General features: G+C 35.1%; 42 protein-coding genes and 1 tRNA gene (2 of these 43 running past the window's edge). 24 read left to right on the top strand and 19 right to left on the bottom strand.

What is annotated here, in order from left to right; all coding sequences use genetic code 11:
* On the top strand, positions 1-1,574 hold the 3' portion of the coding sequence (locus tag UH7x_RS07340) for a cation:proton antiporter (RefSeq protein WP_482363073.1). The gene continues 280 nt to the left of window position 1, outside the view; only the last 1,574 of its 1,854 coding nucleotides appear in the window; its start codon lies off the left edge, out of view; its stop codon occupies positions 1,572-1,574.
* A gap of 5 nt (positions 1,575-1,579) precedes the next feature.
* Here the strand turns inward: UH7x_RS07340 and UH7x_RS07335 are convergent, their stop codons facing one another.
* The 3 genes from UH7x_RS07335 to lepA form a co-directional block, all read right to left on the bottom strand.
* Positions 1,580-3,217, bottom strand: a complete 1,638-nt coding sequence (locus UH7x_RS07335; RefSeq protein ID WP_482363072.1) for an apiosidase-like domain-containing protein — start codon at positions 3,215-3,217, stop codon at positions 1,580-1,582.
* 42 nt (positions 3,218-3,259) lie between these two features.
* Positions 3,260-3,487, bottom strand: a complete 228-nt coding sequence (locus UH7x_RS07330) for a GTP-binding protein LepA (RefSeq protein ID WP_482363071.1) — start codon at positions 3,485-3,487, stop codon at positions 3,260-3,262.
* Positions 3,488-3,599: 112 nt separating this feature from the next.
* Entirely contained in the window at positions 3,600-5,396 is a 1,797-nt protein-coding gene (gene lepA, locus UH7x_RS07325; protein WP_482363070.1) for a translation elongation factor 4, read from the bottom strand.
* A 243-nt stretch (positions 5,397-5,639) separates the two neighbouring features.
* Here lepA and dusB point away from each other — a divergent pair, with 243 nt between their 5' ends.
* Positions 5,640-6,641 carry a tRNA dihydrouridine synthase DusB gene (gene dusB, locus UH7x_RS07320; protein WP_482363069.1) on the top strand — a complete coding sequence of 334 codons (1,002 nt, stop codon included), beginning with the start codon at positions 5,640-5,642 and terminating at the stop codon, positions 6,639-6,641.
* Between the two features lie 2 nt (positions 6,642-6,643).
* On the opposite strand, the gene UH7x_RS07315 is transcribed toward dusB, so the two are convergent.
* Together UH7x_RS07315 and rbfA are read right to left on the bottom strand one after the other, a co-directional pair.
* Positions 6,644-7,840, bottom strand: a complete 1,197-nt coding sequence (locus UH7x_RS07315; RefSeq protein WP_482363068.1) for an ABC transporter permease — start codon at positions 7,838-7,840, stop codon at positions 6,644-6,646.
* Positions 7,837-8,229: a 30S ribosome-binding factor RbfA gene (gene rbfA, locus UH7x_RS07310; protein WP_482363067.1), complete on the bottom strand. Its 393-nt coding sequence runs from the start codon at positions 8,227-8,229 to the stop codon at positions 7,837-7,839. The genes UH7x_RS07315 and rbfA overlap by 4 nt, the downstream gene beginning before the upstream one ends.
* Before the next feature lie 107 nt (positions 8,230-8,336).
* Between rbfA and mce the strand changes: the two genes are divergently transcribed.
* The 11 genes from mce to UH7x_RS07255 all read left to right on the top strand — a co-directional run bounded on the left by mce (position 8,337) and on the right by UH7x_RS07255 (position 20,213).
* Complete coding sequence (gene mce, locus UH7x_RS07305) at positions 8,337-8,741, top strand: methylmalonyl-CoA epimerase (protein ID WP_482363066.1); 405 nt, start codon at positions 8,337-8,339, stop codon at positions 8,739-8,741.
* A gap of 145 nt (positions 8,742-8,886) precedes the next feature.
* Positions 8,887-8,960: transfer RNA gene (locus UH7x_RS07300), tRNA-Ile, on the top strand.
* A gap of 359 nt (positions 8,961-9,319) precedes the next feature.
* The gene (locus UH7x_RS07295; protein WP_482363065.1) at positions 9,320-10,951 is read left to right on the top strand and encodes an aminotransferase class V-fold PLP-dependent enzyme; all 1,632 of its coding nucleotides are present in this window, start codon (positions 9,320-9,322) and stop codon (positions 10,949-10,951) included.
* 27 nt (positions 10,952-10,978) lie between these two features.
* A complete protein-coding gene (locus UH7x_RS07290; protein ID WP_482363064.1) occupies positions 10,979-12,244 on the top strand; it encodes an amidohydrolase/deacetylase family metallohydrolase in 1,266 nt (421 codons plus the stop codon).
* 10 nt (positions 12,245-12,254) lie between these two features.
* The gene (locus UH7x_RS07285; protein WP_482363063.1) at positions 12,255-13,505 is read left to right on the top strand and encodes an amidohydrolase/deacetylase family metallohydrolase; all 1,251 of its coding nucleotides are present in this window, start codon (positions 12,255-12,257) and stop codon (positions 13,503-13,505) included.
* Position 13,506: 1 nt separating this feature from the next.
* Entirely contained in the window at positions 13,507-15,288 is a 1,782-nt protein-coding gene (locus tag UH7x_RS07280; protein WP_482363062.1) for a PQQ-dependent sugar dehydrogenase, read from the top strand.
* Positions 15,289-15,299: 11 nt separating this feature from the next.
* Positions 15,300-16,106, top strand: a complete 807-nt coding sequence (locus UH7x_RS07275) for a carbohydrate-binding family 9-like protein (RefSeq protein WP_482363061.1) — start codon at positions 15,300-15,302, stop codon at positions 16,104-16,106.
* A 38-nt stretch (positions 16,107-16,144) separates the two neighbouring features.
* Entirely contained in the window at positions 16,145-17,311 is a 1,167-nt protein-coding gene (locus UH7x_RS07270; protein ID WP_482363060.1) for a lactonase family protein, read from the top strand.
* 103 nt (positions 17,312-17,414) lie between these two features.
* Positions 17,415-17,885, top strand: a complete 471-nt coding sequence (locus UH7x_RS07265) for a RidA family protein (protein ID WP_482363059.1) — start codon at positions 17,415-17,417, stop codon at positions 17,883-17,885.
* Between the two features lie 34 nt (positions 17,886-17,919).
* Positions 17,920-18,852: an RraA family protein gene (locus UH7x_RS07260; RefSeq protein ID WP_482363058.1), complete on the top strand. Its 933-nt coding sequence runs from the start codon at positions 17,920-17,922 to the stop codon at positions 18,850-18,852.
* A gap of 257 nt (positions 18,853-19,109) precedes the next feature.
* Complete coding sequence (locus UH7x_RS07255; RefSeq protein WP_482363057.1) at positions 19,110-20,213, top strand: acyltransferase family protein; 1,104 nt, start codon at positions 19,110-19,112, stop codon at positions 20,211-20,213.
* Between the two features lie 98 nt (positions 20,214-20,311).
* Here the strand turns inward: UH7x_RS07255 and UH7x_RS07250 are convergent, their stop codons facing one another.
* The 4 genes from UH7x_RS07250 to UH7x_RS07235 form a co-directional block, all read right to left on the bottom strand.
* Positions 20,312-21,070, bottom strand: coding sequence for a glucosamine-6-phosphate deaminase (locus UH7x_RS07250; RefSeq protein ID WP_482363056.1), 759 nt, complete (start codon positions 21,068-21,070; stop codon positions 20,312-20,314).
* 18 nt (positions 21,071-21,088) lie between these two features.
* A complete protein-coding gene (locus UH7x_RS07245) occupies positions 21,089-22,330 on the bottom strand; it encodes an Nramp family divalent metal transporter (protein ID WP_482363055.1) in 1,242 nt (413 codons plus the stop codon).
* Between the two features lie 3 nt (positions 22,331-22,333).
* Complete coding sequence (gene nagA, locus UH7x_RS07240) at positions 22,334-23,548, bottom strand: N-acetylglucosamine-6-phosphate deacetylase (RefSeq protein WP_482363054.1); 1,215 nt, start codon at positions 23,546-23,548, stop codon at positions 22,334-22,336.
* Positions 23,549-23,638: 90 nt separating this feature from the next.
* Positions 23,639-24,736, bottom strand: coding sequence for a substrate-binding domain-containing protein (locus UH7x_RS07235; RefSeq protein ID WP_482363053.1), 1,098 nt, complete (start codon positions 24,734-24,736; stop codon positions 23,639-23,641).
* 198 nt (positions 24,737-24,934) lie between these two features.
* On the opposite strand from UH7x_RS07235, the gene UH7x_RS07230 reads away from it, so the two are divergent.
* The 5 genes from UH7x_RS07230 (at position 24,935) to UH7x_RS07210 (ending at position 34,215) form a co-directional block, all read left to right on the top strand.
* The gene (locus tag UH7x_RS07230) at positions 24,935-26,302 is read left to right on the top strand and encodes a Gfo/Idh/MocA family protein (protein WP_482363052.1); all 1,368 of its coding nucleotides are present in this window, start codon (positions 24,935-24,937) and stop codon (positions 26,300-26,302) included.
* 105 nt (positions 26,303-26,407) lie between these two features.
* Complete coding sequence (locus UH7x_RS07225) at positions 26,408-29,485, top strand: SusC/RagA family TonB-linked outer membrane protein (protein WP_482363051.1); 3,078 nt, start codon at positions 26,408-26,410, stop codon at positions 29,483-29,485.
* Between the two features lie 20 nt (positions 29,486-29,505).
* A complete protein-coding gene (locus UH7x_RS07220; protein ID WP_482363050.1) occupies positions 29,506-31,275 on the top strand; it encodes a RagB/SusD family nutrient uptake outer membrane protein in 1,770 nt (589 codons plus the stop codon).
* A gap of 136 nt (positions 31,276-31,411) precedes the next feature.
* Positions 31,412-32,527, top strand: coding sequence for an acyltransferase family protein (locus tag UH7x_RS07215; protein WP_482363049.1), 1,116 nt, complete (start codon positions 31,412-31,414; stop codon positions 32,525-32,527).
* A 110-nt stretch (positions 32,528-32,637) separates the two neighbouring features.
* Entirely contained in the window at positions 32,638-34,215 is a 1,578-nt protein-coding gene (locus tag UH7x_RS07210) for an FG-GAP repeat domain-containing protein (RefSeq protein WP_482363048.1), read from the top strand.
* A gap of 27 nt (positions 34,216-34,242) precedes the next feature.
* On the opposite strand, the gene UH7x_RS07205 is transcribed toward UH7x_RS07210, so the two are convergent.
* Complete coding sequence (locus UH7x_RS07205; protein ID WP_482363047.1) at positions 34,243-35,316, bottom strand: DUF6807 domain-containing protein; 1,074 nt, start codon at positions 35,314-35,316, stop codon at positions 34,243-34,245.
* A gap of 62 nt (positions 35,317-35,378) precedes the next feature.
* Positions 35,379-36,860, bottom strand: coding sequence for a Gfo/Idh/MocA family protein (locus UH7x_RS07200; RefSeq protein WP_482363046.1), 1,482 nt, complete (start codon positions 36,858-36,860; stop codon positions 35,379-35,381).
* 460 nt (positions 36,861-37,320) lie between these two features.
* Here UH7x_RS07200 and UH7x_RS07195 point away from each other — a divergent pair, with 460 nt between their 5' ends.
* The 3 genes from UH7x_RS07195 to UH7x_RS07185 are packed head-to-tail and all read left to right on the top strand — an operon-like array spanning position 37,321 to position 40,830.
* Complete coding sequence (locus UH7x_RS07195; protein ID WP_482363045.1) at positions 37,321-38,586, top strand: AGE family epimerase/isomerase; 1,266 nt, start codon at positions 37,321-37,323, stop codon at positions 38,584-38,586.
* A 21-nt stretch (positions 38,587-38,607) separates the two neighbouring features.
* Complete coding sequence (locus tag UH7x_RS07190; protein WP_482363044.1) at positions 38,608-39,636, top strand: sialidase family protein; 1,029 nt, start codon at positions 38,608-38,610, stop codon at positions 39,634-39,636.
* A 12-nt stretch (positions 39,637-39,648) separates the two neighbouring features.
* Positions 39,649-40,830: a dipeptidase gene (locus UH7x_RS07185; RefSeq protein WP_482363043.1), complete on the top strand. Its 1,182-nt coding sequence runs from the start codon at positions 39,649-39,651 to the stop codon at positions 40,828-40,830.
* 5 nt (positions 40,831-40,835) lie between these two features.
* Here UH7x_RS07185 and UH7x_RS07180 read toward each other — a convergent pair whose 3' ends face one another.
* A complete protein-coding gene (locus tag UH7x_RS07180) occupies positions 40,836-41,792 on the bottom strand; it encodes a metallophosphoesterase family protein (RefSeq protein ID WP_482363042.1) in 957 nt (318 codons plus the stop codon).
* 263 nt (positions 41,793-42,055) lie between these two features.
* Between UH7x_RS07180 and UH7x_RS07175 the strand changes: the two genes are divergently transcribed.
* The 3 genes from UH7x_RS07175 to UH7x_RS07165 all read left to right on the top strand — a co-directional run bounded on the left by UH7x_RS07175 (position 42,056) and on the right by UH7x_RS07165 (position 49,038).
* Complete coding sequence (locus tag UH7x_RS07175) at positions 42,056-44,422, top strand: GH92 family glycosyl hydrolase (protein ID WP_482363041.1); 2,367 nt, start codon at positions 42,056-42,058, stop codon at positions 44,420-44,422.
* Between the two features lie 197 nt (positions 44,423-44,619).
* The gene (locus UH7x_RS07170) at positions 44,620-46,854 is read left to right on the top strand and encodes a hypothetical protein (protein WP_482363040.1); all 2,235 of its coding nucleotides are present in this window, start codon (positions 44,620-44,622) and stop codon (positions 46,852-46,854) included.
* Between the two features lie 51 nt (positions 46,855-46,905).
* Positions 46,906-49,038 carry a two-component regulator propeller domain-containing protein gene (locus UH7x_RS07165; RefSeq protein WP_482363039.1) on the top strand — a complete coding sequence of 711 codons (2,133 nt, stop codon included), beginning with the start codon at positions 46,906-46,908 and terminating at the stop codon, positions 49,036-49,038.
* 27 nt (positions 49,039-49,065) lie between these two features.
* Here the strand turns inward: UH7x_RS07165 and UH7x_RS07160 are convergent, their stop codons facing one another.
* The 7 genes from UH7x_RS07160 to UH7x_RS07130 form a co-directional block, all read right to left on the bottom strand.
* The gene (locus tag UH7x_RS07160) at positions 49,066-49,989 is read right to left on the bottom strand and encodes a dihydrodipicolinate synthase family protein (protein WP_482363038.1); all 924 of its coding nucleotides are present in this window, start codon (positions 49,987-49,989) and stop codon (positions 49,066-49,068) included.
* A gap of 45 nt (positions 49,990-50,034) precedes the next feature.
* Complete coding sequence (locus UH7x_RS07155; RefSeq protein WP_482363037.1) at positions 50,035-51,267, bottom strand: sugar MFS transporter; 1,233 nt, start codon at positions 51,265-51,267, stop codon at positions 50,035-50,037.
* Positions 51,268-51,295: 28 nt separating this feature from the next.
* Complete coding sequence (locus UH7x_RS07150; RefSeq protein WP_482363036.1) at positions 51,296-52,675, bottom strand: DUF3748 domain-containing protein; 1,380 nt, start codon at positions 52,673-52,675, stop codon at positions 51,296-51,298.
* Between the two features lie 25 nt (positions 52,676-52,700).
* Positions 52,701-53,336 carry a D-sedoheptulose-7-phosphate isomerase gene (locus tag UH7x_RS07145; RefSeq protein ID WP_482363035.1) on the bottom strand — a complete coding sequence of 212 codons (636 nt, stop codon included), beginning with the start codon at positions 53,334-53,336 and terminating at the stop codon, positions 52,701-52,703.
* A gap of 32 nt (positions 53,337-53,368) precedes the next feature.
* Positions 53,369-54,352 carry an ROK family protein gene (locus tag UH7x_RS07140; RefSeq protein ID WP_482363034.1) on the bottom strand — a complete coding sequence of 328 codons (984 nt, stop codon included), beginning with the start codon at positions 54,350-54,352 and terminating at the stop codon, positions 53,369-53,371.
* 112 nt (positions 54,353-54,464) lie between these two features.
* On the bottom strand, positions 54,465-55,376 hold the full coding sequence (locus tag UH7x_RS07135; protein WP_482363033.1) for a TlpA family protein disulfide reductase: 912 nt from the start codon (positions 55,374-55,376) through the stop codon (positions 54,465-54,467).
* A 17-nt stretch (positions 55,377-55,393) separates the two neighbouring features.
* Positions 55,394-57,671: the 3' portion of a hypothetical protein gene (locus UH7x_RS07130; protein ID WP_482363032.1), read on the bottom strand. The gene runs 56 nt beyond the window's last position; the window shows 2,278 of its 2,334 coding nt (coding positions 57-2,334); the start codon falls outside the window, past its right edge; it ends in the stop codon at positions 55,394-55,396.

Raw genomic sequence — 57,671 nt, 5'->3', positions numbered from 1 at the left:
TTGGCCCTGTTATTACGAAACTTATTACGCTAGGTAGTCTGGTGACATTTATTTGCGCAGGTGTTGCTACCCATTTTATTTTTGAACTTAGCTGGCAGATTTCATTTTTGTTCTCAGCATTAATCATCGTTACTGGACCAACTGTTATTACACCTATTCTAAGAAATATTCCTTTAAAGAATGATATTTCTGCCGTTTTAAAGTGGGAAGGTATTTTAATAGACCCTATTGGTGCATTGGCTGCCGTCTTGGTTTATGAGTTTATAAGTGTGGGCGAAGGACAAGCCTATACACTTACGGCTATAATTGAGTTTGGTAAAATTCTACTATTCGGATTTACATTCGGATTTACTTTTGCACATGCACTTGCTTTTGCAATAAAGAAGAATTTCATTCCGCATTACTTATTAAATGTTGTATCACTCTCTGTTGTATTGTTGGTTTTTGTGCAGTCAGACATATTCGCCCATGAATCTGGTTTATTAGCCGTAGTAGTTATGGGAATGGTACTTGGAAATATGGATTTACCTAACTTAAAAGAACTTCTATATTTTAAAGAATCGTTAAGTGTATTGCTCATTTCTATACTTTTTATTCTTCTTTCCGCAAACATCAATATTTCAGATCTCGAACTTATTTATAATTGGAAAACAGGGCTACTATTCTGTGTTATTGTTTTTCTTATAAGACCGCTAGGAGTATTTTTAAGTGCCGCTGGGTCTAATCTTAAATTCAATGAAAAATTGTTTATAGGATGGGTAGGTCCACGTGGAATAGTAGCGGCTGGTATTGCTTCACTTTTTGGATCTAAATTGATAGCTAGAGGAGAACAAGGTGCGGAATATATTACCCCATTGGTATTTATGATTGTTTTGGGTACCGTATTACTAAATGCAACTACAGCACGATTGTTTGCTAAAATGGTTGGAGTTTTCTTAAATAAATCTGAAGGAATAGTAATTATCGGAGCTTCTAAAGTATCAAGATTAATAGGGGAGTACTTAAAAAATAATGATCGACATGTTGTATTAATAGACAACAATCAAACCAATGTTAATAAAGCTCAGAAATTAGGGCTCGAAGCTTTTTCCGCAAATATTTATTCCGATTCATTAGCCGATAATATTGAACTTAATGACGTAGGATATCTGATGGCTTTAACGGGCAATTCAGATATAAATAAGTATGCTGTAAATAAATTTGGCAAAAGATTTGGAGAAAATGGCTCCTTTAGATTGGTAAATGCTGATGAAATGGTTGATCCAGAAAACAACCCAAAAGAAGGACTATTTTCGCATACAGATGATTTCGTGAAATTAACGGAAACAGCAAGAAGTTATCCTGCTATTCATGAAATTGAAATACATGATCAAGAACATTATGATGGCCTTATTGAAATAACAAAAGCAGATGGTAATATTGTACCTATGTTCTTAAAAACTAAAGAGGGAGAATTAAAAATTATATCTTCCTTTAGTAAAGAATTTGATGACATTAAAGAAGGATACCAACTAGTTTATTTGGGCAAAATGTTTGATGTAGACACTACCATTGACTCCGCTGAAAAGGAATAATTATTTTACTTGTTTATAATAAGAACCCATGGATTCTTATCTGGAGCGGAGAATTTTGAATTCACAACCTTCTTTAATGGTAATGTTTCCCCGGTCTTAGGGTTAGCCCAGTGATATTTTAAACCTAAGGGTATGTTTTTTATTTCAATGTCACCTCCATTATTTAAGTAAGATATGTAGAGTTCTTTGTTTTTAGCTAATAAAGGTTTGTTGTTAGACAGGTCCCAACGTTTTTCTATATCTGTAAGGTCATATTCTTTTAATATTTTACCAACAAGACCAACATAAATTGAACCTTTTAATTTCATAGCTTCTTTCCATGAAGTGGCTTGGTCGGTCCAAGATTCCCACCCCTTTTCTGTTGCAGATATCTTCCATTGCCAAAGTGTGGCTGCACCATAGACAACTCCCATAGTACCACCATGCATTAATTGCATCCAAGCTTCCTCACCTTGCCACCATCCTAAACCTTTTGTGCCATCTCGCATTCCCTCATAAGTTGGTTCACCATTTGCAGCTCCTTTTATTGGTAAATTGTTGTACATGCGTTCTACCTTATGATAGAGGTGTGCTCCATCATGCCCAGTTTGAGCCCATTGAAAGTCTAACCATTCTTTTTCTTGAAAAGTTTTATTATAATGAAAACAATGTTCTTTGTCACCATTTGCCCAATCAGCTAAATAATCATCACAGGGATTGTAATGAATGCCCGTGGGTTGTGCATAACAGTCCCATTCCTCAAACATTTCTCCGCTTTCAAGTACGCCAGGGTCTTTACCGTTATGGTCTCCACCAAGTAACCAAATTGCAGGTTTACTTCCATATCGAGCCAGTAAATATTTGCAGTAACGGACATACTCATCTGGTGCAATAGTTTTACCTAAAACATCTAGACCTTTCCATCCAAAACCATGAAAAACTGGTTGATGTACTGGAACAATTTCATGATTGATAAGTGTCTCAATTATTTCATCGTAGTATTTAAAGTAATCTATGTTAATTTTATTTAGATGCCCGGACGATAAATCTTCAAAAGCTCTTTTAAATCCTAATTCTGTATTTCGTTTATTAGGTCCTTCTGCTTTCATGTCTGGTTGTAAAGTCATTAACAGAGCAGTATTATATCCTTTTTCTAACCTTTCTTTAGCATAATATTCAACCTGTTCTTTGGTAGCACGAAAAGGCATGGCCCAAGGTGTATCACCAATCATTAAAAAAGGTTGTCCAGCGTTATGAACAATATTCCTATGACCATTAGACATCTTTAAAAGTCCTTTTGTTATTAGTTCATTAGAATTAGTATTCTTTACTGATTTAAATTTTCCTTTTTGATTGTGTAAGCCATTATCATTGATATTAGATGCAAACGATTTCCATGTCCATGAAGTGTTACTATCGTTTGGAGCAAAACGTATTTTCCAAATATTTCCGCCATCCCAATATGCGGGTCTTTTAAATTCTTCATTTTTTTCATTCTGAAAAATGGCCCATGCGTCTACATCCGTATAGCTGTTCTTATAATTGTCTTCTGAAGTTAATGTTATTTCAATTGTGTTCCATTGCGGAACGTTTTCAAGTGAAGATTGTCCAATTAAAAAGTGAGAAGGAAGTAAAAGAAAAATATATATTTGAAAGGACCTCATTGCTAGTTTATTTTGGCAATGAAGTTAATAAAAAGCTAGGATTTAAAATACCATTGTTTTCCAAACACTAATAGAAATATCTTCTGTATTTATTTGGTAGTTTGAGCCAGCAACTAATCTGTAAAAATGAATAGCAGACTCTCTTCTAATTTTATCTGCTAATAAAGATTCATCAATATCTCCACTTTCTTGTCGCCAGGTAAAAATTGAATTTTGTTCTATTTGAATAATTCGGTGTTTAGCGACGAATTGGGCAATGTAGGTGGTCATTTTGGGCGTACTTTTTTATATAAACTAAATAGGTCGTAAAAAATTGTACGACACATATAAAAAGTAAGAAAATTTCTACAATGTTAAATACAGAAAAACTCGGTGGGTTTATTTAATCATTTAATTTTAAAACAGCCATAAAAGCTTCTTGAGGTACCTCTACATTTCCTACTTGACGCATACGCTTTTTACCCTTTTTCTGCTTCTCTAAAAGCTTACGTTTTCTAGAAATGTCACCACCGTAACATTTTGCTGTTACATCTTTACGTAATGCTTTTGTAGTTTCCCTAGAGATTATTTTGGCGCCAATGGCAGCTTGAATAGGAATGTCAAACTGTTGTCTCGGTATTAATTCTTTTAATTTTTCGCACATTTTTTTGCCAATATGTACTGCATTATCAGCATGTATTAAAGCAGAAAGTGCATCTACTGGCTGAGCATTTAATAAGATATCAACGCGTACTAATTTTGAAACGCGCATTCCAATAGGGGCATAATCAAAAGAAGCATATCCTTTAGAAACAGTTTTAAGTCGATCATAAAAATCGAATACAATTTCCGCCAAAGGCATATCAAAACTAAGCTCTACACGTTCTGTGGTGAGATAGGTCTGATTGGTTATTTGCCCCCTCTTTTCTATACATAATGACATTACATTGCCTACGAAATCAGATTTAGTAATAATCGTGGCTTTGATATAAGGTTCTTCAACACGATCGATGCTCGATGGATCCGGTAAATCTGTAGGATTATTTACTATAAGAGGTGTTTCTGGATCTTTGCGTGTAAATGCGTGATAGCTAACGTTAGGCACTGTAGTTATTACTGTCATGTTAAATTCACGCTCAAGACGTTCTTGGATAATCTCCATATGTAACATTCCTAAGAATCCACAACGAAAACCAAAACCAAGGGCTGCACTGCTTTCTGGTGCAAAAACTAAAGAGGCGTCATTTAATTGTAATTTCTCCATAGAAGAACGTAATTCTTCAAATTCATCTGTATCTACAGGATAAATTCCGGCAAAAACCATTGGTTTTACATCTTCAAAACCTTCAATAGCATTTTTAGTTGGGTTGGCAGAATCGGTAATAGTATCACCTACTTTTACTTCACGTGCATCTTTTATTCCTGTTATTAAATAACCAACATCACCAGCCTTTACACTTTGTTTTACAACCTGACTTAGCTTTAAGGTGCCGACTTCATCAGCAAAATAACTTTTGTCAGTAGCAACAAACTTTATTTTTTGACCTTTTTTAATCTCACCATTTATAACTCTAAAATATGTTTCTACCCCTCTAAAAGGATTGTAAACAGAATCAAAAACCAATGCTTGTAAAGGTTCGTCTACATTACCTTCAGGAGCTGGAATACGATTGATAACAGCTTCTAAAATATCACCTACTCCAAAACCAGTTTTACCGCTGGCATGTATTACTTCCTCTGGCTTGCATCCTAGTAGCTCAACAATATCATCAGTTACTTCTTCTGGATTTGCACTAGGCAAATCCACCTTATTTAAAACAGGGATTATTTCTAAGTCGTTTTCTAATGCTAAGTATAGATTAGAAATTGTTTGTGCCTGAATACTTTGTGCTGCATCTACAATTAATAAAGCTCCTTCACAGGCCGCTATAGAACGAGACACCTCGTAAGAGAAATCAACATGCCCAGGAGTATCAATTAAATTCAAAACATATTTTTCACCTTCAAATTCGTAATCCATTTGTATGGCATGCGATTTAATGGTAATTCCCCGTTCTCGCTCCAAGTCCATACTATCTAAAAGTTGGTCTTGTTTTTCACGATCTGTAACAGAACCCGTAAAATCTAACAAACGATCGGCCAAGGTGCTTTTTCCGTGGTCGATATGGGCAATTATACAGAAGTTTCGAATGTTCTTCATGGGCGCGGTCCCTAACTTTCGGGAGTTTAATTTTGCAAATACACTATTTATAGCCTGCAAAGATACATTATTTTAAAACGGGCGAATAGCAAATACCTTTTTAGAATTACCATATAGTATTGTTTGTACTATTATCTAAAAAAGCAAGCTATTTGTATTGATTCATGAAGAAAGCGCGAACTTATTTTAAGTGCTATTTACCTTTTAAAATAATGTAAATTTGTATCCCATAAAAATGAATAAATGCTTAAAATAGGAGACATAGAACTTCCAGAATTTCCGTTGCTTCTTGCACCTATGGAAGATGTAAGTGACCCACCTTTTCGTGCCTTGTGTAAAGAACTAGGCGCCGATGTGGTCTATACAGAGTTTATTTCTTCTGAAGGTCTAATTAGAGATGCAGCTAAAAGCGTAATGAAATTAGATATTTACGAAAAAGAGCGCCCTGTAGGTATTCAAATTTTCGGAGCTAATCTCGATTCTATGTTGCAGTCTGTTGAGATTGTTGAAAAATCAAATCCGGATATTATTGATATTAATTTTGGATGTCCCGTAAAAAAGGTGGTTAGCAAAGGAGCTGGAGCAGGAATATTAAAAGATATTGATTTAATGGTTTCATTAACCAAAGCTATGGTTGAACGCACTAAACTACCCATTACAGTTAAAACTAGATTGGGATGGGATGACGATTCTATAATGATTGTTGAGGTGGCTGAGCGTCTCCAAGATGTGGGTTGTAAAGCAATTGCAATTCATGGTCGTACTCGTGCACAAATGTATAAAGGTAATGCCGATTGGAACCCTATTGCTGAGGTTAAAAATAATCAACGTATGCATATTCCAGTTTTTGGTAATGGTGATGTGAATACACCTGAGGCTGCTAAAAAAATGCGCGATGAGTATGGGCTCGATGGTGCTATGATTGGGCGCGCAAGTATTGGTAATCCTTGGTTTTTTAATGAAGTAAAACATTTTTTTAAAACAGGCAAAAAATTAGCGCCACCTACAATGAAAGAACGTGTTGAAGCTGCACGTCGGCATTTGCAAATGGCAATAGATTGGAAAGGGGAGAAGCTAGGTGTTTTTGAAACTAGAAGACATTACACCAATTATTTTAAAGGTATTCCAGATTTTAAACCCTATCGAATGAAAATGGTTACTAGTGATGAATCGCCAGATGTTTTCGCGGCATTTGATGAAGTGTTAGAAAAGTTTGGTGACCACCAATTTGAACTTAATCCTTAAAATTAAGGCGCGATTAATTTCTTATTTATTCTGCTACTTGCAATTTTAGACGCTAGTATTCCGAGCACAAAAATTGTCGCTAAAACCACTAGAATATTAATAAGTTTTAATTCAACAGGGTAATCGATATAACCAATTTTTACCCATCCAAATAATAATTGAGAGCTAATTAGTATTATTCCAATTAATACGCCGATTAATCCGCCTGCTCCGGTTACCAACATTCCTTGTATGAAGTAGATTCGTCGGAGTTCTTTTAAGGTAGCCCCAAAATTATACATGGTTTTTAAGTTACTCAACTTATCTAAAATCATCATAATTATTGCGCCTACCACATTAAATAAAGCTACCACTAATACCAAGGTGAAAATTAGATAGGTGGCTAAATTTTCAGTATTTAGCATTCGATGTAAAGAACTATTTAGTTCCTGTCGATCTTTTAGAATTACAGTGTCTCCAAATATGTTTTTAATTTCAGCTTTTGCTGCCGTAATGTTTTTCGCATCTTTTAGTTTAAAGTTTAAACCAGACACCTGTGTGCTATCTTTCTCTAAAAGATGTTGTACTGTAGCGATGTCTGTAAAAATGTATTTTTTGTCTAAATTTTCTTCCACAGAATAAATACCACCAATAACCATTGGTAATTCATTATAAGGACTAGTTTGTTGAGATAAAGATCCTTTACCAGGTTTGGGAACTAGAATAACTAAAGGGTTTCGAAATTGATTTTGAGTTAAATTAAGTAATCGCATAATTCCAATTCCAGCAACTCCCCTTTTTTCATCAATAGTCCAGTTTCCAGAAATTATAGTGCTATCTACGCCAATAGTTTTTTCATAGGCTTTATCTACTCCCTTTATATTAGCAATATCACCAGTTTCTTTATGTGTGAGGTATACTTTCTCTTCTATTTCTCGCGAATACGAGGCAATATCATCTAGATTATTTAAGGCTTCCGTTGCTTCTTTAGGTATTGAAAAAAACTTGCCGGTAGCGGGTAATGCTTTTAAATCTGGATCAAAAGAATTACTAAATGAAAGACTAAAAGTTTTTAACCCTGAAAATCCAGAAAGAACAATAAATAAAGCCGCAGAGCCTATTACGGTAACTAAAAAGGTAATGAAATTAATAATATTTACAGCATTTTGGCTGCTTTTAGACCGTACATAACGTTGCGCGATGTAATAGGTGAAATTCAAATTTTCCTTCTTTTGTCAAGCAAGTCGCGATTCTCTATAGGATTTTCATCGCCTTTTAAAGATTTTTCTATATTCTCGATGTAATCTAAGGAGTCATCAATATAGAATTGTAAAGCTGGCACTCTTCTAAGTTGATGCTTAGTACGTTGTGCTAATTCGTGTTTTATTAAGGGTTGATTGCTTTGGATTCCTTTTAATAATTCTGCCCCAGATTTTACTGGAAAAATGCTTAGGTACACCTTAGCAATAGACAAATCTGTAGTTACAGATACCTTAGTAACTGAAATTAATATTCCTTTTAGGCCGCCATCAGTAGCAGCACGTTGAAGAATATCGGCCATGTCTTTTTGAATAACTCCTGCTATCTTCTTCTGTCGTTGCGTTTCCATGCCACAAAAATACGATATATTCGATAACCAAGAACTATTGTTGTACCTATCAAAATCGTAATTTTGAGGGTGTTGCGAAAATATATTAGGTGCTTATTATAAGAAACATGAAGAAAATCGAACATTTAGGGGTTGCTGTAAAAAACTTAGAGGCTTCAAATCTACTATTTGAGAAATTATTGGGCACTGCGCATTATAAAATTGAAGAAGTAGCTTCTGAAGGAGTTCGAACTTCTTTTTTTAAAGCTGGACCTAATAAAATTGAACTACTTGAAGCTACGTCAGATGAAAGTGCTATTGCTAAGTTTATTGAGAAAAAAGGGGAAGGTGTGCATCACGTAGCCTTTGCTGTTACTGATATTTTTGCTGAAATGGCTCGCTTGAAAAAGGAAGGTTTCACACTACTAAATGATGTGCCCAAAAAAGGCGCTGATAATAAATTAGTGGCTTTTGTTCATCCAAAATCGGCAAACGGAATTTTAATAGAACTATGTCAAGAGGTGCCTGAATAACCACTATTTTTCAACTTTTTTAATTAAAGTTTAAATTTTATCACGAAATGAAACAGCATTATTTTGCGTAGTTGGTGGTAATGCGTAAATTTGCCAACCTTTTCAGGATAGTTTTTGCGATTACGCATTAATTTTACTGAAAATCGGTCCTATAGCTCAGTTGGTTAGAGCACCTGACTCATAATCAGGTGGTCCATGGTTCGAGTCCATGTGGGACCACAACAACAAAGTCAAGCCTTTCGAGAAATCGAGAGGCTTTTTTGATTTTCGCATTATTTGAATAGTAATTCACATATATCTAAAATTAAGATTTTTCTATCCAAGATTATTAAGTTTATAGTTAATCTTCGCAATATTAATGGGTTGACCTATATAATTTAAGGACATTAGTTTAATCATTTTTTATTTTTTGATAAATTAAATATCCAGATTTAGAAGCAGATACTAACCGGGAAGGATTAGCTGGAGCCCTGGCGTTACAAGAAATGGAGGGAGGTAATAAAATAACTCTAAATTATGGTGGGATAAAAAATGATTATATTTAGAAATACTAATGCTTTAAAAACACAGTAAGATTTATGAAAAGAAGAGAAATTATTAAGCAATTAGGTGTTATTCCCGTAGCTAGTAGTCTATTAGCAAGTGAATCGGTTTTTGGTAATGCATTGGGTGATATTTCGCCTTTATCAGCAGCTGAGAATTTGGTTAGCGATGTTGCTATTTATGATTCAATAGGTGTGGTGCCTATTATAAATTGCCGTGGAACTTTCACAATACTCGGAGGTTCAACAGAACGCCCTGAAGTGCTAAAGGCAATCGAGGCGGCTTCTGGTTATTTCGTTCAGTACGATGAGCTTGCATTTGGTATTGGAGAAAGACTGTCGGAGTTAACTAAAGCTGATTGGGGTATGGTTTCAGCTGGTTGTGCGGCAGCTCTAAAGCATGTGACGGCTGCTTGTGTAACTGGTGGTAATCCAGAAAAGTTGATTAGAATTCCAGACCTTAGAGGAATGGAGAAAACGGAAGTAATTTCACCTCGTCATTCCCGTGGTGTGTACGACCACGCAATCCGAAATATTGGAGTTACAATGATTGATGTAGATACTGCACAAGAGCTAAGGGATGCTATTGGGCCTAAGACAGCATTAATTCAGCTTCATGCAAATAGTCAATCAGAAAAAGGGCAACCTTTATCGCTTGAGGTAATTGTTGAAATAGCGAAAGAAAAAAATATTCCTGTACTAGTAGATGCAGCAGCTGAAGATTTAACGATTCCGTGTGTGCACCTTGAGAGGGGTGCAACAGTGGTTGCATATAGTGGGGGCAAAGCAATTTGTGGCCCACAATGTGCTGGTCTTCTTTTGGGTGATAAAGATTTACTTATGGCTGCTTGGCAGGCTAGTTCTCCACACCATGGACCCGGAAGAGATAATAAAGTAGGTAAGGAAGAAATGTTAGGAATGTTGGCAGCTGTGGAAGCATGGACGACTAGGGATCATAAAGCCGAATGGGCCACTTGGCTTTCTAGACTAGACGAAATTTCTAAGAAAGTGACCAAAGTAGAGGGGGTGACTACATCGGTTTCTCAGCCAACAGGCCTTTCTAATCGAACTCCGAGACTTAATATTAGCTGGGACCCTGACAAATTAAATATTACAGGTGAAGAAGTTGCAGAAATAGTGGCACGTAGTAAACCAAGAATTGCAATTGGAGCTCAGTCAAAAGATGGCAAGACGGCTGTAAATATAACCCCTAGTCAAATGCGACCTGGTAATGCAAAAGTGGTAGCAAAAAGACTTTATGAAATTCTTGCCCAAAAGCGTGAGCCTATTTCAGACGATATGGCACCTGCGAAAGCCGATATTTCAGGACATTGGGAAGTGGAAATGGAATTTTTTACCAGTAAGAGCACCCATTATTTCTTTTTAGAACAAGATGGAAATTGGGTAAGTGGATCACATCAGAGTGACTTTTCTACTCAAGAAATTGTTGGTATGGTAGAGGGCGACGAGATAAAATTACGAAGTAGTTATCGGGCAGCAGGAGATCATATTAGCTATTGGTTTTCAGCAAAACAAGATGGTGATACGTTAACTGGATCTGTTTTTCTAGGAGAATATCTTACAGCCAAGTTTTCGGCAAAACGATCCGAATATCGAAAGTCTCACAAAAGAATAGTTGTTCCTGGTGGTCCACCATTAGCCACATAATTTTTTAATTCGTATTAAATCAAAACCATGATAAATAGATTAGGAAAGCGGCAGACGATAATAATATTCTTGTTTTTATTATCAATGTCTGCATTAAGCTTGCATGCTCAAGAATATGATATTTTGCTGAAAGGAGGACACCTTATAGACGCAAAAAATAATATAGATGGCCCCATGGATATTTCTATTGCGGATGGAAAAATTGCGGAAGTTTCTCGTAATATTTCTACTAAAAAAGCCAAACGAATTATCGATGTATCCGGACTATATATAACTCCAGGTTTAATAGATATGCATGCCCATGTTTTTATGGGTAATGAACCTGATGCGTACATCGCTGATGGGGGTGTAAGTGTAATGCCAGATGGCTTTACATTTAGGTCTGGGGTTACTACTGTCGTTGATGCTGGTTCTTCAGGATGGAGAAATTTCCCTCTATTTAAGAAGCAGACGATAGACAAAGCTAAAACCAGAGTGTTAGCTTTATTAAATATCGTTGGCACAGGAATGCGAAGTCGATTTCAAGAGCAAGATGTTTCAGATATGAATCCTGAAATGACAGCTTATAGTATTCAGAAATTATATCCAGAGATTCTTGTTGGCATAAAAGCTGCTCACTATTGGGGAGGCTTTACTCAAGTAGATAAGGCTGTAGAAGCGGGTAAGAAAGCTAATGTTCCTGTAATGGTAGATTTTGGAGAACACGACCCTCCAAATTCAATTGAGTCATTGTTTATGGAGCATTTGAGACCAGGTGATATTTTCACTCATACATATTCTAATGGCGCTAAAGAAAGAGAGACTATTGTAGATGCTAACGGCAAGTTGAAACCCTTAGTTTTAAAAGCGCAACAACGGGGAATTATTTTTGATTTAGGTCATGGTGGGGGTGCCTTTACATGGGCGCAAGCTGTTCCTGCTACTAAACAAGGTTTTGTAATTGATGTTGCTAGTACAGATTTGCATACGCAAAGTATGAATTCAGGAATGAAGGATCTTAGTAATGTTTTGTCAAAATTATTAACCTTGGGTTATACGCTTCCCGATGCAATTTCGCGCGCGACATGGACGCCTGCAAAAGTTATTAATCGAGAAGATCTTGGACATTTAAGTGTGGGGGCAGAAGCTGATGTAGCGGTGTTTAACTTACGTGAAGGAGATTTTGGTTTTATTGATGTGCGTAGGATTAAAATTAAGGGAAATAAAAAGTTGGAAGCAGAACTTACTTTACGAGCTGGTAAAGTAGTCTGGGACTTAAATGGATTAGCCTCCAGAGAATTTCAAAAAAAATAACACAATTCAAATGACAATTATTTCTAAGAAAATTGCCAAGAATATGTGCATTTTGCTGTGCTGTTTATCAGCAATTTATATGAATGCTCAAGAAATTGAAATACTTATCAAAAACGGGCATGTATTTGACTCAAAAAATGGTGTCGATGCCGTCATGGATGTATCAATAGCCGATGGTAAAATATTAGATGTTGCACCAAATATTTCTGAAAAATTAGCTAAAAAGGTAATTGATGCTAGTGGCTTGTATGTGGTTCCGGGACTTATAGATCCACATACTCATGTATTTGTAGGGTCTAAACCAAACAAGTTTGCAGATGGGAATAATAGTCTGTCCCCTGATGATTTTAGTTTTAAGTCGGGAGTAACTACTGTTGTTGATGCGGGTACCTCAGGATGGAGAAATTTTCCCTTGTTTAAATCTCAAGTTATAGAAGAATCAAAAACGCGAGTACTTTCTTTTTTAAATATTTCGGGCTATGGTCTTTCAGGTGATGACTTACAAAATGATTTAAATGAAATGAATATTGATAGCACTACTGTAATGATTCAAAGATATCCAGAAATAATTGCTGGTGTAAAAATTGGGCATTACGATGGTGAAGATTGGGCTCCTTTTGATAGAGCTATAGAAGTTGCTGAAAAAACTAATCGACCAGTTTTTGTTGAATGTCATTTACCTGGGTATAGTTTAGAAGATCAGCTTAATCGTATGAGGCCTGGTGATATTATTACGCACTCATATGAAAACATTTCAGAACGTACACCAGTAGTTGATAGTACAGGAGCTGTTTTAAAATATGTACTAGCTGCAAAAGAAAAAGGTATTCTATTTGATGTTGGTCATGGCGGAGCGGGATTTTGGTTTGACCAAAGTATACCGGCAATGAAACAAGGCCTTTGGCCAAATTCTTTTGGAACAGACTTGCATAAATTTAGTATGAATGCAGGAATGAAGAACATGTTGAATGTTATGTCGAAGTTCCTAAACATTGGTATGCCTTTAAACGAGGTTTTAACACGGGGAAGTTGGGCGCCTGCACAAGCAATTAAAAGAGAAGACTTGGGGAATTTGAGTGTCGGGGCAGTTGCTGATGTTGCAGTGTTGAGAGTTCGAAAAGGTGATTTTGGATTTATAGATGCAAGAAATAACTTTATTAAAGGAGATAAAAAATTAGAGGCAGAATTAACCATTAGAAATGGAAAAGTTGTTTGGGATTTAAATGGTTTAGCCGCAAAACTTATTGATATAAAATATTAAAATGAAATATGTAAATAGTAATAAAAATGCAATAATTAGAAATGTATTCATTTTTTGTTTGTTATGTGTTTTAACACAATGTTCTAATCCTAAGGAATTTATTCTACCAATGGCTGATAAGGACAATGGTGGCTTATTTCTTCCTGGTGGCTTTGAAGCATTAGTGGTTATTGATAGTGTTGGGTCAACAAGACATATAACCGTTAGTGAGAATGGTGATATTTATGCGCAACTTCAAAGATCAAGAGATGGAAAAGGAACCGTTGCCATGCGAGACCTTAATAACGATGGTAAGGTTGATAGTGTAGTACATTTTGGTAATTATGTAGATAAAGGTATAGGTGCTACGGGTCTTACTTTACATAATGGATACCTGTTTACGAGCACTAAGAAACATATTTTTCGAACTAAAATGACTTCGGGAGATTTGGTGCCGACTAGTGAAACAGAAATAGTATTAACCGATATGGATCCTAATGTTGGTAGAAACTGGCACACAACAAAACCTGTGGCTTTTGATAATGATGGATATATGTATGTTCCTTTTGGTGCTCCATCAGATGCTTGTCAAGACATGGAAAAATATGGACCAGTAGGAATTCCTAATGGCAAAGGCTTAGAACCTTGTCCTGAACTTGTAAATCACGCAGGAATATGGCGATTTGAAGCTGATAAAATTGGACTAACACAAGCAGATGGAACTAAGTTTGCAACTGGTATTAGAAGTGTTGTTGGTGTGGATTGGAATCCAATGGACGAAAACTTGTATGCCGTAGGTAATGGCATCGATAATTTTCACACAATTTTCCCAAAATTATATACAGACTGGGAGGCAGCGATGCTTCCATCAGAAACGCTTATGAAAGTTACTGAAGGATCTGATTATGGCTGGCCTTATGGTTATTATGATCAGCTTCAAGGAAAAAATGTTCTTCAGCCTGGTTATGGTGGTGATGGGGATATCGTTGGTCGAGCAAGTGAATATGACAATCCAGCGTTAGGATTTCCAGGGCATTGGGCTCCTATGGATGTGATGTTTTATCATGGGGATCAATTTCCAAAACGATATAATAATGGTGTTTTTGTTGCTTTCCACGGATCTACAGACCGAGCGCCATATCCAATGGCAGGTTTTATTGTATGTTTTGTTCCCTTTGATGAAAACGGAGAGGCAATAGGTACTTGGGAAGTATTTGCCGATGGTTTTGCGGGTGTAGACGTTGTTGCAAACACAAGTGATGCAGTATTTAGGCCAATGGGTTTATCTACAGGACCTGATGGCTCAATTTATATTAGCGAGTCTAATATGGGTAGAATTTGGAGGGTGATGTATAAAGGGAATACAAATGAATTTGGTTCAGAAGATTTAGTAGCTATGGAGGGGCGAAAAGAATCACAAAGCTATATACGTGATCCTGATCCTGAAAAAGATATAATACAAGAAGGCGACACGTATAGCGGTAGAGTAATGTATAACACGTATTGTACAGCATGTCATCAGCGAGATGGTAAAGGCGATAATAACCGCTTCCCTCCGCTAGTAGAATCAGAATGGGTGACTGGCAATGAAGAAAAGCTAATTGATATAGTTTTAAATGGAATGCAAGGTGATATTAAGGTTAATGGAATAACTTATAACGGACTTATGCCTGCGCATAGTCATTTAGATGACCATGCAATTGCATCTGTCTTAACCTATGTTAGAAAGAGATTTGGCGATGAATCATCTCCAGTAAGTGCTTTAAAAGTGGCCGAAATCAGGAGCTTGTCTACAAACAAATAAAAGAAGTGTTGATGAAAATTGAAAACCAACATATTAGAAAAACCTATGATGCTGACAAGGTGGTAGGAATTCTATTTTTTCTGGTACATTTCTGTATTATAGGGCAAACTAAAGCACCATCTAACTTGAATTTTAAATATAATCAATTGGAAATTGCAACTTTAGAAAATACCCTATTGGTAAAAAGAAGCAGTGATTTTGCAATAAGTGGAAAGGGTGATAATCGGGCTTGGAATAAAACGGATTGGAACCTTTTAACGAAATTGGATTCTGGAGGAGCAAATTATGCGAGTAAATTTAAAATTTTAGCATCGGAGAAAGGATTATATGTGCTTTTTCATGGAGAAGACCATAAGATAACGACAAAGGATTATGAAGACATGGATAAGATTTGGAATGGCGATGTTTTCGAGATATTTATTCAGACAGATACCTTAGAGACTAAATATTTTGAATATGAAGTTAATCAATTTGAGAAACAGCTTCTTTTGACTATCTCAAAAATGAAGAACGGAGTAAGTTGGAGACCCTTTAATGAATATGATAGGAATTCGTATGGAACCTTCAATAAAGTTGAAATTTTAGGTGGGCCACAAGAATTGGGTGCAAAAATTTCTACTTGGAGTTCGGAAATTTTTATTTCTTATAAATCACTAGGATTGTTATCTCATGTACCGCCTAAAAGTGGTGATATTTGGAATGTAAATTTTTATAGAAGTGATTATGACACTGGCAGTGAAGTGCGATGGTCTTGGTCCCCTGCAATAGAAAACTCCTTTCACGATCTAACTAAATTTCAACCTATACTTTTTGAATGAAATTGTACAATGAATTGTATTAAAACACACAATATCTAATGAACACACTTATTTTTAAAAAGCAACCTATAAAGGCTATTTTCGTTTTATTGTTAGGAATTTGTTCTGGCTGTAAATTAGGCGGACAGACTACCAGTACTGAATTTAACCTGTTGGTAGGCACCTACACAAAGCCGGGTAAAAGTGAAGGCATTTATGTATATCATTTTAAAAGTAAGACTGGTGAAGTTAGTTATCGTTCAAAGGTAACAGGGATTGAAAATCCTTCTTATTTAACGGTTTCAAAAGATCATAAGTATGTTTACTCGGTAAACGAAGTAGGTGCTGGTAATGGCAGTGTATCATCTTTTTCATTTGATTCTTCCACTGGTCAAATTGAGTTGCTTAATAAGGCGAGTTCAGGTGGTAATGGCCCATGTTATATTTCTGTAGATAATTCTAACAAGTATGTATTTGTGGGTAACTATAGTGGGGGTAATATTTCCGCAATTCCTATAAAAATAGATGGAAGTTTTGACGCTTCAATTCAATCAATTCGACATGAAGTTGAGAGTAAACAGGATCAGGAAAAAGATAAATCACATGTACATGCAGCAGTATTGTCTCCAGATAATAAATATTTATTCGTTCCAGATTTGGGGACGGATAAAGTGAATGTATATACTGTAAATATATCCTCTTCAAACCCACTCACGCCTGCTACTCCTTCGTTTATAAAGGTTAAAGAAGGCAGTGGTCCTCGTCATTTTACTTTTCACCCAAATGGCAAAACGGCTTATGTTATTCAAGAACTTACTGGTGATGTTACTGCTTTTATATATGGAAATGGGCTATTGAAAAAAATACAAGAAGTATCATTACTTGATGATAATCAAGATGAAAATGGAGCCGACGCTGCGGATATTCATATTTCACCAGATGGAAAATTTCTTTATGGATCCTTACGTGGTGATATAAATCAATTGGTTTGTTTTGCTATTGATGAAGAAGGAAAATTGAAGTATGTAAATCGATATGCTACCCTAGGCAAAGGTCCTAGAAATTTTGTAATTGACCCAACAGGTCAGTTTCTATTAGTTGGTAACGGAGGAAGTGATGAGATAATAATTTTTAAACGTAACAAAAAAACAGGTGAGTTGACACCAACAGAAGAAAAGATTGCTGTTGGAGCTCCGGTTTGTTTAAAATTTGTTGCAATAGAATAGTCCAAAATTGGTTAATTTTTTCCGTCTAAATTGAATTTTTGGAAATGGAAAAGTGAAATTTAGAATACGAATAACTAAATATAAATAATTTAAAATATTAAAAATGAAAGAAAAAACAACTAGAAGAGCATCATTTAAAAAAATTGGCACAGGCTTAGCAGGTATTTTTGGTATAGGAATGGTTAGTGCAATGGGAAAAGAGGATAAGGCTAAAAAAGAAGTTGTTGGCGAAATAATTACAGATCAAGAAATTCCAATGTTCTCATCTGCGGTAAAACACGGGAATACACTTTATGTTTCAGGACAAGGCGCCCAATTTGAAGGAGACATGAGAACACATACTGACTTTACACTAAAGGCACTTGAGAAAGTGCTTGTAGAAAATGGTTCTTCTATGGATAAAGTTTTAAAAGTTAATGTTTACTTGGCTGACATCGCTGACTTTAAAGTTATGAACGAAGTCTATCGAGGTCGTTTTGGAGAAAATCCTCCTGTACGCACTACAGTAGCAGTTTACGGAGGAGTGCCGGGCATATCCTTAATAGAAATTGATTGCATTGCCGCTTTAGATTAATTTTTTTACAATATTCATTAAACTGTTTTACACAATGAAATATAAGTTGAATTTAGTATTCACAAGTTTTTTCGCTTTTTTTATATGTACTACTATTAATAGCCAAACAATCTCAAAGGAAGAATTGATATTCTTAACCTCTGAATGGCAAGGTGAGCGTTTTGAAGATGGTCGCCCTAAAATACCGGATGATTTATTAGAGAGAGCGAAAAACATTGGTATTGATGATGCATGGACGGTATTGGAGAATGAAGGTTACACCAATCAATTTGAGGGTAATTGGAAAATGGTTAATGATGATACACCAGTTGTAGGACGTGCATTAACAGCGATGTTTATGCCTAGTCGCCCTGATGTAGAAAAGAATATTAAGGAAAGAGGAATTAGTAAACAAGGAAGAAAAGGGAATACTAATTCTTGGCCAATCGAAGTACTTACTAAAGGTGATGTTTATGTAGCTGATAGTTTCGGAAAGATTGATGCCGGTACACTTATGGGAGCAACATTGGCAACTTCGATTTTTGCTAAATCCGGAAACGGAGTTGTTTTTAACGGAAGTTCAAGAGATTTAGAGAGTATTAGCAAAATGGAAGGGTTTAATGCCTTTGTTCGAGATTTTCACCCTTCCTTTCTCGAAGAAGAAGTGCTTATGGGTCTTAATACTCCAATAAGAATTGGACAAGTAATGGTGTTACCAGGTGATTTAGTGCTTGCAAAGCGTGAAGGGGTGCTTTTCATACCTGCTCATTTAGCAGAAAAAGTGGTAGGCACGAGTGAATTTGTATCCTTAAAGGATAAGTTTGGATTTGAGATGGTTAAAACTAAGACGTATTCAACCGGAGAGATTGATAGTCAATGGACGACACCTATTAAGAAGAAATTTTTAAAATGGCTGGATGATAATCCTGAATTAATAAAAATGTCTGAAGAGACTTTAAATAAAATCATGAGTAAAAGAACATGGTAAAATTACAGCGAATTTACCGCTGATAATTGTATTTAACCTATTAATAAAAATTACTAGGTCTATTTTAGCTTCGTATTGGAGAGGAAAGAACCCAGAAAAATGATTTAGTTTGTTTGATTACGAAGGGCGTAAGCTGCAAATTGCGCTCTTCTTAATACACAACTAAAAGTATTAATGAATAAAAATTAAATAATTACTTTAAAAAGAAACAAGACAAATCTATATTGCTTAACCAAAACCAATTAAATATTTAAACCATGTCTGAAATACAAGAAAAATCTAACGGTCGGCTTTTGTCTCTCGATTTCTATAGAGGATTAACAATGTTTCTTCTAATTGCTGAGTTTTCGCATTTATTTACCTATTTGGTACAGCCGCAATTTGAAGGGACTTTTATTTATGCCCTTGGAAATCAATTTCACCATGTTGATTGGGAAGGACTTCATTTTTGGGATTTAATTCAACCATTTTTCATGTTTATTGTAGGAGTGGCAATGCCATTATCTTTTTCTAAAAGAATGGCAAAGGGTGATTCTTTTAAGGAATTAACAAAACATGCTGTAAAAAGGGCATTTTTAATGCTTTTCCTTGGATGGGCCTTGTATTGCATTGATCCGGGAGTAATTGTTTTCAGATTCCAAAATGTATTGGCTCAGCTAGGGGTTGCATATATTTTGGCTTTTTTAGTTATTCGTAAACCCGTAGTTATGCAAATTGGCTTTTCAATACTATTACTTTTAATAACAGAAGGCTTATATCGGTTTTTTCCAGTTGAAGGTTTTACGAATGCATTTGTGAACGGCGAAAATTTTCCAGCATGGTTTAATATTCTTGTGTCTGGAGAAGAAGACGGAAGTGGCTGGGCAATGTTCAATGCTATTCCAACAGCAGCACATACTATTTGGGGCGTGGTTGCAGGACAATTGTTGATAGGCGATTATTCAGCTAAGAAAAAATTAATGTATTTAATGGGTGCTGGAGCTATAGGCCTAATAATTGGTTTTGGTTTAAGTCCTTTTACACCAATAATTAAGAAAATAGCAACAACAACTTTTGTTTTTGCAAGTGGCGGTTGGTCTTTAATTGCACTTGCTTTATGTTATTGGTTAATAGATATTAAAAAATATCAAAAAGGTGTATTATTTTTTGCCGTGGTAGGCATGAATCCTTTATTTATTTATCTTTTTGCTCATATTGGTGGAGCAGAGCTTATAAAGAAAATTTTTCTTCCGTTTTCAAATGCTTTGTTTGGATGGACAGGTGAATTTGGCGCTCATATAATTCTCAGTTGCATTGTACTTTTTATGTTATGGTACATTTGTTACTGGATGTACAAAAAGAAGATATTCATTAGAATTTAGAATAGACGTTTTAACTTGGAAAATGATTTTCAATTAAATAAGGGGGTGGGTTTTAACATGTAAAACTCACCCCCTTATTATTAACAAACAATAGGATGTTAAATCAATGAAGCAGAACCTTTATCTAAGAATAGTTTTGTGTCTTTGTGTTTTCTTAATATTGTAGCTGGACAAGCGGTACTAATTTCACTATTAAGCGTATTGTAAATTGCTTTTGCCTTTCGCTCATCAGGAACAACACAGCTAATAGTTTTACAACTTAAAATTGCTGTAATAGTTAAAGATAAGGCTTGTTTTGGAACATCTTCTAATGTAGGAAACCACCCTTCGCCCAGTTGTTGCTTTCTACAAGCTTCATCTAAATCTACTACCTTAACTAATTTCGGATCGTTAAAATCTGCAACTGGTGGGTCGTTAAAAGCTATATGGCCATTTTCACCAATGCCAATACAAGCAACGTCTATGGGATGCTTTCTTAATTCATTAGAATAAAATTCCAATTCTTTTTCAATATCTTCTGCATCACCATTTAAGAAGAATATTTTTTTCGGCTTTACTTCGTCAAGAATCCTTTCTTTAAGATATTTTCTAAAACTTGCAGGGTGTTTATCTGAAATATTTTTATACTCATCCAGATGAAAAACAGTAATTTTTTGCCAGTCGATTTCTTTCTTTTTTAGTTCTTCTAGAAAAGGAAATTGAGATGAGCCGGTTGCTAAAATTAAATTAGCATAGCCTTTGTCTTCGATTGCTATTTGTAATTTTTTTTCTACGAAATCGGCAGCTGCTTTGCCCATTTCTTTAGGTTTTTCATAGATGAAAACATTTAAGTTTTCAATTGTTAAATTATCTTTCATTTTAGTGTGGTTTATTATTTATAAAAATTCAACTATTGCGAACCAAGATGTAATCAATGAAAAAAGTATTACTGCGATTATACTTATGTTCATTTTTATATTGGCTTTATATTGATGCATCAGTGTTTTTTTATTTATTAATATAAAGATTGGTATTGCTACAGCAGGAAGAATACAAGCTTGAAAAGCTTGTGAGAAAATCATAAGCGCTGGGGGTCTTTCTGCTAAGAAAACGGAACCAAATGTAAATAGTAGGGCTCCAAATATTAATAATCTAGATTGTGTTGAATGAATATTTCTAGGCGTTCCGCGATAATCTGCAATTAACCATGGGGCAATTAAAACGATAGGAAATATTGTAGAAATTCCTGCTCCAGCAATACCAATAATTAATGTAAAAGCGGCTAACTTACCTCCAATAGGTTCGAAAAGGGCAATCATATCAATGGTGTTGTCAAGTCTTAATCCCGCGATATGAAGTGTGCCAGCTGCAACAGCCATAATAGCTCCACTCAATAATAACATCATTGAAGCAGATACAGCAGAATCTTTTTTTTCTTCCTTTAGGTTTTGAATGCCCCATCCTTTTTCTGCTACTACAGTACTTCGCATAATAAAAACAGCGGCTGAACATGTAGTTCCAGTTATGGCTGCTACTAGGCCTAGAGCACCTGGTGTATTTGGAATTCCAGGAATCATACCTTCTAAGATGGAGGATAAACTAGGTTGAACTAAAATGAAAACCACTATAAATGATAAGCCCATTAGTACTACTAGTGCGGTCAATATTTTTTCGAATACTTGATAGCGTCCAAACCAAAGAAGAAATGATAGGATTACTACGAAAAAGAGAATAATCCAAAAAGTATCTACCATAAGGCCATCAAAAGCAAGTCGTATTCCTTCTTGTACCAGTTCGGCTACAATACCCATAACACCCATCAGCGCTAACAATTCTCCAATGATAAGGGCTATTATAATGTATAAGGATAGAAGCCATCCCATTTTAAATTCTGATTTAAAATTAAAGAGTGCTGTCTTCCCAGAAACTAAAGTAACTTTTCCGTAAGCGACCATTAGCACATAAGTAAATATGCAGGAAAGAACAAGAGCCCAGAATAAACTCATTCCATGTTCGGCACCTGTCTTGGCCATAGTGGTTACACTACCGGTACCAATATTGTATCCGATTAAAAACAATCCAGGACCTACAGCACTTAAGGCTATAAGAATTTTTTTAAGTAATTTATTCTCCTTCATTAATTATTCTTTTGAATAGACTAATTGCCCATTCACATAGGTTTTTACAATAGTTACCTCGTTATTTTCCATTGTAAAAAGAATAACATCTGCACGTTTTCCTTGTTCTATTTCACCAATGTTATTTAATCCGAATAATTTAGCTGGATTAGTACTTGCCATTTGAATGGCATCTTTTAAAGTACATTGTGTAAAGTCCATAAACACACCTAGACACTTACTTATAGGAGAAGCTGCACCTGCAAGAACATTTTCTTTTGGAAGTTTAACTACATTAGGTGTTAATAATAAAGTTCGCTCTCCACGAACATATTCTCCAGGAGGCATTCCGGCAAGATCAAGTGCGTCTGAAACTAAAATGGTTTTATTTACTCCTTTAGATTTATAGAAGGTTCGAACTTCTTCTTTTGTTAAATGATAACCATCTGCGATTAAACTAATGTTAATTTTATCTTCAGATAACTGAGGCCAAATGGGATTGTGATGTCTATTAATTTCATTTGCACAACCATTACCTAAGTGTGTTGCCATACTGGCTCCTGCATCTACGGCTAGTTGTACGTCTTCAACAGAACCGTTATGATGACCAAGTGAAACCACAATGTTATTTTCAACACATTTGCGAATAAAAGGTATTGCTCCATCTAATTCTGGTGCCAACGTAATTAAAATAATACCATTATTGGCTGCTTTTTGCAGTTCTTGAAATTCTTTCCAATCGGGATTTTTAATATATTTTTCTAAGTGAGCACCTCTAAATCCGGCAATTGGAGAAATATAGGGACCTTCTAAATGAAAACCCGGAATTGATTTGGCAATTTCCGGATCTTTACGAGCCTCAGCCATAATTGCGAAATTCTTTTTTAGACGATTTATGTCACTCGTAATTAACGTTGGAAAGTAAGAAGTAACACCGGCTTTCCATAAAGCTTTTGTTGCTTTTTTTACATCTGACACAGTTAAATCTGGGCCAGAAAAATCCACACCCATATATCCATTTATTTGAACGTCTATTAGACCGGGAGCAAGAAATAAAGTTGGTTTAGTAACATCCTTTGAAGACCTTGTTATTTTTGAAATCTTACCATTGGTAGTTTCAATCCCTACAAGTTGTTGATTAGAATATAAAACGCCCTCAATTATATTAGAATTTTCTGGCAAAGTAAAACTGGTTGTTAAGATTAGAAATAATACAGCTAAAATTGAAGTGTTTCTCATAAATATTCTCAAAATTGAATTATAGAAGGGTTTTTTGGGTTTTGGAGTAAAAACCAAACATAACGATTTTCTAGTTTTAAATGAATACTGTTAGTTTTTGGATAAAATAGCACCAACAGAGGGCTCTTTAAAATCCATATAATAATCTACGGTTTCTTTTATTATAATATCAAGAGGCACAAGTTGAAGTTTGGTTGGTATTTTTTTATAAATAAAATAATGGAATAACGCTTTAACCGCCATAGAACCTTGGAAAAAAGGCCTTTGGGAAATTAAATAGTCAATAGTTCCATTCTTCATTTCTTGAATGTTATCTTCCAATAAATCAAATCCTATCATTTTTACAGGAAGCTCATGTAGTACATGATATTTTGCAATTAATGAAGCTTTTGAATTCGTAATAAAAACACCTTTTGTGTCAGGATTTTTTAGATAGTATTTAGTTAGTTCAATATTAATATTCCTTTCATCTATAGTGGGTATTGTAATTGACTTAATATTTCTTTGGCTTACATTTTCAGTGGAATCGAAATATTCACGAAATCCTTTTTCAATGATATTTAGATTACTGTTTTCAACCGACTTAATAAGATTTACGATTAAAATATCATCATTTGAGTTTAATATTGAACTCATTAATTTAGCAGCGACATATCCGCCACCTTTTAAATCTGGACCTATATATGACAAGTTTTTTTGATCAGGTATAATTGAATCAATAAATATGTATGGTATTTGTCTTTCCTCAAGCTTTTTTACGAACAATAGACTTTCTTCACGAAAAAGCGGGGCTAAGATCACACCATCTGGGTTTGCATCTAACACATCTAAAGTCTTTGCAATAAAACTTGACTCTTCATTTAAATCGTAATCAAACGCAGTGTAGGTTATGCCAAAATCTTTGTATTCAATAGCTGTTTGTTCAACTCCCTGTTTGGGAAGCTCCCAGAAACTGTTTTTAGAGGCTGGTTTAGGCAGCAGACTACAAATATGACGCTGTTTCCCTAAAGCTAAGGTGCTCGCTAAAAAATTTGGATTAAAATTTAAAATTTTAATCGCTTCTAAAATCTTCTTCTTCTTATCGGGCGAAACATTTCCTCTATTATGAATAACACGATCAACTGTGCCAATGGAAACATTTACAAATTTTGCAATGTCTTGTATTGTAGTTCTTCTTGATTTATCCACTGGTTTTTAGTTTTATAGGATATTAACTTTCCTTGTGTGCCTACACAAATATATGAAAAAATAGCATATAATTCATTGTTTGTAGGGGTAAAATGTAAGAATAAATAAATTTTTATAAATATTTGTTTGCGCACACAATTTTTGTATTATTGTTAACTCAAAGTTAACTCTTCATCAAAATTCAAAGGATTTAGAACTATGGATAATCAGAAAAATGGACGTAGAAGATTTCTAAAAAGCACTACAATGGCTGCTGCAGCCGCCCCCTTTTCGTTGTCCACTCGTAGCTTAGATGGTGATTTAAAAAAGACCAATAAGGGTAAAAAGAAATATGCTTTGGTTGGAACAGGTACTCGAGGTAGTAGTTCTTGGGCAAAACCAATAGTTAAAAGTTATGGGCAACATGCAGAACTCGTTGCCTTGTGTGATGTGAACCTAGGTCGCATGGATTATGCTAAAAAGCTTATTGGAACAAAGGCGCCAATGTATCATTCTTCAGAATTTGAAAAAATGATTAGGGAAACACAGCCAGATACCGTTATTGTCACAACTACCGACTGCTTTCATGAAAAGTATATTGTAAAAGCAATGGAATTAGGCTGTGATGTTATTTCGGAGAAACCTTTGGTAACTGAAGCCCATCAAGGTAGAAAACTAATTGCGGCTGAGAATCGAACGGGTAAAAAGATTACAACCACATTTAATGCCAGATTTAGTAATGAGTCTGAAGAGATTAAAAGGATTTTGAATTCAGGTGAACTCGGAAAAGTACTTTCTGCCGAGTATCACGAATATTTAAATGTTGATCATGGCGCATCGTATTACAGAAGGTGGCATGGTAAAAAAAGATTTTCTGGAAGCTTACTTGTACATAAAGCTTCACATCACTTTGATCAGATGAATTGGTGGCTCGATTCTGAACCTGTAACAGTAAAGGCTAATGGGAAAGTTGGTTTTTACGGTACGAATAATTCATTCAGAGGAAAAAATTGCCGGACATGTTCTTTTAAAAAGGAATGTGATTTCTATTGGGATATTGAAACTTATGGTAGTAAAGAGCTTTATCTCTCAGGAGAAGCTGAAGATGGATATTTAAGAGATGGTTGTGTTTGGGATGCTGAAATTGACTCATATGATTCTATGACTGTTGAGGTGGCATATGCAAATGATGTTCTATTAAGTTATTCTCTAAATTCTTTTATGCCATATGAAGGTCAGAACATTGCTTTTAATTGTGAAAAAGGCCGTTTGGAAGTTCGAGTATATGATGCTCAACCGTGGGATGTAGAAAATGTGTTTGAGTTTAGAATAACCAAAAATTTTAAAGGCACTAAGGCATATGGTTTAGGTCGAGATACTGGAACTCATGGTGGTTCTGATGATAAATTAAGAGATAAGATTTTCTTGCCAAATCAACCCGATGAATTAGAACAAATGGCGGACTCTAGAGCAGGCCTAATGTCTAGTTTAATTGGTATTGCTGCGGTAAAATCCATAGAAACGAAAGAACAAATAAACATTCACGATTTAGTTGATTTTCCAACAGAATGGAAATGGAAACAATAATTGAGATTGTATTTACTAAAAATTGATGTATACGTATGAAATGACAAAAGAATAATTTTTACAGATGACTACCGAAATTGAAATGAGAAACAAACTAAACTAATTATGAAAAAGAACTTACTATTATTTATAGTCCTAACTTTAATGCAGACCCCGTTTTTTGCACAGGACGCAAATATTACAGTAACGGGTACGATTATAGACCAAGAAGATGGAATGCCAGTAATTGGTGCTAATGTTGTAGAAAAAGGTACAACCAATGGTATACTTACTAATTTTGATGGGGAGTTTACCATTGATATTCCGTCAAACGCTACGCTTGTTGTTAGTTATATAGGATATGGTACGAAAGAAATTCCAGTTGCCGGCCAGACTAACATCGAAATTTTGTTAAAAACAGAGGTGTCTGAACTTGATGAAGTAGTTGTAGTTGGTTATGGTACCATGAAAAAAAGTGACCTTACTGGTTCAGTGGCAAATGTAAGTTCCGACACTTACAAAGATCAACATATGACCCAAATTACAGATATGTTGCAGGGTACGGTTGCTGGTTTAAATATGAGTCAATCTTCAAGCGCTTCAGGAGAAAGTTCTATAGAGGTTAGGGGAGCAAATTCATTAAATGCATCAACCCAACCAATGATTGTTATCGATGGTTCTATTTATAATGGAAGTATTAGAGACATAAATCCTTCAGATGTTAAATCAATTGATATTTTAAAAGATGCAAGTTCTGCTGCTGTTTATGGTTCTAGAGCATCATCCGGTGTGATTCTAATTACAACAAAAGGAGGGACTAAAGGGAAAACAACTGTCAATTTTACATCACAGATAGGTATTGTTAGTGCAACTAATAGATTTGATTCTAACGATTCAGAAGAATATATTTCGTTTCGGCAAGATGTGAAAAGAGCACTAGACACTAGTTCGCCTTCTTTTTATTATGACAATCCAAACCAATTGCCATCTGGTGTAACTCTCGACCAATGGAGAAATGCAAGTAACAATCCAAATGCAGATAATACAAGAGAATGGTTAACCAGGCTAACATTTTTTCCTGTTGAAATGGAAAATTATATAAATGGAAATTCCATTGATTGGTATGATAAAACGATACGGAGTGGCGCAGTTCAGCAGAAATATGATTTGAGCATAAATGGAGGAACTGATGAGGTAACCTATTTCTGGTCTATGGGTTATCAAGAAAATGAAGGTATACTTTTGGGTGACGATTTTTCTGCTATTACTACTAGATTGAATTTAAATTTCAAACCTACTAAATGGATGGATATTGGGATGAATACTCAATTTACAAACCGCGATGAAGGTGCAGTTTCTGTAGACCAGAACTCTGGTCCTAATGTGAGCTTATCTAATATGCTTCGCATGAGCCCTTATGGTTCTGAGTATAATCCAGATGGTACTATAAAAAGATATCCGAATGATTTTACAGTAGAGAATCCATTGCTTAACTATTATGGGCAGGACCGTACAAATAAAATTAATTCTTTGTTTAGTACCTTATATACTAATATTCAATTGCCATTCGGTATTAAATATAAATTATCATTTCAACCCAGATTTGAATCATATGGAGATTATAATTTTTGGTCGTCTGAAACAATACCAGGAGGTCAAAGCGGGTTTGGAACTAGAGAAGAATATTCTTCTTACAACTGGATATTCGATAATATACTTACTTGGAAAAAAGAATTCGGTAAGCATTCTTTCGATTTAACATTATTACAGAGTGCAGAACAAAACAAGTCTTCATATTCGTACTTGCAAAATGAGCAATTTACGCCAAATGAAAACCTTGGATATCATGGTTTGCAATATGGTGTAAATCCTGCAGTAAGCACAGATGATAGAGAATCTACTGCTGATGCTTCGATGGCACGATTAAATTATGTTTTTAACGACAAATATTTGTTGACAGCATCTGTTCGAAGAGATGGTTATTCTGCATTTGGACAAGAAAATCCGAGAGCTGTTTTCCCAGCTGTAGCATTAGCATGGAAAGTTTCAGATGAAAACTTTTTTAACGTTGATGCCATAAATCAATTGAAATTAAGAGCTTCTTGGGGTATAAACGGTAACCGTGATATTGATATTTATGGTTCATTGGCTCAGACATCATCTGATATCTATTATGATGGAACCAACACACAAGTAGGAGTATTCAACAGTACTTTAGCTAATAGTGCCTTGCGTTGGGAAAAAACAGAATCACTGAATTTTGGTCTTGACTTATCTATGTTTAACAATCGCATAAATTTTGCTGCAGACGTATATTCTATGTCAACAATAGATCTACTAATGGAACGAAAATTACCTGAAATCACTGGGTATGAATCCATTTTGGCTAATCTTGGTGAGTTGCAAAATACTGGTGTAGAAATAACATTAAATACAGTTAATGTTAGCAATGAGAATTTAACATGGAAAACAAATTTAACTTTTGCGCTTAACCGTAACAAAATCAAAAAGCTATTTAGCAACTTTGATGAAGACGGCGTTGAATTACCAGATTATACAAACCAATGGTTTCCTGGTCACGCTATCGATGCTGTTTGGGATTACAATACCTTGGGCATTTGGCAAGTTGATGAAGCGGCCGCTGCTGCTGCTGTAGGATTAGAACCAGGAGATTGGAAAGCTGAAGATGTAGATGGTGACGGAGTATATGAAGAATTGCAGGATAAACAGTTTCTTGGATACACTGAGCCCCGTTTTAGAATGGGTATGAGAAACCAGTTTAATTTCTTAAAGAACTTCACTGCATCAATTTTCCTAAGAGGTGAATTCGGACAAATAGATCAGTTCTCCTATGCATTGCGTCAAGGAGGAAGCGATACTTATGATAGAAGAAATGAAGTAAACATTCCATATTGGACACCTGAGAATCCAATTAATGATTATCCTCGACTAATTGCAAATAATACAGTGTATGGAGGAGGGCTTCAAATTTATAAGAAAAGTTCTTTTCTTAGAATTCAAGATGTAACCTTGTCTTACAATATTCCATCAGATTTTATGGAACGATATGGTATTTCGAATGCTAGATTATTCTTTTCGGGTCACAATTTATATTACTTCTCAAAATGGCCTGGATGGGACCCTGAATCTTTAAACAACCCTATGACAAAGACATATTCATTAGGATTGAGCGTAACATTATAATAACCTTAAATAACCATAAGATGAAAAAAATACAAAAACAACTTGCAATATTAGGTTTGGTTATGTTCGTCATGATTACTTCATGTTCGAAAGACTGGTTAGACCCACAACCAAAATCTTTTTTTAGTCCCGAAAACGTTTATGTTGATAAGGATGGGTTTGAATCAATGCTTTTTACATTGAGAAAAGCTCTAAAAAGTGAAAATACTGGATATTTAAATTCTATAGCCGCTGAGTACTCAGCCTCTGATTTAGCCTCACCGTGGTCACAGCTAGATTTTCATAAGCTTACGCCAAATCAATCGCAATATTATCCTTTCTTAGATTTTTTCACGGAGACATTTGGTCATATTAAAAATGCAAATGTAGCTATATCTAGAATTGACGATATTGAATGGGATAGTCAAGATGACCGGAATAGAATTTTAGCTGAAGCACTATGGCACAAGGCGTATTGGTATTACCGCATGGTAAATACATATGGTGATGTGCCTTATGTGAATGAGGAAATTATTGGCGAAAAATTAGATTTTGCTTCTCATAGCAGATGGACCATTTTGACAAAATCACAAGAAGATTTAGAATTTGCTGCACAATGGCTACCAGAAACTGCTGGCCCTGGCGATATTTCAAAAGGTGCTGCGAATTATTTATTGACCAAAGTTTATCTGGCGAATAGTGAATTTGATAAAGCTTTAGCTAGCATTAATAAGGTAATTGAAGGACCTTATTCTTTAATGGAATCTAGATTTGGTGTTGATTTAGCTGATACAAAACGAAACTTAATTTGGGATCTTCACCGCCCTAAAAACTTCAACAGCGCTGAAAATAGAGAAACAATACTTGCCATTGTAGATAGATATGAGGCTCCTTCTGACGCTAGGTCCGATGGGTTATATACAATGCGTAATTATAATGCACAATGGTTTCAGCCAGCGGTATTAGATAGCCAGGGAGCGCCTGGTATGACCACTGATGGTACTGGTCAGGTTATGTATGATTCTTTAGGAAGAGGAAATTGTAACGTACGTCTTACGCATCATTATCAATATAAGTTATGGGAATATGGAGGACAAACATGGGATAATACACAAGATTTAAGACGTGCAGATATTAACTGGACGGATAAAGATGAATTATTGTATAACAACCCCGCATCAGTAGATTTCGGTACACCAGTAAATGAAGCTTATTTTGCTCAAGAATTAGATACTTTTAAATATATATATGCAATGCCATATTATATTATGCATGTACCACAAGACGACCCTACAGCAAGACCTATGGGCGGAAATGGTGATTGGTATTTGTTTAGATTGGCCGGAGCTTATTTGTTAAGAGCTGAAGCTTATTTCTGGAAAGGTCAATTGGCAGAGGCATCAGCTGATATTAATAAAGTAAGGCAAAGAGCTAATGCATTGCCAATATCTGCAGGTGATGTAACGCTAGATTTTATTTTCGACGAAAGAGCAAGAGAACTTTTCGCGGAAGCTCCAAGGCATTCAGAATTAATTAGAGTATCATATATTCTAGCTCAGCAAAATTTGGACGGTTACAGCTTAAGTACATTCGGTGATAAAAATTATTATTATGACAGAGTAATGCGCTTAAATAAAACTTATGAAAAACAAGTCACATTATTGGGTAATACAGCTGGTATGGAACCTTATCATGCGCTTTGGCCTATTCCTTCTAAAATAATTACTGCGAATACTTTAGGTGTTATAAACCAGAATTATGGTTATGATGGTTATGCTGGTAATGTTCCGCCGTTAGAAGTGATAGAATAATACTATAAAATAAAATCATCCCTAAATGAATATAATCATGGGATTATTAAAATTGTTGAGTTGATTGAGTTAGTTTTAAAGGGATGCTATATTTTTAGCGTCCCTTTATTTTTTTAGTAACCAAAAAAGTATAAATATGGAAACCAAACCAAATTCAGAAACTAAAGAACGGCTGCTTTCATTAGATACTTTACGAGGCTTTGATATGTTGTGGATAATAGGTGGAGGTTCGTTAGTGGGTGCTCTCGCTAAAGCCACCGGTTGGGGTTGGGTAGAGGTGTTGGCTGAACAAATGCACCATGTTCCATGGGAAGGGTTTCATTTTGAAGATTTAATCTTTCCTTTATTCATGTTTATGTCTGGGGTAGCAATACCATTCGCACTAGTTAGTAAATTGGAAAAGGGAGTTGAAAAATCTGCCCTATTCAAGAAGGTTTTTAAAAGAATGGTTTTGTTGGTTCTTTTTGGATTAATTTACAATGGTGCTTTAAAAAATGGATTTACAGACTTACGTTATTTAAGCGTATTGTCTCAAATAGGAATTGGTTACTTCTTTGCCTCAATGCTAGTTTTGTATACTAAAAATATTAAAGTTAGAATTCTTTGGTTAATCGGAATTATGATAGGGATAACCATATTACAGCTTTTCACTCCAGTCCCAGGATTTGGAGCTGGTGTAATTACTCCCGAAGGTTCTGTCAATGCTTGGATAGATCAACAATTCTTACCTGGTAGGCTGATTTATGATACGTATGATCCAGAAGGAATACTGTCCATTGTTTCTGCAACTGTAATTACATTATTTGGGTTTTTTGCGGGTACTATTCTTCGTGACAAAGTAAATTCACAACAAAAAAAGACTGGTATTTTAGTCGGTATCGGAATTCCGCTAATTGTACTAGCACTTTTGTTATCACCTGTTTATCCAATCGTAAAAAATATTTGGACTGTTACATTTAATATGCTCACAGCAGGAATTAGCTTTTTACTAATGGCATTGTTCTATTATGTAATTGATGTGCTTAAATGGCGTAACTGGACTTTCTTTTTTAGGGTAATTGGTATGAACTCTATCACCATATACATGGGGGTAAAAATTATTGATTTCTGGCATGCATCTCGATTTTTTCTTGGCTTTGCCGCAAAACCAGCTGGTGAATATGGTAATGTTATTATTGTTATGGGCGTCATAGTGCTAGAATGGTTTTTTCTTTACTATTTATACAAAAAGAAGATTTTTTTAAGAGTTTAATTACTTGTAAAGTAACCGTTTGCTTTTAGTATTTCATGTTATACTATTTTGTTGTAATTAATAACATGTGATGCATTATTTTTGTTGCTATACGCCGTAAGTAAGTAGTTATGCAGAAGCTTGTTTTGTTTTCTATCATTTTATGTTTACTATTTTCTTATGGTTGTAAAAATGAGCAAAAAAGTACGGAACAAAAAGAGATACCTCAATCGAATCTTAGCGGACAAGAATTAGCTGAAATTCATTGTGCTAGCTGCCACCTTTATGTAGCGCCAGAAGTATTACCAAAAGCTAGTTGGAAGTTTGATGTTTTACCTGCCATGGCCAATCGATTGGGAATTTTTAATGGGAAGCATCAGCCCGATAGTATTTTCGGATCTCCAAGAAATGCTCAAGTAGTAAAAGAGGCTAATATATTTCCTGAAACACCGCTTCTGGCAAAAGCAGATTGGCAAAAAATAACGGAGTATTACATTACTAATTCACCTGAAACTGTTTATGTTCCTAAGCGTAAAATAGACAAAAAAAAAGGCTTAAAGCATTTTACTTATAAAGAACCTGAATTTGCCGACAAACCATCAATAACTACGATGGTGAAAATTTTACCAAACAAAAGAAGACTCGTTTTTAGTGATGGAAAGCGCAACAACAACCGTTTAACATTTTTAGATTCCGATTTAAAGAAGGCACATAGTTTACGTTTAAAAGATACTCCAATTCATTATTACGAAAAAGAAGACACTGTTTTATTAACGACTATTGGACGTAATATCTTTCCAAATGATTTGTCTGATGGTGCTTTGCAACAATTAACTTTAAACGATACGAAACAACCTTCTAAACTGCATGCACCAATAATTTCGAATATGCAGCGACCTGTAAATATGGCTTACGGGGATTTAAACGCAGATGGTTTTGAAGATGTTCTTGCTTGCGAATATGGCGACCTTACTGGTAAACTAGTTTGGTACGAAAACATAAAAAACGGATCTTATAAGGCGCACCCACTCAAAAATGCCCCTGGTGCCATTAAAACTATTATTAAAGATAATAATGCTGATGGATTCAATGATATTTTTGTTTTAATGGCTCAAGGTAACGAAGGAGTGTTTTATTTTGAAAACGATGGAAAGGGCGGGTTTAATGAAAAACAATTACTCTCTTTTTCACCGCTAAATGGAAGCCAAAGTTTTGATTTAGTTGATTTTAATAATGACGGCCAAGATGATATTTTATACGTCTGTGGTGATAATGCCGATAAGACGCCTTTTTTAAAAGAATACCATGGTGTTTATATTTTTTTAAATGATGGAAATTTAAATTTTACAGAGACTTTTTTCTTCCATCAAAATGGAGCTTATAAAGCGATACCAAATGATTATGATCTTGATGGCGATTTGGATATTGCTACCATTTCATATTTCCCCGATTACTTAAATTCCCCAGAAGAAAGTTTTGTGTATCTTGAAAACAAAGGCGAATTAAATTTTGAGGCCTCTTCTTTTGCGGAGTCATCGAATGGTAGATGGATTGTAATGGATACAGGCGATATTGATGGCGATGGCGATATTGATATAGCTTTGGGGTCTAATGTTCAATTCCTTGCCAAAGGAGATACCACCGGGCTTAGTAAAAAGTGGCTAACTGAAAGCCCTTCTGTAATTATACTAGAAAATACAATTAAGTAATTGGATTTTCAACAGGTAATTTCCGATTTAATTAGATGCAAATATCTCGAATTCTGATTCCAATTCTGCACTGTCTTTTTTTCCATTTAAGACTTCTATACGATAGGTAAACGAAATTGCTGTGTTTGGTTCTAGCGTAAAATTAATAGGTGGCTCTTTACCATCGGTAAAAGCTTTTGGTCCTAAAGGATTTGCAGCGAATAGTCCGTAGCCTCGTGCATGCCAATATGTAGGGTAGCCTACATTATTGGGTTTGTCCATAATCATTACAGTAACATCATTTTTATTAATGGTACCTGTAAGTGCCATCCACTTTGCACGTGTTCCCCATACATCGGTACCCGTTAATCCTTCACTGCTTAAATATTGACCACTGACTCCGGAATTATCAGTAACTGGGACATCAGTTTTATTTCCATTTGAATCACTTAAAGTAACGGGGCTATCACTGGGGTGTTCCAATTCTCTAGCGGTTCTAATAGCGAACATTCCTTCTTTAGTGTCATTAAATAAAACCGTTTCATCAAGCGACTTAAAAGTTGTAATTCTATCAATAATTCTCTTCCCTTCTTCTGCATAAAAAACAAATTTGGTTTCCTCCTTCATCAATATAGATTTATCAGGGTTTAACCAATTCGCACTAACTACTAATGTAGCACTATCATTACCATTTTTTTGACTAATAATTTTGTCATGGCGGATGGTGCCTAATTTTTCTTTTGGAGTTTTAATTTCATCGGAGTTGCCCCAAAAGTCAAGCCCATTTACATCGCCATAATTAAACCACGCTCCAATATGATGTGGGTGATCGGTTCTTTCATTAGGTCTAGTATTTAAAGGGTAACCGCGAGTAATAGCTTCTCCGTTTGCTGCAATAATTGGATATAAAGTTGTTTTCTTAAGAACAGAAATATCATCAGCATATATATATGAGGTGAACAACTTACCGTTCACAAGTACATCTACTTTTTTATCTGCTTCGTTATTTTCTAAAGTAATGGTATTAGAACTGGCCTTATCATTGATATCAACTTCTGCTTTTTTTTCTTTACAGGCACTAGTTAATAGTATAAGTGTAAAAACTGTTAGTATGGTCCTCATTTAATATTATATTTAAAAAAAAGAGGCATAAAAACTTATGCCTCTTTTTTGCGATTTAATTTTTAAACTTTATCAGGCACTACATAGCCTTTTCTGTAGTCTCTGGTTAATAATTTACTGGCTTCTTTGTCTTTAACATAAGTTTCATGCTTACCATCTATTTGTAATTCTCGACCTACTCTATAGGCCGCATTAGCTAGTAATGGTAGAACACTAGATTTATGCCCTGTTTCGATATCACAAGTCAGTTCTGATTGATCATTATTTCGAATAGCAGAAATAAAATTGTCAAAAATAGCTTCACCGCCACCGCCGGTTAAATTTAAAGGATTGAATGATTCATCTTTTTCACCAGATGTTGGTCCTGCTTCATTGTTTCTTCCGAAAAAAGTTTGCCAGTTACCACCAGCATCAATTTGCATCCAACCTTCGGTACCTAAAACAATTACACCAATTTTTATTGGAGATGCTTTACTAGATGCAGATATTTTACCACCACCTGTAATATTAATGTCCGGTAAAAGAACACCTTCAGGATCTGTGAAGATACCTCTGGTGCCAAATTCTAATATTTTACCATCTGCATATTCAAACATTGAAGTTTGTGTATTAGGTGTGTTTTGAGCCGATTTTGGTCCAAAATATCCACCCATAGAATTTACACGAGTTGGAAGTTCTTCTTTTCCTAAGGCCCAACGAGCAACATCAAATTGGTGTGGTCCTTGATTGCCAGTATCTCCGTTGCCATAATCAAAATTCCAATGCCAATTGTAATGAAACCTGTTTCTATTAAATGGTTTTTCCGGTGCTGGACCTTGCCACATATCATAATGTACATTTTTAAGATACGCTTCTGTATATGGTGTTTCGAAACTGCCCGATTCAACATTCATCTTAAATTGCTCTCCAGGCTTCATTGGGCCATCTGGGTACATACCAATACTTGGTCTTGGTTTAAAGCAAAGGCCTCTAGTCATATAAACTTCACCTAATTTTCCGTCACGAATAAATTTAATCGCACGTTGCGTATTGGCAATTGAACGGTTTTGAAACCCAACCTGTACTAAAACATTATACTTTCTGGCAGCTTCTATCATTTTTTTACCTTCAAACACATTGTGCGTAGATGGTTTTTCTACATACACATGTTTACCCGCTTGCGCTCCCCAAATTGTCGAAAGTGCATGCCAGTGATTTGGTGCAGCAACAGAAACGGCATCAATTTCTTTATCGTCAAAAATTCGACGCATATCCCATTCGGTTTTCGGACGATATCCAGCAAATTTTTCTATTTCATCTAATCTATCCTTAAATAGATTTTCATCGATATCTACAAGATATTTTATCCGAACATTTTTCATCTTGCCAAAATTGTTGATATGGCTACCGCCTCTCCCGCGAATACCAATTATCCCCATTTGTATTGAATCATTTGATCCAAGAATTCGGCTATAGGAAGCAGCACTTGTAGAAAGCATAGAAACTCCCGCTATTCCGACAGAAGTCTTTTTAATAAATTTTCTTCTTGAGATACTTTTCTTCATTGTTGTTTTATTTTAATTGTGTTGATTTAGTGTTCAAAAATTTTGATTCCTAAGTTAGGTTGTTTGGGATAGGATTCAAATTGTGAGCCTAACAAATTAAAAGAAAATATAGTTCCTATACTTCTACAATCTTGCTGATTTTACATAAACATTTAACCTTCCTATTTAAGAACTTTCGGCGCACTTTGTTTTTAGTTAAGAGTTAATATTTGATGTAAACTCGATAAAATAGAAGAAATTAAGCATATGCTAAATCTTATATTTGTTAGCAATCCTACGCCATACGCAACCGTTATAGTTACTTATTTTCCCCTCAAATTTTATGTGATAACTATTTCATCATGTAATACTATCGTGAAACTTACCTCGAAGCAAGGAAAAAAGGTAAACTTTATATAGGCAAGGTTAAATCTAAAATTGAACTCACATGTTTAAAAATAATTAGTGATTAATAAAGAAAATGTATAAAGACAAAATCCAAAATTTAAAAAAGGAAGCATACGAACATTTAAATAATGAGTTACTTCCTTTTTGGTTTGATCGATGTAAGGATGATGTCAATGGAGGATTTAAAACACATTTTGATAAAGAAGGAAAGGACACAGGGTTAGATGAAAAATCGATGTTGGGGCAGGCGCGATGTATTTACAGTTTTGCTGCTGCTCACAGAGCTGGTTATGGAGCTGGAAAATGTTTAAAATATGCTACACATGGAGTCGATTTTGTAATTGATAAAATGTGGGATAAGAAGTATGAAGGTTTTTTTTGGATGACCGATAGAAAAGGCAATGTTCTTAATGATGAAAAAATCATTTATGGGCATAGTTTTATCATCTATGCTTTTAGTGAATATACATTAGCGTCTGGTGATCAACGCGGCCTCTACTATGCCGAAAAGTGCTTCGATTTGCTTCAGAAATACGGAGCTGATACCATGTATGGAGGATATTTTGAAATGTTTAATAACGACTGGACTCTAAAAGGGGCTGCCGCTGCAGGAGGTGATAGAAAAACATTAGATGTGCACATGCATTTAATGGAAGCTTTTACAACGCTTTATGAGTGTAGTGGCAAAGAATTACACAAAAGAAAGTTACTCGAGATTATTGAGGTCCTAGTAAAAAAAATAATTCATCCACAATACTTAACGGGGATACCACAGTTTACGGCAGATTGGAAAATTGCACCACAAATTAAATTTGATATCGTTTGGGGAATGGATCGTTTTTCGGAAGATGGTGTAAAGTCTTCACCAGAAGATAATACAAGTTATGGCCATAATGTGGAATTTGCATGGCTACTAATGCATGCGATTGAGATTGCAGATATTCCGTTTGAGAAATATGAAAAGGTAATTGAAACTCAGTTTAATCATGCATTAGCAGATGGCATCGATTGGGAATTTGGAGGTGTTTATGTTGAAGGCTCTCATGCAGGTAGCGTAACTGATTATGAAAAGGAATTTTGGCAGCAAGCCGAAATGCTTATCGCCTTATTACAGGCGTGTAATGTATACGGGTCAGATAAATATTTGCCAGTTTATGAAAATGTGCATCGATTTGTTTTTGACAAAATGATTGATCATAAAATTGGAGAATGGCTTCCGTTGTTGACAAGAAAGGGAGAACCTATCTGGAGTCATATGAGCAATAACTGGAAAATAAATTACCATACCCTTAGAGCTATGGTACAATCAATTGAACGTATGAACAAATTGTTAGATTAAATAGAACTTACAACTACAAGAATGAAGAATTTAAAATCTTATTTATACGCTATTGCGTTTCTTTTTTTACCGCTTATTGTTGGTGCTCAAAATACACCAGAGCGTGAAGCTATTTTGTCCGTAGAACGGATTTGGGACCGAGCAGCGCATAATGCTTTTACTTCTTTAATAGATTTTAACGGCACGCTCTATTGTGCCTTTAGGGAAAGCAATGGTCATGTAAATGATTCTAATGGTAGTATACGGGTAATTGCATCAAAAGATGGTCAAAATTGGCATTCAGTGGCGCATTTGTTTGAGCAAGGAATAGATTTTAGAGATCCGCAATTATCAATTACACCAGACAATAGAATCATGCTCAATATTGGAGGGTCTGTTTATACGGCAGGGAAATTAACCTCAATGTCACCTAAAGTAAGTTTTAGTAATGGTGAAGGAAAGTCTTTTTCGAAAGCAGAACATGTTACCCTAGATCCTGTTATTAAAACCGGTACAGACTGGCTTTGGAGAGCCACTTGGCATAAAGGAAAAGTGTATGCAGGAGTGTATCAACCTAAAAAGGAAAAATCAGTACAACTGATGGTTAGTGACGATGGTATCAACTATAAGTTTATAACTACTTTCGATGTTATTGAAGGTAATGAAACAACTCTTCGATTTAATAATAAGGATGAAATGATAGCGGTGGTTCGTAGGGGAAGTCGCTTTAATGGTGCTATTGGAGTAAGTGCTCCTCCATATACAAAATGGGAATGGAATGATTTAGAAAAACGTTTAGGGGGACCGGATTTAATTATACTTGAAAATGACGTTATGCTTTGTGCAACAAGAGAATATTTACCTTCTAAAGCACAAACTATTATTTCCAAAGTGGAGCTGAATGGAAAAACAACAAAACTATTAACATTACCGAGTGAAGGCGATTGTAGTTATCCAGGATTGTTGATGCAAGATGATATATTATTAATGTCGTACTACTCATCTCATGAAGAGAAAACGGCTATATACCTAGCTAAAATTGCCTACTTAAAAAGTATTTTCGAGAATTAATAGTACTAGAAAATGGCAGTGAAAAGAAAGAAAATATTTTTAGGAACCCTATTAGCTTTGGTGGTTATTTATGCTGCTGTGGTATACATTGTTCCTAAAAAACTAGACAAGGAACATAATAAAATAAAACAACCTCCGCCATATAGTGTATCAGAAAAAGCACTTGCTATGTACAATTCGCTTGACTTTATTTCTGACCTTCATTGTGATGCTTTATTATGGAGTCGAGACTTGACCATTAATAACTCCGTTGGACAGGTTGATTTTCCAAGAATGCAAGAAGCAAATGTGGCTTTACAAGCATTTACAATAGTTACAAAATCTCCGAAAGGGCAAAATTTTTCAGAGAATACTGCTGATGCTTTTGATAATATTACATTATTAAATTTTGTGCAAGCACGCCCTATTTCAAATTGGTTTAGCTTATTCGAAAGAGCAGTTTATCAGAGTAAAAAGCTTCATAAACTGGCCGCAGATTTCAATAATGAATTCATAGTTGTTAAAAATGCACAAGACTTAAAAAGGCTTATTTCACTTAGAAAAGAGAATACTAAAGTTGTGGGTGGCTTTTTAGGAATTGAAGGCGGGCATTGTCTGGAAGGAAAATTGGAAAATCTTGACAAGCTATTTAATGAAGGTGTTCGTATGTTAGGACCTACACATTTTTTCGATAATGAACTTGGTGGTTCTGCCCATGGTGTTTCTAAAAAAGGACTAACGAGCTTTGGTGTCGATGTGGTTAACCGAATGAATGAATTGGGAATGATTATTGACTTGGCTCACGCTTCACCTAAAATTATTGATGATGTTTTAGCACAAAGTAAAGACCCTATACTTGTTTCGCATACCGGAGTTCGGGGTACCTTAGATAATTCAAGAAATTTATCAGATAATCACGTTCGAGAAATATCAGCTAAAGGTGGTTTAATTGGAGTTGCTTATTTTAAAGGAGCAGTAACAACACCACTTATTAAGGGAATTGTAGATGCTATGAAACATATTAAATCTATTGCTTCGGTAAATTGTATCGCCTTGGGTTCAGATTTTGATGGTAGTGCAACTACCCCTTTTGATATAACGGGATTACCTTTGCTCGTAGAAGAGCTCATGAATCAAGGATTTGATGAAGAAGAAATAAGAGCAATAATGGGTGAAAACGTAAAACGATTTATGCTAAAAAACTTAAATCAGTAAAGTTTTTAACCCTCAGTACTAACTTCTAGTTTTAATCGCTTGGCTTCCCATCCGTGATCTACATATTCCCATGAGAAATCGTCTCCCGTAACTTTGATTTTCGCAAAACCTTCTTTTGTATTGTGTCTTCTACCTTTCCAACCATTTCCAGCAATAGAACCACCAGTTAGAAAATGAAATCGGTCGTTTACCATACCAAACTCCTTCCAGTGAATATGGCCTTGTAACACTAATTTTAAGTTGTGATTTTCTAAAAGTTTAAATGCATCTGGTGCGTTCTCAACTACACGACTATTGCCACCATTCAATTGTGTATAAGTACACATCATTGGAATATGCGTCGTAATTACAATTGGAGTTGATTTATCTACTTTTTCTAAATCATTTTTTAACCATTCTAATTGTTCAGTATGAAAACTAGCTTTATATCTTTTATTAGGAGTAACATCCAAAGAATTCAGTGTTATAAAATGCCAGCCTTTATGATCGAAAGAATAGTAAGATTTCCCAAAATGGCGCTCCCACATTCCGTATTTATAATCTAGGTGTTCTTCCGTTTCCGGACTTTCTTCATAAATCGCAAATAAATCATGATTTCCTAAACAGTTATGAACCGGCATTTGAAAACCTTTGGCCATTGTTTTATATAAGTTGAAAAGCGGTTCACACTTGTCAAAATCACCTCGCATCGCATCATACACTAGATCGCCACCAGTGATTACAAAATCGGGTTGTAATTCATTTACTTTGTCAATCGCCATTTGAAAACCTTGCGGTGCGTTCATTTCTGGTTTAATGTGTATGTCCGTTAAAAAGGCAAACTCAAAAGAATCTTCAGTTTTTTCCGCTTCAGGTTTTTCGGTTTTCGCCGTACAAGAGCTTTGTAAAAACGGAATTGCAACTGCTGCTAAACCTGTATTTTTCAAGAACTTTCGCCGGTCTAAATTTTCTTTGTTGTTCATAATATATTTTTAATCTGTGGACTATTATTCTGAGTTTATTAATAGCGATTGATTGCATTTCTAAAACTGTTAGAAACACTTTTAGGAATGTCATTTACAAATATAACAGCTAATATTCCCGCAATTTTATCGCATTCACATTATATATTAACCTTTGAGTTTAAAATGGTACTCTATATTTGTTTAACCAGACAATATTCTTTAAAATCTATGCTATTTAGTAACGTAGATTAAGTATTCTGTTTCAACTCAACTTAGAAAATATGAAATACCCTTTTAAAGTAATCAACACATTTATTTTGGCTGTTGTATTTTTTCAACTCGGCTATTCGCAAACCAAAGAACCTGTTGATTATGTAGACCCATTTATTGGTACCGATTTTTTCGGACACACATTTCCCGGAGCTTCACTGCCAAATGCATTGGTGCATTTGAGTCCGGATATAAACACAGAAGGGTGGACATACTGTGCGGGTTATATTTATCCTGAAAGTTCGATAATGGGCTTTAGTCATACACATTGGAGTGGGGTAGGAATGGTTAATGGCGGTGAAATTTTACTGATGCCCACAACTAGTTCTAAGTTGAAAATTGTGCCCGGTTCTTTGGAAAATCCTGATGCAGGGTATCGTTCTAGATTTGATCATGAGGAAGAATCCGCCACACCAGGTTATTATTCTGTACAGCTTAAAGATTATGATGTGAAAGCAGAATTAACTTCCACACAAAGAGCAGGATTTCATCGGTACACTTTTCCGAAATCAATGAATTCGCGAATTATTTTAGACGTGGGACATCAAATTGGTGATATGACTCAAGGTGAACTTTCCGAACTAAAAATTATTGATAATAATCGTATTGAAGGTGCAAAAGCTGCGGGACTTGGTAAGGTGTACTTTGTAGCCGAGTTCAGTAAGCCATTTTTATATTATGGTACTTTCGATGCCAGTTACAAAACACCTGAATCTGATGGAAGTGTTTTTCCGTACAAGAATGCTGAGGTTGGTGATAAAATTGGAGCTTTTGTTCAATATCATACCGAAGAAAATGAACAGGTTTTAATTAAAGTTGGTATTTCATATACAAGTATTGAAGGTGCTCGTAAAAACTTACATGAAGAAATATCCGATTGGGATTTTGATGGAGTTCGAGAAAATGCAAAAAAAATCTGGAATAAAGAACTTTCTAAAATAACGGTAAATGAAGGCACGGAAGATCAAAAACAGGTTTTTAATACAGCTATGTATCATTCTTTATTGTCGCAATATATTTCGCAAGATGTAGATGGAAAATATTTTGGCTCAGATGGAAAAGTACATGAAGCAGAAGGTTTTGATTTTTATGGATCATTCTCTTGTTGGGATACCTATCGTACCCAACATCCATTAATGACACTAATTTCTCCGGAACATGTCAATGATTATATAAAATCGATTGCGGCAAAAGTCGAAAATTTTGGTTGGTTGCCTGCCCAACATTTTTTAAATGTATATGGTGAATCGATGGTTGGTGATCATTTAATTCCTGTGATTGTAGATGCATATATGAAAGGGTATCGCGATTTTGATATTGAGCTTTTATATAAAGCTATGCGTAAAAAAGCACTGGAACTTCCTAAAGCTCCGGTGCCTCATGAAGCTGGTAGATCAGGGCTCACGTATTATTTAGAAAAAGGATATGCACCAATTGATAAAGTAACAGAGGCTGTTCCGAATACTCTAGAATTGGCTTATGATGATTGGTGTATCGCTCAATTAGCAAAAGAATTAGGTAAAACAAAAGATTACGAACTGTTTACAAAAAGGGCGTATAATTATAAGAATGTTTGGGATTCTAAGACAAAATTCATGAGGCCTAAAAAATATGATGGTAAGTTTTTACCAGAATTAGGCGATAAAGAACAAGAGATTGTAACATTAGATGACCATAGTTATTACAAATATTTTGACCCATTATTGGTTGGTCGTCGCCCCAATCGTCATTATACAGAATCTAATGCATGGCAATATATCTGGTCAGTACAACACGACCCACAAGGACTAATAAACCTCTTTGATAATAAAAATCAATTTATCGATAAATTAGACACCTTTTTTGAAATGAGTCCGGTTATATCTCCACCAAAGTATGTCGGAGTAGTTGGTACAATTGGTCAATATGTACAGGGAAACCAACCCTCGCATCATGTGGCATATTTATATAATTATGCAGGTCAACCTTGGAAGACACAATATAGAGCACGACAAGTAACTGAGGAAATGTATAGAATTGGACCAGGAGGTCTGCCAGGGAATGATGATATGGGATCTCTTTCTTCATGGTACATTCTAAGTTCAATGGGAATTTATCCTATGGCTCCAGGAAGCACAACCTATACAATTGGTAGTCCACTTTTTGGAGAGGTTGCTTTAAAGCTCGAAAAGAATAAGACTTTCACAATTAAAGCTAAAAATAATTCTAAGGAGAATAAATATATTCAGTCGGCAAAATTAAATGGAAAAGCCTTCAATAGAACATGGTTAAATCATGACGAAATTACTAAAGGGGGAACGTTAGAATTTAAAATGGGGCCGAAACCAAATACAAAATGGGGTATATCAGACTTACCTCCTTCATTAACAAAAAATTGATAGTTCAACTATATTAACACTTTTCTGTAAAATATTACCACAGATAAATTTTTAGGGTAAAATAATACGTAAACCTTATAATATATAGGGAGTAAAAAGCATCAAAATAAAGTTTATTTGTTACTGGGTGTTTAAGCTATTTTCTAAGTGTAGCTTATTGAAACGCAATACTAAATCTTCTAAATTTTGATGTTGTAATGAGAAAAGTATATCAGTATAGTTATTGGGTTATTTCACTATTCTTTTTATCTTGTAGTAGTCCGATAAAGGAACAAGTGGCCGAAGGTTTAATGCCAGTTTATAAAGATGTTCCTTATAAACAAGATTTCGCAATTAAGTATGATGCTCCAAATGAAGAAGTTTCTTTTTCTAGGGTTGCTATGGATAGAAATAAGGTAATTCAGGTTGCCTCATCAGAAGGAATATTACGTACCCATGATGGTCAATTCTTATATCCGGGTTCACTTGTTCTTGATAAAACGTATCGCCCACTTGTTGATAAAGCAGTAAAGAGTATTACTAATTTCAAAAATCAATTTGTCTATTTAGATGCTGAAGCGGTTTTTAGTAATGCATGGGCAGGAAATTTATACCTAAAACACAATCTTCCGAGTGCGTTTACTTTTGATGCGGGCAATGATTTTGAATTTTTGATAAGCGATGGTATTACACTACTATTTTTATCAAAATCAAAAGCCCCATGGTCGGGTAAATTGGCGAATGATAAAGTACAAGATATTTTGTTCGATGAGGTCAGTAAGAATTTTTGGGTACTAGGAAAAAAATCTATTAGCAGTTTTGATACTTCTACAAGTGAATTGAAAACATTATACCAAGAAAATGATCTTACTGCTTTTGCATTTTATGATTCTAAATTAATAGTTGGTACAAATTCTGGCTATTTGACTTTAGATCCAACTACGGGTAAAACTATAGAGGTACTTAACAACAAACTACCACATAACGAAATCACTGTATTAAAAACTATTGATGGTGAACTTTGGTTTGGTTCAACAAAAGGTGCTTTTAAATTACGACAAGATGGTAAATATGATTATTACTACGGTAAACGTTGGCTGCCTGGGAATACTATAAAACACATTTCTAAAGGAACTGATGGTTCTGTTTTAATTCTTACTGATGCCGGTTTGGGGCAACTTATATTTAAAGAAATGACCCTTTTTGATAAGGCTCAATTTTATGAAAGACAAGTAAGAGATAGACATATTCGTTTAGGTTTTAATGCATCGTTAGTAGATATGGAGAACGGAAACTTTGATTCGGGTAGGCTTTCAGATTCTGATAATGATGGTCTTTGGACTACCATGTATTTGGCTGGAGAAGTTTTTAGATATGCCGTTACAAAGTCTGATGATGCTTTGCAAAATTGTATGGAATCTATGGATGCGATGGAAAAATTATATAGTATTAATCCTGTGCCTGGTTTTCCTTCTCGTTCTTATGAACGTAGCGGTTACATCGAAAAGTTGCATGATCCAGACCGTTGGCATAATTCAAGTGATTCTGAATGGGATTGGAAAGGTACTACCAGTAGTGATGAAGCAATTGGACATATTTTCGCTTTTGGTGTTATGGCAGAGCTTATGGATAACGAGCTTAAGGACCGCGCGATTACCCTCATAGATACCTTAATGAATCATGTTGTGAGTAATGATTTGTATATGGTTGATTATGATGGTAAACCTACAACTTGGGGTAGATGGAATCCGGAATATGTGAATGCAAGACCAAAAATGGTGGGTGACCGTAAAATAAATTCTTCGAATATTATCGCCATGCTACAAACAGCATATCATTTTACAAAAAAGGAAAAGTATAAAGAAACAGCGTTCGACCTAATGGAGAATCATGGGTATTTAGATAACTTAATGTATCCAATGAAAGATGTTGCAATGGCTCCAGACGATGCAGATGACTGGAGTAAAATGTTGTCTGAATCTTGGAACCATTCTGATGATGAAATGTATTTTGTTGGGTATTGGGGATTATATAAATATGCTTTTAACGATTCTCTTAAAACTAAATTTAAAGATGCAATAATTGATCATTGGGAAATTGAACGACCTGAAAAAGAAGGGGCATGGAATATTATGACAGCGCTTACAGACACGCCAAATTTCGATTTAGATGAAGCAGCTTGGTACCTCCGAGAACACCCAATGGATCTTGTTACTTGGGATTTGGCTAATAGCCATAGAAAAGATATCGAATTAATTGAACCAAATTTTAGAGAGCAGACAACTAAAGAAGTATTACCACCAGACGAGCGCCGTGTCCAAAGACATAATGGAAATATGTTCACATTAAACGGGGGTAGCAATGGTAGAGAAGAATATTCGGCCGGCGATATCTGGTTACTACCGTATTGGATGGGTAGATATATGGGAGTAATAAGTGAACCTCAACAATAGTTTTAGGCACGACAAAACTTAACTAATAAACTACTTTTTAAACAGATTATAATGAGAATCTTTTTATTACTAATTATAGTAATTTTTCAAAACGCATTTAGTACAACATGTAATGCACAAGAGAGCTTTAAACAAGATGTTGCGATTATACACGGAAGCAAACAAGGCTTGCCAGATGTAGTAATTAATAAAATTAGTATCGCCAGTAATATTCCTACAGCTTATACTTCAAACGAAAATTATACATGGAATGGAAAGCAATGGTTAAAATCAGATGAAACAAACCAATCGCAATTGTTTTCTACATTTAAAAAATTGCCCGTTGATTCAGGTAAAGTATTAACAGAGATTATTTATAAAGGCAAAACTTATTTGGGATGTGAAAATGGTTTGTTCGTCAACTATGAAAAAAATAAATGGAAACAAGTTTTACCTGCCGATGATAATTATAGCTGGGCGTTAAAAAATGTTGCTGCTCTTGCAGTTGATGCTCAAGGCAATTTATGGTTTGGTTCTAAAGAAGGTGTTGGCAGAAATGTCAACGGAACATGGAAACTTTTTACGGGTAAAGAAGGACTGCCATTTAACACCTTTACTTGTGTGGCTGCAGGGCCAAATGGTGAAGTATGGTTTGGTACAGAAAAGGGCGCAATAAGAGCTGAAGGTGATTCTTTTTATTATCGTTCTACACGACGATGGTTGCCGAATAATAAAGTAAATGATATTGCTATTGATAAAGAAGGTGTTGCTTGGATAGCTACCGATGGCGGAGTTTCACAAATTATTCCGAGGGAAATAACCTATGAAAAAAAAGCTGCTTTTTTTACAAACCTTACCGAAGAACGACATAATCGAATGGGGTTTATTTGTCAAAATCATTTGAGTGAACAATTTAATATCGACAGCTATGAATTAGCTATTTCGGATAACGACGGTCAATATACGGCCATGTATGGTGCTGCTCAAGCGTTTCGTTATGCAGCTACAGGAGATATGGAAGCGAAGAAAATAGCAGACCGTAGTTTTAAAGCTGTAAAATGGTTAGTTGATATTTCTACAGTACCAGGCTTTCCTGCACGAGTTATTATTCCTGTAGATTGGCACGAACCGGTAAACGAACAATACAGTCAAGAGTATAATAAAAGACACCAGAAAAATGACCCATTTTGGAAAGATATATTTCCTAGATTTCCTTTAAGTGAAGATGGAAAATACAGATGGAAATGCGATACTAGCTCAGATGAATTAGCAGGACACTACTTCTATTATGGTATTTATTATGATTTGGTTGCTGAAACTGAAGATGAAAAAGCAGCTGTTAAACAAGTGGTTGCAGACGTAACAGATCATCTTATTCGCAATAGTTTTAAACTAGTTGATTACGACGGTAAACCCACACGATGGGGCAGTTTTGATCCTGAATATTTTAATTCTATTTGGGGTTGGGATCAGCGCGGATTAAATTCCATGATGATGCTTTCGTTTCTTAATGTAGCCAGCCATGTTACTAAAGACCCTAAATATGATGAAGTCGCTAAAAAACTGCGTGATGAAGAAAATTATCATATCAATGCGATGCATCCAAAAGAATTTTTTCCTCCAGAGAACGTCGTGCCATGGGATAACAATCTAGGTTTAATGAGTTTTTACGGACTAATTAATTACGAGAAGGATCCTGAACTTCTAATGATGTATCGCCTGTCTTTGGAATATGCTTGGTTAAATATCAGTAAGCAAAAAAATGCGTTTTGGGATGCGCTTTATGGAGCTTTGGCAAACTCGTTTACGAAAAAAGTAAACGAAGGTTATTTCGATACAAGCGCGATGTTTAAAGAAAACCCTTTGTTTGCTCAATCTGTAATTGATCGATATGGTAAAAGTAGTCTAGACACTAAATATATAAAGGAAACCCTTCAACGTATTCCATTAGATTTAATTGGTTATGAAATGGACAATACGCATCGTTTAGATGTTCTTTTTGACACTACACCAGCTCAGGAACCTGAAATGGGTTGGGGTGTAGATTCTTATGCACTTCCTATAGATGAAAGAGGGCACGTTAGGCTGGATAGGGATGCATTTGATTTACATGATTCTGAAGGAAATGGATATTCTGAACACGAGGGTACTTTTTATTTATTGCCTTATTATTTTGCGAAATACCATGATTTAATTCCGGAATAGAAAGGTTGAGAATGACACTTGCTATTGTTAAAAGTTAGCGCTTCGTTGCAGTTTTAATGTGTTTTCAAGTTCAATTATTTTTTTAATATGAACAGCAGCTATTTCTTTGTGAAAGGTGTCAAATTTTAATATGGGTTCTCGAACATTTGCTGTTTTGTAAACACCTTGTTTGTGTAATAATCGCTTAAAGAAATGTATTGAAATATCAAGATGTTGATTTGAGAACGCTAGAATTGGCACTATTTTTCTAAAAAGTGCTTCTGATTCATTAATTTTTCCTTGTTTAAAAAGATTATAAATTTCTGTATAACAATAATGCATTCCAGTTGGCATAAACGCATGAACGCCGCGTTTGAGACCTTCTAACATTTGTGATACAGCCCAGCCTCCACTTAAATTTAATTTACCGTTTGTTACTTCTAGTATTCTAGAATATTTTACTCCTGCTGGTACAGTTTCAATCTTTAAACACCGAAAAGCTTCATACTTTTCAAAGAGATTACAGATTAAGCTATCTGGCAAACCTCCTCCGGAAAAATCCCAATCTTGTAGCATTATCATCTCCGGACCTAGGTTAGCTAAGTCAGAAAAATGTGCCTCAAATTGGGTCTCGTTTTTATAAGGTATTTGAAAAAGCACATTTTTACAACCAATTTCTAAATGTGATTTTAATAGTTTTTTGCTTTGATCAATTGTTTGTGCTCCTATACCAGCAATCACTGGTAAATTGTCTGAAACTTCTAGAACGGTAGCCACCATATTTAGTCGCTCAGTGTTTGTAAGTTTATAGACTTCTGCTGCCATTGCAGGAACTAAAAAACCTGCAACACCTGCATCAATAGCATTAGAAACATTTTGCTTTAATGCAGATAAATCTACTCTATCATCTTTCGTAAAAGGTGTGTTTAAAACTGTTACTATTCCATGAAGTGGGTAAAGTTCCTTTTTCAAAAGATTAATTATTTAGTAATAAACTTAAAATAATCAGCGTCGTTTTTAATTACCTAATTCGACTTGCGCCAATTCATTAGATCCTGATTTATAGCCATTCAGTGCATAATAAATAATAAATGCGTAACACGAAAGTGGTAGTATATAGGATAGATGTAAACCAATAGAAGGCATATCGGCTAAAACACCTTGTAGCAGTGGTAAAATTGCGCCACCAACAGGCGCCATCACTAAAATGCCCGCTGCTTTATTTGTGTATTTGCCAAGACCGCTAATAGCTAAAGTAAATATATTCGACCACATAATGGAGTTAAAAAGTCCGACCGACAACATTGCCCACATGGCCACATATCCATTTGTGAGAATGGTTACTGCGAGTAATAAAACTGATGCTAAAGAAGAATAACACAATACTTTTTGTGCGCTAACTTTTTGTAGAATTGCAGACCCTAAAAAGCGTCCAATCATTAATCCACCCCAATAAAGTGGAATATAAGTAGCAGCCTTTTTTTCTGCAAAACCTGCAATGTTATCTTCGCCTAAAAAGTTTACGATAAAACTCCCAATAGTTACTTCAGCACCTACATATAACATTAAAGCAATTGCTCCTAAGCGCAATTGTCTAAATTTTAATACATTTCCTTTTACCTTAACTCCGTCCGTTTCTAGAACCTTCGGTAACTTTAAGAAAAAGAAAACAATGGCTATTAAAAATGCAAAAATTGCCAAACCTACATATGGGCCTTCTACGGCTGCCGCTGCTTCTTGCGGACTGTTATAATGCCCAAGAATTAAAAACCCACCAGCTAAAGGAGCAAGGGTAGTGGCTAATGAATTTATACCCTGTGCTAAATTCAATCTACTAGATGCGGTTTCAGGTTTACCTAAAATAATAACATAAGGGTTTGCTACTACTTGTAATATAACACTACCCGTTGCCATCGTAAACAATCCGAATAAAAATAGAGGATACGAAACAGACCAAGATGCGGGTAAAAATAAAAGTGCACCTAAGCCGATAGTAATCAATCCGGCAGAAATTCCTTTTTTATATCCAATACGTTCAATTAATAGACTCGAAGGAATTGCCATTAAAAAGTATGCGCCAAAGAAACAAAATTGAATGAGCATTGTTTCTGTGTAACTCATATTAAATAAGCCCTTGAAATGCGGAATTAAAATGTCGTTTAATGAAACGATTACGCCCCATATAAAGAACAGGGTTGTCATTAGAGCGAATGCACCCTTGTACGAGTTAGTTTGAGCTGTTGATTTCAAAATAGTTGGTTTAAGTTGTTGTAGCTTGTTATTGTTTTAGAGCATCTTCAATATCCAATAGGAAAATTTGTTTATAGAGGTTAGTTTGTTCACCATCGATTATTCGCGATTCACTTTTATGAGCAATTAGTGCATCGTATGCGAGTGTTTTTCCATCGTGGGATACTACTAAATCTTCTCGATTTAAATCAGTTGGAGTTAACAAAATTGATTCTCCAAAACGATCTGAGTTCCCTACAAATGTGGCATATACTTTTCCTCGGCTTATGGAAAATATCCATTGGTCAGAAGGGTGCCAACGAACAAAATCTGCGTCTGAGGTATAATTCGAAACCTGTACTGGTTTTTTATTTGGGTCTTCTGAGGTATCTGAGCCATCGGCTGGAATTACAAATACTTGTAATATGCCATTTTTATCTTTGGATAAATAAGCGATTTTATCACCTGCGTAAGAACCTCTTACAATACCATCATCAGATGTACTGTGTGTTAATCTTTTTATTATAATCCCTTTTGGTGGTTCTGGGTATGTATTTGCATCACCAGAATAAGCGGAAGTAATATCCACGGTATTCGCTATTTCAGCTACAAAAAGAGAAGTCTCATAATCTACTCCATTTTCTGCCCGTACTTTTCCAATAAATGCACGTTTTGAGCCTAAAGAATCAACCCAAGAATCGCCGTAAGCCTTTTCAATTTCTCCAGGTTTTGATTCTCCTTTCTTTTTAGGCTTTAGTAATACAGCGAAATAGTGACTAAAACCTTTGGGGGAATTTTTATTTGGTTCCATATAACCTATAGTTCGGTCATATTCTTGTTGGAGAAAATCGTCATAGGTAAAACCAACGCGTGCACCATTTTTTGAATATTCATGGCGATGTGTGCCACCTCTTTGTGCTCCTGGAGTAGTAGGTTTATCTGTTGATACATCTCTTAAATCTGCAATCGAAAATTGCCCTTTACCATCAGCACTTACGATAGCTCCATTTCTATTTTTAATATCGTAATATCCTCTAGTTTCAATCTCATCTAATTGTGGCCCATGGATAAAGATTACTTTATTTTCTGTTGGATGATATGAAACCGCTGCAACCCCCGGTGCCGCATTTTCTCCCGAGACAGATTCAGGTTGCCACAAAACCGTTTCTTCGCCTGTTGTAATATTTACTTTTTCAATAGATTTACTATTCGCAAGATTGGTGTTGAAAACCATATATCGCGTATCATAACAAAGAAAATTTCCGTCTGGAGAAAAATTATCATTGTTATCTAGCGCATGAGATTTTGCATTGAAAGTAATTTGTTTCTCAGCCATTATTTCGTTTTTAGATGCACCAGTTTCTTTACAACTTACCAAGAGCATAAGTGTACTGAATAGTAAAGAAAGCTGAATTTTTAAACGGTGCATTTTATTGTTGTTTCTTCAATTGGTTTTAGAATAAAGTTTCTTCAACCATAATACATAGTGCATGATATATTGGCAAATGATATTCTTGAACTTTCGCAGTATTTGTGGCGGGTACACAAATTGCAACATCACATAATTCTTTTACTTTACCACCAGTCTCTCCAAGTAGACCAATAACCTTTATTCCCATTGCTTTGGCCGTAATACAGGCATCTACCACGTTTTTGGAATTACCGGAAGTGCTTATCGCCAATAGAACATCATTTTTTCTACCGAAACCCAATACTTGTTGAGCAAAAATAAAATCGCCACCGATATCATTTGAAATAGCAGAAATTAAACCACCATGAGCATTTAACGAGATTGCCGATAAACCTCTTTCTAGTTTCGATGCTAATAATGCTCCTCTTTCTACTGAAGCCTCTTCAAGTTGTTTTTTAATTTCAGAAGTAACAGGTCGTTTTTTCGAAAAGCTCTTCATTAATTCACCTACAATATGATCTGAGTCGGATGCACTTCCACCATTACCACAAATTAGTAACTTACCGTCATCTTGATATGATTGTATAAATACCTCTGCCGATTTTCTTACTGTTTCTTTACACGATTGAAGTGCAGGATATCGTTTTATTAAATTTTCAAGTATTGTTTCTTGGGTCATTGTTTTAAACTATTTCTGTTCTCTTTTTTTATTTAATGCAATGCAACACAAAGTGCTGCAAAATCTCCAATTTTATCACCTAATTTGGCAGGTACAATACTACATACTTCTAATGCTTCTGGTATTGCTTCTTTTTGAAGTACTTCATAAACCAGTGGTTTTAATAAAGCTTCATTTCTGGCATAAATACTACCGATAACAACGCATTCCGGATTTAAAATGTCTATTAGTAAGGCTAGCCCTTTGCCGAGATATTCTGCAGTTATTTTTACAATTCCAAGTGCAACAGCATCACCTTTATGGGCTGCAGTAAATACAGTTTTAGCAGTTATAGTATCTATTTCATTTAAAGTGCTACAAAAGTCAACTTCAATGTTATTTTCTAGTTTGTTTTTAACGGTGCTCTTGGCCAATTGTGCTATTCCGCCCCCACTACAAAAACCTTCAAAGGAGCCCGCTTTCCCAAAACCTATGGGTCCTGTTTCAGCTAAACGTAGATGCCCTACTTCGCCACCTAGGTCTTTCGTGCCAGAATATATTTTTCCATTTAAAATGAGCCCTGCACCCATTCCTGTGCCAAAGGTTAGGAATATCATATTCTCGGTTCCAACTCCTGCACCCAGCATCCATTCGGCTATAGCTCCTGCATTGGCATCATTTTGAATTGCTACATCAATGCCGAATTCCTTCTCAAGAATTTGGACTATTAGAATATTGTCCCAACCTGGTAAATTGGGTGGGGATTTTATTAAGCCTTTTTTTGAATTAAGTGGACCTCCGCAACTAATACCTATTTTGACAAATTGTTTGCGTTCATACTTTTCGAAAAACGCATGAATGTGCTTTTTAAATTCATTAATAATTACTTCAGGACCTCGCTCTACTTTGGTTTCAAAAAACACCTTTTCGTAAATATTGAAATCTTTATCGCCCAAAACAACAGCGCATTTTGTGCCACCAATATCTATACCTACATAAAGGTCCATAGGTTCTTTAGAATTGGTTTTATCTATCATTTTTATCTGTTTATTAATACACCCAAACTAATGACTCAAAAATCTAATAATTGAGTCCTTAAATCTTTAATAAAGATGGTGTTGCTATGCTGTCCTATCGCCAGGCTAACAATTAGTTTACAATAGTAGATTTATCTTTGTGTTCTATCAGATGTCGGTCGATTTTTTGCCAAATAGTTTCATATCCTCCTGATTCATAAAAAGTGATGGTTTTACTACTATCTATTACAATGTGTTTAGGATATGAGCTACCAAATAATGCTCTGTCATTTTCAGAAATAAACGTTATATCATATTTGAATTCATTCTTTTCTAAAAAACTGGAAACCCTATCTAAAGAATCATCAGTTATTGAAAGGAATTTTATGCTTTTATCGGAGTATTTATCAACCAATTTATTTAAACCAGGCATCTCTTCAATACACGGCTTACACCTAACAGCCCACCAGTTAATTACTATAATCTGTTCTTTGAAATTATCCAGATTGAATTTCTCTCCATTTAAATTAGTAAGTTCAACTTGAGGAAATGTTTTTCCTTTTAATAAAGGTCTATCAATTTTTTGGATTACCAATGTGTCCGTTAAAGCAGATTGGTCGAGCCAAGAGTATATGATTTTATTATTTAATGTGTCTAACTCTTTAATTCTTAATGATATTCTATTAGTTGAATTATTAAACTCTATATCGATGTCATTATCTTTTTCATACTTTGAATTTTGTTTGAAATTAACTGTGCTCAATTGTCTTAGCTCATTATTTGAAGCTCTCGCAATCCAATTACCAGATCGTTCGCCTTGTCTAAGACTTCCAAAATAAACACCTATCGAATCATTATTAGTATTCAATGTTGAATAACTTAAGACTTCAAAAGACATATCTTTTTCGAGTGGTTTTAGAATATCAGGAAAACCTTGTTGAATTTCTGCTGATTTATAAAAATCGCTTTTCTCTTTTTGACATCCAAAAAGGAAAATCATCCCAAATATGGGAAGAATCAAATTCGATAATTTTCTATAAAACATTTGATAGTTGTTTTAAATTATTGTTTTAATACCCAAACATCGGTAACTCGAGATTGTTTTCTCCAATTTAAATGTTCCTCATCGGGTTTGTCAAAAGTGATTTTTAGTTTACCGTCCTTTATTAATTCTTTTTGGAGCGGAAACTCTTTAAATTGTTCAAAATCCGTTTCATATTTAGTAGCTTTTAAACGCTCTCCGTTTGCTCTAAGCAGTGCTTCACCATAACCCGAAACTCGTATGATATAATCTGAGTCAGAATTAAGTTCATTGTATTCTAAAGTAGGCGTAAATTGGAATAATTGTGTTGAAAGTCGCTTTCTACTTAGACCATCTTTTTCCCATAGAAAATCAATAGCATCATCAGTTTTGGAAGTTACATGTTTTGCATCTGCGCTTGAAATATTATCATAGAAACTACCTGCACTTGGGTTATCATATGAACGTAAAAATTCTAATCGAGCTAATTTTTCTTCTTCTGTTTTAAGAGATTCTATTTTTTTGAATTCATCTTCTAACCACCATCTGTTGTTTAATGGATAATCTATTAAATCGAGTATTGCTCCTCTTTCATAACCACTAGCATTGTATTTTGTAACACTTGTTTGTGCACCCACAGAATTAAATAAAGCTTCTGCGTATTCAAATACTTTCTTTTTTAAATCTTGTGAAACGGGTTCGCTATCTGCTTTTTGTAGATGTGAAAGAGCCGTTGTCATTGTTTTAGCAACTCCATTGTTTTTGGCAGTTTTAAGAATTTCGTAAGCTTCATTTTCAAGATTCTTTTCGTAAGTTAATCGTTCTTGAATATAAGCATCATAATACGCACGCATTAGTAGTTGTTGCCAACGCCAATTGTTTTGCAGTTGTGGATTTTCAGTTTCTAATTGCTGCCATAGCACTAAAGTTTCTTTGACTATTTCATTTCCTATTAAAGGACCATCCCAGTTTTTTTCAAGATTGAAAATTCCAATAGCTGCTTCTTTTGCAATTTTATTTCCAAAGAAAAAGCGGCAGTATTCAAGAATAGTATTATCAATATCAACTTTAGAATTCCACCCTAATTGACTCCATACTATTTTATTAATATCATCATGAGAACCATCGGAATAGGTAATAAAGCCATCGGTATATTGTGAATCTTGATTAAATAATTTCGCATAATAATTTGGTTGTGGATTGCTAGGTTCTCTACCTAATGTTAAGGCAAATGCTTGATCCCAATTGTCCACAGGATAATGGCAACGAACCGTATGTGTAATATCTGGATAAAAACGATGCTTGTATTTTTTTGGTAATAGTTCACGCTCCAATTTTATTGGAGGACTACTAGGACCATATACTAATCCTCGTAACCATTCTGGTTTATTCTCTTTTAAATAATTAAAAAAGTAATCTACTTTCTCCTCTTCAAATCCTTGTAAGGAAACCCAAATGCCAGCATTAGGATGGTGCTTTTTTAGAAGCTTAGAAAGGTTCTCTAAATAGGGCATGAGTACAGAAGGATGATTATCACCTGGATCACCACCGGGTACAAAAACGCCGTCTAATCGAGGAACACGAGCGTAGAATTCTTCTTGTTCTTTTAATCCTTCTTCTGGCGCATCTTTTACTGTTAAATCTCTAGGAGCTGGTGTCCATACCCAGTATTCAGCATCATATTTGTCGCATATTTTACTGAGTTCAACTTCCATTTCTTGTGTGTCAACTTTAAAATGAACACTTGAACTTGGTTTTTGAAAAGGAATATTTTCAAAACTATTAGCGCCAAAAAGTACTTGTTCTCTAAAGTGCTGATCAAATTGTTCAACGGTCCATGAATCCCATGAATTAGCAGTATTTCTATATCCAAACTGATGCCCACGTAGCTCTAATTCTGGAGCTTCTGAAATATCAATTGTATTCGCAACTGATATTTCCCCCGTGCTCATGTTTGCGGTACGTAAAAGTTTGCCAATGCCATAGAGTATTCCTCTTTTATCGGCTGCTATTATCCAAAGAATATTTTTATTCTGATTGCTTTCGTATACCAAACGATAGCCTTCGTTTTTGAACTCGACATTGTCATCATTACGTTGCGGTATTTTAAGATTATCTAAGGTTTTATCATTACTAAGCGCAATAGCAATAATAGTATTTGATGAAGTTTTTTCGCCACTGGATAAACTAAGCTGTGTTCTTTTTTCTATTTCTTCTGTTAAAACGGTTGTAGCTGTTTTTTGAAAAATAGTACTAATTGATGGGGAAATTACAATGGTAGCTTTTGATAAATCTACAGATTTATCTGTGTTTTTAGCG

The organism is Aurantibacter sp. UH7, assembly GCF_056839165.1.
Note: the sequence above shows the minus strand (reverse complement) of the source record. Positions and strands in the feature narration are given on the sequence as shown.

Bases quoted from the DNA above. Each gene is read 5' to 3' on its own strand.
- UH7x_RS07335 (WP_482363072.1), bottom strand. From the start codon at position 3,217: ATGAGGTCCTTTCAAATATATATTTTTCTTTTACTTCCTTCTCACTTT.
- UH7x_RS07330 (WP_482363071.1), bottom strand. From the start codon at position 3,487: ATGACCACCTACATTGCCCAATTCGTCGCTAAACACCGAATTATTCAA.
- lepA (WP_482363070.1), bottom strand. From the start codon at position 5,396: ATGAAGAACATTCGAAACTTCTGTATAATTGCCCATATCGACCACGGA.
- dusB (WP_482363069.1), top strand. From the start codon at position 5,640: ATGCTTAAAATAGGAGACATAGAACTTCCAGAATTTCCGTTGCTTCTT.
- rbfA (WP_482363067.1), bottom strand. From the start codon at position 8,229: ATGGAAACGCAACGACAGAAGAAGATAGCAGGAGTTATTCAAAAAGAC.
- mce (WP_482363066.1), top strand. From the start codon at position 8,337: ATGAAGAAAATCGAACATTTAGGGGTTGCTGTAAAAAACTTAGAGGCT.
- UH7x_RS07295 (WP_482363065.1), top strand. From the start codon at position 9,320: ATGAAAAGAAGAGAAATTATTAAGCAATTAGGTGTTATTCCCGTAGCT.
- UH7x_RS07290 (WP_482363064.1), top strand. From the start codon at position 10,979: ATGATAAATAGATTAGGAAAGCGGCAGACGATAATAATATTCTTGTTT.
- UH7x_RS07285 (WP_482363063.1), top strand. From the start codon at position 12,255: ATGACAATTATTTCTAAGAAAATTGCCAAGAATATGTGCATTTTGCTG.
- UH7x_RS07280 (WP_482363062.1), top strand. From the start codon at position 13,507: ATGAAATATGTAAATAGTAATAAAAATGCAATAATTAGAAATGTATTC.
- UH7x_RS07275 (WP_482363061.1), top strand. From the start codon at position 15,300: ATGAAAATTGAAAACCAACATATTAGAAAAACCTATGATGCTGACAAG.
- UH7x_RS07270 (WP_482363060.1), top strand. From the start codon at position 16,145: ATGAACACACTTATTTTTAAAAAGCAACCTATAAAGGCTATTTTCGTT.
- UH7x_RS07265 (WP_482363059.1), top strand. From the start codon at position 17,415: ATGAAAGAAAAAACAACTAGAAGAGCATCATTTAAAAAAATTGGCACA.
- UH7x_RS07260 (WP_482363058.1), top strand. From the start codon at position 17,920: ATGAAATATAAGTTGAATTTAGTATTCACAAGTTTTTTCGCTTTTTTT.
- UH7x_RS07255 (WP_482363057.1), top strand. From the start codon at position 19,110: ATGTCTGAAATACAAGAAAAATCTAACGGTCGGCTTTTGTCTCTCGAT.
- UH7x_RS07250 (WP_482363056.1), bottom strand. From the start codon at position 21,070: ATGAAAGATAATTTAACAATTGAAAACTTAAATGTTTTCATCTATGAA.
- UH7x_RS07245 (WP_482363055.1), bottom strand. From the start codon at position 22,330: ATGAAGGAGAATAAATTACTTAAAAAAATTCTTATAGCCTTAAGTGCT.
- nagA (WP_482363054.1), bottom strand. From the start codon at position 23,548: ATGAGAAACACTTCAATTTTAGCTGTATTATTTCTAATCTTAACAACC.
- UH7x_RS07230 (WP_482363052.1), top strand. From the start codon at position 24,935: ATGGATAATCAGAAAAATGGACGTAGAAGATTTCTAAAAAGCACTACA.
- UH7x_RS07225 (WP_482363051.1), top strand. From the start codon at position 26,408: ATGAAAAAGAACTTACTATTATTTATAGTCCTAACTTTAATGCAGACC.
- UH7x_RS07220 (WP_482363050.1), top strand. From the start codon at position 29,506: ATGAAAAAAATACAAAAACAACTTGCAATATTAGGTTTGGTTATGTTC.
- UH7x_RS07215 (WP_482363049.1), top strand. From the start codon at position 31,412: ATGGAAACCAAACCAAATTCAGAAACTAAAGAACGGCTGCTTTCATTA.
- UH7x_RS07210 (WP_482363048.1), top strand. From the start codon at position 32,638: ATGCAGAAGCTTGTTTTGTTTTCTATCATTTTATGTTTACTATTTTCT.
- UH7x_RS07205 (WP_482363047.1), bottom strand. From the start codon at position 35,316: ATGAGGACCATACTAACAGTTTTTACACTTATACTATTAACTAGTGCC.
- UH7x_RS07200 (WP_482363046.1), bottom strand. From the start codon at position 36,860: ATGAAGAAAAGTATCTCAAGAAGAAAATTTATTAAAAAGACTTCTGTC.
- UH7x_RS07195 (WP_482363045.1), top strand. From the start codon at position 37,321: ATGTATAAAGACAAAATCCAAAATTTAAAAAAGGAAGCATACGAACAT.
- UH7x_RS07190 (WP_482363044.1), top strand. From the start codon at position 38,608: ATGAAGAATTTAAAATCTTATTTATACGCTATTGCGTTTCTTTTTTTA.
- UH7x_RS07185 (WP_482363043.1), top strand. From the start codon at position 39,649: ATGGCAGTGAAAAGAAAGAAAATATTTTTAGGAACCCTATTAGCTTTG.
- UH7x_RS07180 (WP_482363042.1), bottom strand. From the start codon at position 41,792: ATGAACAACAAAGAAAATTTAGACCGGCGAAAGTTCTTGAAAAATACA.
- UH7x_RS07175 (WP_482363041.1), top strand. From the start codon at position 42,056: ATGAAATACCCTTTTAAAGTAATCAACACATTTATTTTGGCTGTTGTA.
- UH7x_RS07170 (WP_482363040.1), top strand. From the start codon at position 44,620: ATGAGAAAAGTATATCAGTATAGTTATTGGGTTATTTCACTATTCTTT.
- UH7x_RS07165 (WP_482363039.1), top strand. From the start codon at position 46,906: ATGAGAATCTTTTTATTACTAATTATAGTAATTTTTCAAAACGCATTT.
- UH7x_RS07150 (WP_482363036.1), bottom strand. From the start codon at position 52,675: ATGCACCGTTTAAAAATTCAGCTTTCTTTACTATTCAGTACACTTATG.
- UH7x_RS07145 (WP_482363035.1), bottom strand. From the start codon at position 53,336: ATGACCCAAGAAACAATACTTGAAAATTTAATAAAACGATATCCTGCA.
- UH7x_RS07140 (WP_482363034.1), bottom strand. From the start codon at position 54,352: ATGATAGATAAAACCAATTCTAAAGAACCTATGGACCTTTATGTAGGT.
- UH7x_RS07135 (WP_482363033.1), bottom strand. From the start codon at position 55,376: ATGTTTTATAGAAAATTATCGAATTTGATTCTTCCCATATTTGGGATG.